The sequence below is a fragment of the Bacillus sp. SRL337 genome, from assembly GCF_984799155.1.
On the sequence record NZ_OZ481793.1, the window covers coordinates 3335305 to 3392975 of the forward strand.

Annotated in this window: 54 protein-coding genes, 1 other RNA gene and 2 other annotated features (2 of these 57 only partly in view); of the genes, 6 read left to right on the forward strand and 49 right to left on the reverse strand. The window is 44.5% G+C overall.

What is annotated here, in order from left to right; all coding sequences use genetic code 11:
- The 10 genes from AC4E8A_RS17010 to AC4E8A_RS17055 form a co-directional block, all read right to left on the reverse strand.
- A protein-coding gene (locus tag AC4E8A_RS17010; protein WP_490194664.1) for an ABC transporter ATP-binding protein crosses the window boundary here: on the reverse strand, positions 1–462 show its start. 465 nt of this gene lie to the left of the window's left edge; the window shows 462 of its 927 coding nt (coding positions 1–462); its start codon is at positions 460–462; its stop codon lies beyond the left edge, outside the window.
- Entirely contained in the window at positions 459–1175 is a 717-nt protein-coding gene (locus AC4E8A_RS17015; RefSeq protein WP_490194666.1) for an ABC transporter ATP-binding protein, read from the reverse strand. Before AC4E8A_RS17015 ends, AC4E8A_RS17010 begins: the two co-directional genes overlap by 4 nt.
- Positions 1172–1552: a GntR family transcriptional regulator gene (locus tag AC4E8A_RS17020; protein ID WP_490194668.1), complete on the reverse strand. Its 381-nt coding sequence runs from the start codon at positions 1550–1552 to the stop codon at positions 1172–1174. Before AC4E8A_RS17020 ends, AC4E8A_RS17015 begins: the two co-directional genes overlap by 4 nt.
- Positions 1553–1554: 2 nt before the next feature.
- Positions 1555–2319 carry a hypothetical protein gene (locus AC4E8A_RS17025; RefSeq protein ID WP_490194670.1) on the reverse strand — a complete coding sequence of 255 codons (765 nt, stop codon included), beginning with the start codon at positions 2317–2319 and terminating at the stop codon, positions 1555–1557.
- An 888-nt stretch (positions 2320–3207) separates the two neighbouring features.
- Entirely contained in the window at positions 3208–3969 is a 762-nt protein-coding gene (locus AC4E8A_RS17030; RefSeq protein WP_490194672.1) for a tRNA threonylcarbamoyladenosine dehydratase, read from the reverse strand.
- A 641-nt stretch (positions 3970–4610) separates the two neighbouring features.
- On the reverse strand, positions 4611–5831 hold the full coding sequence (locus AC4E8A_RS17035) for an ISL3 family transposase (protein WP_490193842.1): 1221 nt from the start codon (positions 5829–5831) through the stop codon (positions 4611–4613).
- A 210-nt stretch (positions 5832–6041) separates the two neighbouring features.
- Positions 6042–6230: non-coding RNA, 6S RNA (gene ssrS, locus AC4E8A_RS17040), on the reverse strand.
- Between the two features lie 65 nt (positions 6231–6295).
- Positions 6296–8062 carry an aspartate--tRNA ligase gene (gene aspS / locus AC4E8A_RS17045; protein WP_490194674.1) on the reverse strand — a complete coding sequence of 589 codons (1767 nt, stop codon included), beginning with the start codon at positions 8060–8062 and terminating at the stop codon, positions 6296–6298.
- A gap of 13 nt (positions 8063–8075) precedes the next feature.
- Positions 8076–9347 carry a histidine--tRNA ligase gene (gene hisS / locus AC4E8A_RS17050; protein WP_490194676.1) on the reverse strand — a complete coding sequence of 424 codons (1272 nt, stop codon included), beginning with the start codon at positions 9345–9347 and terminating at the stop codon, positions 8076–8078.
- A gap of 74 nt (positions 9348–9421) precedes the next feature.
- Positions 9422–9651: a binding site (T-box leader), on the reverse strand.
- 68 nt (positions 9652–9719) lie between these two features.
- Complete coding sequence (locus AC4E8A_RS17055) at positions 9720–9896, reverse strand: RNA polymerase subunit sigma-70 (RefSeq protein ID WP_490194678.1); 177 nt, start codon at positions 9894–9896, stop codon at positions 9720–9722.
- A 144-nt stretch (positions 9897–10040) separates the two neighbouring features.
- Here AC4E8A_RS17055 and AC4E8A_RS17060 point away from each other — a divergent pair, with 144 nt between their 5' ends.
- The gene (locus AC4E8A_RS17060; RefSeq protein ID WP_490194679.1) at positions 10041–11780 is read left to right on the forward strand and encodes an N-acetylmuramoyl-L-alanine amidase family protein; all 1740 of its coding nucleotides are present in this window, start codon (positions 10041–10043) and stop codon (positions 11778–11780) included.
- Between the two features lie 976 nt (positions 11781–12756).
- Here the strand turns inward: AC4E8A_RS17060 and AC4E8A_RS17065 are convergent.
- The 9 genes from AC4E8A_RS17065 to AC4E8A_RS17105 all read right to left on the reverse strand — a co-directional run bounded on the left by AC4E8A_RS17065 (position 12757) and on the right by AC4E8A_RS17105 (position 24416).
- Complete coding sequence (locus AC4E8A_RS17065; RefSeq protein WP_490198921.1) at positions 12757–13092, reverse strand: transposase; 336 nt, start codon at positions 13090–13092, stop codon at positions 12757–12759.
- Between the two features lie 284 nt (positions 13093–13376).
- Complete coding sequence (gene dtd, locus AC4E8A_RS17070; protein ID WP_490194681.1) at positions 13377–13820, reverse strand: D-aminoacyl-tRNA deacylase; 444 nt, start codon at positions 13818–13820, stop codon at positions 13377–13379.
- A 15-nt stretch (positions 13821–13835) separates the two neighbouring features.
- The gene (locus AC4E8A_RS17075; protein ID WP_490194683.1) at positions 13836–16028 is read right to left on the reverse strand and encodes a RelA/SpoT family protein; all 2193 of its coding nucleotides are present in this window, start codon (positions 16026–16028) and stop codon (positions 13836–13838) included.
- Between the two features lie 815 nt (positions 16029–16843).
- On the reverse strand, positions 16844–17356 hold the full coding sequence (locus AC4E8A_RS17080) for an adenine phosphoribosyltransferase (RefSeq protein ID WP_490194685.1): 513 nt from the start codon (positions 17354–17356) through the stop codon (positions 16844–16846).
- A gap of 15 nt (positions 17357–17371) precedes the next feature.
- On the reverse strand, positions 17372–19717 hold the full coding sequence (gene recJ / locus AC4E8A_RS17085; protein WP_490194687.1) for a single-stranded-DNA-specific exonuclease RecJ: 2346 nt from the start codon (positions 19715–19717) through the stop codon (positions 17372–17374).
- A gap of 448 nt (positions 19718–20165) precedes the next feature.
- The gene (locus tag AC4E8A_RS17090) at positions 20166–20510 is read right to left on the reverse strand and encodes a LapA family protein (protein WP_490194689.1); all 345 of its coding nucleotides are present in this window, start codon (positions 20508–20510) and stop codon (positions 20166–20168) included.
- A 13-nt stretch (positions 20511–20523) separates the two neighbouring features.
- A complete protein-coding gene (locus AC4E8A_RS17095) occupies positions 20524–21441 on the reverse strand; it encodes a cation diffusion facilitator family transporter (protein ID WP_490194691.1) in 918 nt (305 codons plus the stop codon).
- Positions 21442–21566: 125 nt separating this feature from the next.
- Entirely contained in the window at positions 21567–23834 is a 2268-nt protein-coding gene (secDF, locus tag AC4E8A_RS17100) for a protein translocase subunit SecDF (protein WP_490194693.1), read from the reverse strand.
- A gap of 327 nt (positions 23835–24161) precedes the next feature.
- Entirely contained in the window at positions 24162–24416 is a 255-nt protein-coding gene (locus tag AC4E8A_RS17105) for a post-transcriptional regulator (RefSeq protein ID WP_490194695.1), read from the reverse strand.
- 179 nt (positions 24417–24595) lie between these two features.
- On the opposite strand from AC4E8A_RS17105, the gene spoVB reads away from it, so the two are divergent.
- The gene (spoVB, locus tag AC4E8A_RS17110; protein WP_490194697.1) at positions 24596–26146 is read left to right on the forward strand and encodes a stage V sporulation protein B; all 1551 of its coding nucleotides are present in this window, start codon (positions 24596–24598) and stop codon (positions 26144–26146) included.
- Between the two features lie 44 nt (positions 26147–26190).
- Here spoVB and AC4E8A_RS17115 read toward each other — a convergent pair whose 3' ends face one another.
- Both AC4E8A_RS17115 and AC4E8A_RS17120 read right to left on the reverse strand, forming a co-directional pair.
- Complete coding sequence (locus AC4E8A_RS17115) at positions 26191–26838, reverse strand: DUF421 domain-containing protein (RefSeq protein ID WP_490194699.1); 648 nt, start codon at positions 26836–26838, stop codon at positions 26191–26193.
- Between the two features lie 497 nt (positions 26839–27335).
- A complete protein-coding gene (locus AC4E8A_RS17120) occupies positions 27336–28631 on the reverse strand; it encodes an ArsB/NhaD family transporter (RefSeq protein WP_490194701.1) in 1296 nt (431 codons plus the stop codon).
- 176 nt (positions 28632–28807) lie between these two features.
- Here AC4E8A_RS17120 and AC4E8A_RS17125 point away from each other — a divergent pair, with 176 nt between their 5' ends.
- The gene (locus AC4E8A_RS17125) at positions 28808–29200 is read left to right on the forward strand and encodes a TIGR04086 family membrane protein (RefSeq protein ID WP_490194703.1); all 393 of its coding nucleotides are present in this window, start codon (positions 28808–28810) and stop codon (positions 29198–29200) included.
- Positions 29201–29326: 126 nt separating this feature from the next.
- On the opposite strand, the gene yajC is transcribed toward AC4E8A_RS17125, so the two are convergent.
- The 10 genes from yajC to safA all read right to left on the reverse strand — a co-directional run bounded on the left by yajC (position 29327) and on the right by safA (position 38082).
- Entirely contained in the window at positions 29327–29587 is a 261-nt protein-coding gene (gene yajC, locus AC4E8A_RS17130) for a preprotein translocase subunit YajC (RefSeq protein ID WP_490194705.1), read from the reverse strand.
- 59 nt (positions 29588–29646) lie between these two features.
- Positions 29647–30786 (reverse strand): tRNA guanosine(34) transglycosylase Tgt, encoded by a 1140-nt coding sequence (tgt, locus tag AC4E8A_RS17135; RefSeq protein ID WP_490194707.1) that lies wholly within the window; start codon positions 30784–30786, stop codon positions 29647–29649.
- A gap of 22 nt (positions 30787–30808) precedes the next feature.
- Positions 30809–31837, reverse strand: a complete 1029-nt coding sequence (gene queA / locus AC4E8A_RS17140) for a tRNA preQ1(34) S-adenosylmethionine ribosyltransferase-isomerase QueA (RefSeq protein ID WP_490194709.1) — start codon at positions 31835–31837, stop codon at positions 30809–30811.
- Between the two features lie 240 nt (positions 31838–32077).
- Positions 32078–32284 (reverse strand): DUF2905 domain-containing protein, encoded by a 207-nt coding sequence (locus tag AC4E8A_RS17145; protein WP_490194711.1) that lies wholly within the window; start codon positions 32282–32284, stop codon positions 32078–32080.
- On the reverse strand, positions 32281–33282 hold the full coding sequence (gene ruvB, locus AC4E8A_RS17150; RefSeq protein WP_490194713.1) for a Holliday junction branch migration DNA helicase RuvB: 1002 nt from the start codon (positions 33280–33282) through the stop codon (positions 32281–32283). Before ruvB ends, AC4E8A_RS17145 begins: the two co-directional genes overlap by 4 nt.
- Before the next feature lie 23 nt (positions 33283–33305).
- A complete protein-coding gene (gene ruvA, locus AC4E8A_RS17155; protein WP_490194714.1) occupies positions 33306–33914 on the reverse strand; it encodes a Holliday junction branch migration protein RuvA in 609 nt (202 codons plus the stop codon).
- Between the two features lie 204 nt (positions 33915–34118).
- Complete coding sequence (locus AC4E8A_RS17160) at positions 34119–34685, reverse strand: BofC C-terminal domain-containing protein (RefSeq protein WP_490194716.1); 567 nt, start codon at positions 34683–34685, stop codon at positions 34119–34121.
- 168 nt (positions 34686–34853) lie between these two features.
- Entirely contained in the window at positions 34854–35576 is a 723-nt protein-coding gene (locus tag AC4E8A_RS17165; protein ID WP_490194718.1) for a YhcN/YlaJ family sporulation lipoprotein, read from the reverse strand.
- A gap of 87 nt (positions 35577–35663) precedes the next feature.
- Positions 35664–36668 (reverse strand): phosphotransferase, encoded by a 1005-nt coding sequence (locus AC4E8A_RS17170; RefSeq protein ID WP_490194720.1) that lies wholly within the window; start codon positions 36666–36668, stop codon positions 35664–35666.
- Positions 36649–38082 (reverse strand): SafA/ExsA family spore coat assembly protein, encoded by a 1434-nt coding sequence (safA, locus tag AC4E8A_RS17175; RefSeq protein WP_490194722.1) that lies wholly within the window; start codon positions 38080–38082, stop codon positions 36649–36651. Before safA ends, AC4E8A_RS17170 begins: the two co-directional genes overlap by 20 nt.
- A gap of 276 nt (positions 38083–38358) precedes the next feature.
- Between safA and AC4E8A_RS17180 the strand changes: the two genes are divergently transcribed.
- On the forward strand, positions 38359–38823 hold the full coding sequence (locus AC4E8A_RS17180) for a tetratricopeptide repeat protein (RefSeq protein WP_490198922.1): 465 nt from the start codon (positions 38359–38361) through the stop codon (positions 38821–38823).
- Between the two features lie 1613 nt (positions 38824–40436).
- On the opposite strand, the gene nadA is transcribed toward AC4E8A_RS17180, so the two are convergent.
- Genes nadA through nadB form a run of 3 tightly spaced genes read right to left on the reverse strand, consistent with a single transcriptional unit; the run spans position 40437 to position 43956 of the window.
- Positions 40437–41543 carry a quinolinate synthase NadA gene (nadA, locus tag AC4E8A_RS17185; RefSeq protein WP_490194724.1) on the reverse strand — a complete coding sequence of 369 codons (1107 nt, stop codon included), beginning with the start codon at positions 41541–41543 and terminating at the stop codon, positions 40437–40439.
- A gap of 15 nt (positions 41544–41558) precedes the next feature.
- On the reverse strand, positions 41559–42407 hold the full coding sequence (gene nadC / locus AC4E8A_RS17190) for a carboxylating nicotinate-nucleotide diphosphorylase (protein WP_490194726.1): 849 nt from the start codon (positions 42405–42407) through the stop codon (positions 41559–41561).
- Positions 42376–43956, reverse strand: coding sequence for an L-aspartate oxidase (nadB, locus tag AC4E8A_RS17195; RefSeq protein WP_490194728.1), 1581 nt, complete (start codon positions 43954–43956; stop codon positions 42376–42378). Before nadB ends, nadC begins: the two co-directional genes overlap by 32 nt.
- Positions 43957–44228: 272 nt before the next feature.
- Here nadB and AC4E8A_RS17200 point away from each other — a divergent pair, with 272 nt between their 5' ends.
- The gene (locus tag AC4E8A_RS17200; RefSeq protein ID WP_490194730.1) at positions 44229–45365 is read left to right on the forward strand and encodes an IscS subfamily cysteine desulfurase; all 1137 of its coding nucleotides are present in this window, start codon (positions 44229–44231) and stop codon (positions 45363–45365) included.
- 29 nt (positions 45366–45394) lie between these two features.
- A complete protein-coding gene (locus tag AC4E8A_RS17205) occupies positions 45395–45940 on the forward strand; it encodes a transcription repressor NadR (protein WP_490194732.1) in 546 nt (181 codons plus the stop codon).
- Here AC4E8A_RS17205 and AC4E8A_RS17210 read toward each other — a convergent pair.
- The 15 genes from AC4E8A_RS17210 to mreC all read right to left on the reverse strand — a co-directional run.
- Complete coding sequence (locus tag AC4E8A_RS17210) at positions 45920–46690, reverse strand: hypothetical protein (RefSeq protein WP_490194734.1); 771 nt, start codon at positions 46688–46690, stop codon at positions 45920–45922. The two genes, AC4E8A_RS17205 and AC4E8A_RS17210, sit on opposite strands and share 21 nt — an antisense overlap.
- Positions 46691–46720: 30 nt before the next feature.
- Positions 46721–46861 (reverse strand): hypothetical protein, encoded by a 141-nt coding sequence (locus AC4E8A_RS17215; RefSeq protein WP_490194736.1) that lies wholly within the window; start codon positions 46859–46861, stop codon positions 46721–46723.
- Between the two features lie 43 nt (positions 46862–46904).
- A complete protein-coding gene (locus AC4E8A_RS17220; RefSeq protein WP_490194738.1) occupies positions 46905–47360 on the reverse strand; it encodes an ACT domain-containing protein in 456 nt (151 codons plus the stop codon).
- Between the two features lie 29 nt (positions 47361–47389).
- Complete coding sequence (obgE, locus tag AC4E8A_RS17225) at positions 47390–48682, reverse strand: GTPase ObgE (protein WP_490194740.1); 1293 nt, start codon at positions 48680–48682, stop codon at positions 47390–47392.
- Between the two features lie 61 nt (positions 48683–48743).
- Complete coding sequence (locus AC4E8A_RS17230) at positions 48744–49268, reverse strand: Spo0B C-terminal domain-containing protein (RefSeq protein WP_490194742.1); 525 nt, start codon at positions 49266–49268, stop codon at positions 48744–48746.
- 372 nt (positions 49269–49640) lie between these two features.
- The gene (rpmA, locus tag AC4E8A_RS17235) at positions 49641–49931 is read right to left on the reverse strand and encodes a 50S ribosomal protein L27 (RefSeq protein WP_490194744.1); all 291 of its coding nucleotides are present in this window, start codon (positions 49929–49931) and stop codon (positions 49641–49643) included.
- Between the two features lie 12 nt (positions 49932–49943).
- Complete coding sequence (locus tag AC4E8A_RS17240) at positions 49944–50279, reverse strand: ribosomal-processing cysteine protease Prp (RefSeq protein ID WP_490194746.1); 336 nt, start codon at positions 50277–50279, stop codon at positions 49944–49946.
- Between the two features lie 12 nt (positions 50280–50291).
- On the reverse strand, positions 50292–50600 hold the full coding sequence (gene rplU, locus AC4E8A_RS17245) for a 50S ribosomal protein L21 (RefSeq protein ID WP_490194748.1): 309 nt from the start codon (positions 50598–50600) through the stop codon (positions 50292–50294).
- A 13-nt stretch (positions 50601–50613) separates the two neighbouring features.
- Positions 50614–50695 (reverse strand) — a sequence feature (ribosomal protein L21 leader region).
- A 150-nt stretch (positions 50696–50845) separates the two neighbouring features.
- Positions 50846–52297 carry an Rne/Rng family ribonuclease gene (locus AC4E8A_RS17250; RefSeq protein ID WP_490194750.1) on the reverse strand — a complete coding sequence of 484 codons (1452 nt, stop codon included), beginning with the start codon at positions 52295–52297 and terminating at the stop codon, positions 50846–50848.
- A 95-nt stretch (positions 52298–52392) separates the two neighbouring features.
- A complete protein-coding gene (locus AC4E8A_RS17255; RefSeq protein WP_490194752.1) occupies positions 52393–53259 on the reverse strand; it encodes a M50 family metallopeptidase in 867 nt (288 codons plus the stop codon).
- Positions 53252–54028 (reverse strand): peptidoglycan DD-metalloendopeptidase family protein, encoded by a 777-nt coding sequence (locus tag AC4E8A_RS17260; protein WP_490194754.1) that lies wholly within the window; start codon positions 54026–54028, stop codon positions 53252–53254. Before AC4E8A_RS17260 ends, AC4E8A_RS17255 begins: the two co-directional genes overlap by 8 nt.
- A 390-nt stretch (positions 54029–54418) precedes the next feature.
- A complete protein-coding gene (gene minD / locus AC4E8A_RS17265; RefSeq protein ID WP_490194756.1) occupies positions 54419–55222 on the reverse strand; it encodes a septum site-determining protein MinD in 804 nt (267 codons plus the stop codon).
- Between the two features lies 1 nt (position 55223).
- A complete protein-coding gene (minC, locus tag AC4E8A_RS17270) occupies positions 55224–55904 on the reverse strand; it encodes a septum site-determining protein MinC (protein ID WP_490194758.1) in 681 nt (226 codons plus the stop codon).
- Between the two features lie 441 nt (positions 55905–56345).
- Positions 56346–56864, reverse strand: a complete 519-nt coding sequence (gene mreD, locus AC4E8A_RS17275; protein ID WP_490194760.1) for a rod shape-determining protein MreD — start codon at positions 56862–56864, stop codon at positions 56346–56348.
- Positions 56861–57671, reverse strand: the 3' portion of a protein-coding gene (mreC, locus tag AC4E8A_RS17280) for a rod shape-determining protein MreC (protein WP_490194762.1). 68 nt of this gene lie beyond the right edge of the window; 811 of the gene's 879 nt are visible here — the last part of the coding sequence; the start codon falls outside the window, past its right edge; it ends in the stop codon at positions 56861–56863. The genes mreD and mreC overlap by 4 nt, the downstream gene beginning before the upstream one ends.

Genomic DNA, 57671 nt, shown 5'->3' on the forward strand with positions numbered 1-57671 from the left:
CAATACTTTTGGATTATGAAGCAGGCACTGGGCAATCCCAAGCCTTTGCCTCATCCCCAATGAATACGTTTTTACTTTATCATTGATCCGGTCTGTCAACCCTACCAATTCCACGACTTCCTTGATTCTTTCCTCTGTGATTCCTTTGTGCATTCTCGCAAAATGCTGAAGGTTCTTGTATCCTGACAGGAACTTATACAGTTCAGGATTTTCGACTATGGCACCTATATCCCTAATCGCACCTTCAAAGTTGCTCTTCACACTGTTTCCATTGACAACAATATCACCTTCGGTAATCCCCATCAGGCCGACGATCATTCTGATAGTCGTCGTTTTCCCCGCTCCATTCGGCCCCAGGAATCCAAAAACTTCTCCCTCTTGCACACCAAAAGAAAGTGAATCGATGATTTTCTTGCCTTTAATTATTTTTGAAACATTCTTCAGTTCCAATACTGTTTTCAAATTTCTTCCCCCTTATCTTTGTTTTTTGTTTTTGCTTTCAGCCAACCTATCAGAGACATACCGCTTTCTTCCCTTAATTCCTCTACAATGCAGTGATCTATCAAGACCCCATCCTGCAATATGTAGGCTTCGTCCAGCAGAGCTTCAATTTCATTGATTTCGTGCGTGGCTATAATGACAGTCTGGGACTCGAAATCAATGAAGGACAGCAGGCTCCTGACAATGGAATCCCTGACCATCGGGTCCAGCCCGGAAAATGGTTCATCCAATAACAGCAGTTCTGTTTGTCTCGAGAGAACCAGGACAAGTTTTAACCTTCCCCGTTTTCCTTTTGAAAGCTGCTTGATTTTCATTCTTGGGTCAAGCTCCATAAATTCCAAAAGTTCCAATGCCTTTTCTAGTTGGAAATCGGAAAATTGGGATTCATAGAAATCAATCATGTTCATTACCGTAAAACTTTCATAGAACATATCCAGCTCAGTAAGATATCCTGCTTTCTTGGCTGCCTTCCTTGTCACGTTCTCCCCGCTTATCCTTACTTCGCCTGAGGTGGGGTTCACAAGGCCGGCAATGAGCTTGAGCGTTGTGGATTTTCCGCTTCCATTCGGGCCCAGGAGTCCGTAGATTTTGCCTTTTTCAAACGACATGCTTACTCCTGTTAACGCGTGGGAGCTTCCATATTTTTTGCTTACCTTTTCGAGAACGGCACTCACGATTCCCCACCTCCTTTCTCTTCTAGATACGAGGTCAGATCAGCGAGTATTTTTTTTCGTGTAATACCCAATTCCTGCATACTGCCAATGAAATTACCCATGATTTCCTGCTGCACCTTCGTCTTCATTTCATCGACCAGCTCTTCTTTTTCTGTCACAAAAGTCCCTTGCCCCCGTTTGGTTTCCACCACTTCCATCCTCTCCAATTCACTGTAGGTTCTTTGAATTGTATTTGGATTCACTCCTGACCTGACTGCCATTTCCCTTACCGAAGGAAGCTTCTCACCAGGTGAAAGCTCTTTCCTGACAATGCTGTGTATGATTTTATCAGCGATTTGTACATAGATCGGCTTTGCTGCCTTATATTCTTCTGTCATAACTAAACCTCTACCTTTCGTTCCAATATCCAACTGGCCGCAATGAAAATCACGAACGCCAATATGGCATATAGAAGGAACGGAATCAGAGGGAGATGAATGAATTTACTTCCTGCCTCGAAGTTTTCAGGACCCACTTCAATAAAGAAATGCCCTCTGACTTTTATGGTCCACAGGTTGATGAACTCCCTGAACCAATCCATTGTCACGAAGAGTGATGCACCGACTTGATATAGTACAAAAATCAATATAAGGATGAACCAGCGAAACTTTTTCAGGACAGGGGATTTTGCTAATCCGTAGTAGACTGTCCAATATAGGAAAACCCAGCATGAGAAATAGACGGCGCTTGATGTTACGGCAACATTAAAGAAAATACTTTCTTTCCAAGGCAAAAATAAGATATCCCCCTCTTGCCAGGATAAGCTGATGACCCCTAAGGCATCGACCATCAAAAGAGATACCAGCGAATAACTGAGGGCCACGATGAATTTGGATAGCAGCAAGATTTTGCCCGATTGAGGGGTATGAAGCCACAATTGCGTCTTCCCTTCGATCATAAGCATGCTCAGCAGAATGAGCGGCATGAAGATGATGTGGATTAATCCTTCCAAGAATACAAGCGCAATCGAAAATTCCGGGAACCCAAAGTATGTAGATAAGCTGATGCCAACTGCGTAAAAGAACAACAGCAGTGCCAGCCAGCCAAGGAACCACAGCTTTGATAGTGAATAATCCTTCCAAAGCAATCCTTTAAATGCTTTCATGTAGACCTCCTGTTATAGTGTTCTAGTTAGATAGTACACCGGTACACTATACGAAGTCAAGGGTGATTTCTCCATTCAGCCGCCTATTTTCTTCGTTCAATAGGGATACGTATAAATCAGCAAATAGTTTCAACTATTTCAACTATTTAGGTAATCAGCAATATCTGGATACCTTCATTCTTTTTTCGCATACTAGGGAGACAGCCCTCGAAGTTGGAGGTGTTTGTAAGACTATGGCTGTTGATAAAAAGATAAAATGGACAGAATGTGAAGAAAAAATATTGTTTGATATAGTGAGTAAGTATTTACAGGAAGGAAAGACCCAGAAAGAGGCATTCAAGGAAGCCGCACATTCTATTGGACGAACAGCAGGCGCGTGCGGTTTCAGATGGAATAATAAATTAAGGCTGTTTTCGCATATATTGTTGCTTTCGGAAAAATCCCAAGTGCCGGATTTTCCCCCTGTATTCATAGGGTTTTACTCTCGAAAAAGAACGGGCAGCTCTTTTCTTTCCTGCTCACCGGGGTTTTAACGACGATTTACCAGGATATTAGTTGAAATTTATATTGAATAGCAACAAAGTTTACGAAAAGAGCCTAAATTAAAGAAATAGAATACAGTCACAGAGGACATTAAAGAATCGTCCCCTGATACACTGGAAGCCTCCATTTCATTTTTACAATCATTAAGCCCGGAGAGTGCTATCAGTGAAAATGAACAATTGAAGAAAAAAAAGAAGGAATTGAAGATGGCATTACACGCTGCGGAAAGTACTTACAATCATGTGAAAGCAAATTATAAAAAACTTTTGGAACAATTAGATCCCGGTGAATTGAAGCAGGGCTACAGGGTAACCACTTAAAAAAGCTGCCAGCAGGCAGCTTTTTTCAATCTTTTACTCGTTTGATTTCAATGGATGAAAGGAGTTCATTAATAGCGTAACTTGCCGCAATCAATCCGGCTACTGAAGGAACGAATGCATTCGAGGAAGGCGGAATTTTAGCTTTTCTGATTTTGGCATCATCTTTTCCGACTTCCTGCCTGATTTCTTCCCTGATAACGATTGGGCTCTCATCAGAAAAAATCACCTTGATCCCTTTATGTATTCCTTCTTTTCTCAAACGAGTACGGATCATCTTTGCAATTGGATCAGTATGGGTTTTGGAAATATCCTCAATCATGAACCGGGTCGGGTCTGTCTTATTGGCAGCACCCATAGAAGAAATCAGTCTTATATCCCTTTGAAGGCATTCTTTCATCAAATGGATTTTATAAGATATCGTATCTGAAGCATCTACGACGAAATCCAAACCATAGCTGAAAAATTCTTCATATGTTTCTTCTGTATAGAACATCTTCAATGCGATGACTTCACAATCAGGATTAATATCCTTGATTCTTTCCTTCATAAGGTCCGCCTTAGGTTTTCCGACTGTAGAGAGCAAGGCATGGATCTGTCGGTTGATATTGGTGATATCAACATCGTCTTTATCTACCAGCACAAGTCTTCCGACTCCGGAACGTGCAAGAGCTTCAGCAGCAAACGAGCCTACTCCGCCGACACCCAAAACAGCTACTGTGCTGTTTTCCAGTATATCAAGACCTTCTGTTCCGATTGCCAATTCATTACGCGAAAACTGGTGTAACAATTCAATCATCTCCGTTATAGTGAGTTTCAATGTATGAGTACTGATTAAGAATAAACGATGGTTTGCTTTAACGCAACCTGTCCTATAGGAATAATGCTTTATAAAAGTTTGCTTCTTGATTTCTGCTCCAGAATGCACGAAAGCGGGGCAGGCGGTGAACTAATAAGCGGAAGCGGCCGTTCAGTGACGTACGGGTTGGAAGGCTCTCGCATGAGATAAAGGAAACACAACGAACGAGTGAGTTGATGATGACTTATCACTAAAAAGCGCAAAGGCCAGCCAGCTGCGTATGGACTGGACAGACTCCGCATGAGATAAAGGAAACACGGCAAGCGTAGCGGCCGATGTTAACTTATCGCAAGGAGGAGTCGGAAAGTACGCTAACAGCTGGGCATTGAAGCTGGATTCGCAAGTAAGGAGCCTGAAATCCGCTAGTCGTTGGTCACTTGAGACAAAGGAGTCCCGCTAATCCCGCAGGAGCTCGCCCATCCTTTCGCTCCAATCATACTCATTTGTCTGCTAGCAATAGAGTTAAAACAATATTTTGTTTAAACAAACTTCATTTAAACTCCGATAATATTGTTTCCATACTTAGTATTTTTAGGTTCTACGTCAAATGTTGGGGTAGGAGCACTCGCTCCTTATCCCACATTAATTCCTTTTGATTTAAATTGGTGATGCAATAGTACTCTAAGTCTAAAACGGTCGTATCGTCTAAACCCAAAGGCATTTCTTTTAATGACCTTCGTTTGATTGTTTAATCCCTCGACGAAACCGTTATTATAGTTGAAGGCAAAGCTATTTAATACTTCAGTCTGCCAGTTCTTTAAGGTCTGAATAGCCTGGTGAAACTCCTTTAAGCTTGAATTTTCAACCTGTCGGTAAAAGTTGTACAATCCCTCTTTAACCTTATTGGGAGCTGACGTACCAATTTCCTTCGCCTCTTCAAACCATAACCTGTAGGCTTCTTTTAACGCAAAAGCTGTGCGCAGCTCTTCAGACAAACCAAGATACCTTTCTAAATACCAGTGTTGCCGATCATTTAATTGGCTATATGGCTTATGAAAAATGTGCTTCATTCTTTTACATTTCTTGCGGTCATATGGATGAAAATCTTTTTGGACACGCCTTCTCACGCGTTCTAAAGCCCAATGGATATAGCGGGAAAAGTGAAATCTGTCCGCCACAATAATAGGCGAACCCAATGCTTTTTGAACCGCAGATTTAAAGGCATGGCTCATATCCATCACGACCAATTGAACTTCTGAACCCTTTTCCCGAAGGTATTTCTTAATGGTGCTTACTGAGCGGTTTGGAAGTATATCCAATGGCTCTCTAGTCTCCCCGTTAGCTATAATTAACTGGTACTTTCCTGCATTGGTATCTCCTTTGTACTCATCGATCGCAATCACAGGTGGGAGCTTTTCAACCTCTTTTAACTGAGAGGCAGAAATATGATCAAAACGCCTGATTACTGTGGCCTGAGATGTGCGGAACTGGCAGGCTGTATCTTTGAAGTTCTTCCCTTGAATCACCCGGAGGCCTAAGGCTTGGTTCCATTCAATGGTATGTCGTTGATACCGTTGGACAAAACGATTATCTTCGGCAAAGCGTTTGCCGCAGTGGCAGCTGTACCTCCGTCTTCGATAGAACAAGTAAGTAGTCCTTTCGAAGAGCTTAAGGTGTTGAATCTTTTGAAGACGATAATCATGTACCTTGGTCGTTTGATCACCACAAGCAGGACACATATGTTTCCTTTTGGGCAATTCAATATGCAGGTGGTATGCCTCCCCTATTTCCTCAGCTTTCAAAATCCTAACCTCTTCTAATCCAGGTAAAACCATGTTAAAATGCATGTACACGCAACTCCTATCTTTGTCTTGTTTCTAGTCAACTCAAGTGTAAAAGATTAAGGAGCTTGCGTGTATTTTTTTGCCTTAAAACCTACCCCAACAAATATAATAGAGCCTATTTTTAACGTTAACCTTGTTCTATCTACATTTTACCCTGCCGATACATAAAAAAACCCCTTGCCGAAGCAAGAGGGATTAATTCAATATAGTTGTTTTAAACAAAGTCCCGATCGTGCCGTTGCTGAGATTCCATCGTTTTGAACCCGCACTAAGCAGGTGGGTGTCTTGTTTCAAGTTTAATTAGTCCTCTTAGCCAGAGGCATTAACGCTGCTCAAAAACGCCAGACTCCCGAGATAGAAATGTTCGGTCAAAACTAATAGGTAAAACAACGAACACATCAGGACTTTGTTTTAAGTTGTTGTTTAGATAATATCACAATAATCAGTCAATATCAATTCAAACCCACTAGGTATTATTCACCAGTTTTTAAACGAAGGCTCAGTTCATCCAACTGGGCATCCGCCACTTCACTAGGCGCCTCTGTCAATAGGTCGCTTGCGCTTGCTGTCTTAGGGAAAGCAATCGTGTCCCTTAGATTGGTGCGCCCTGCCAGTAACATCACCAGACGGTCAAGGCCAAGGGCTATTCCGCCATGAGGAGGAGTTCCGTATTCGAATGCTTCCAGCAGGAACCCGAATTGCTCTTGTGCTTCTTCTTTAGAGAAGCCAAGCACTTGGAACATTTTCTCCTGTACATCACGCTCATAGATACGCAGGGATCCACCGCCGAGTTCATAGCCATTTAAAACAAGGTCATAAGCCTGCGCACGTACTTTTTCAGGTTCTGTATCCAGCATCTCGACCTCGCTTCTTACCGGCATCGTGAACGGGTGGTGGGCAGCATAGTAGCGTCCTTCTTCCTCGTCGTATTCAAACAACGGCCAATCTGTCACCCACAGGAAGTTGAACTTGCTTTCATCGATCAGGCCAAGTTCTTTTCCGAGCTTCAATCTCAAAGCTCCCAAGGCGTCAGCTACCACTGATTTTTTATCTGCTACAAATAGCAGAAGGTCCCCGGGCTGTGCTGAAGCATATTCCTTCATTACAGATTGTTCTTCTTCAGAGAAGAATTTTGAAATGGGGCCTTTCAATCCAGCCTCTTCCACTTTCATCCATGCAAGACCTTTTGCCCCGTAAACGCTTGTGAACTCAGTCAAGCCGTCAATGTCCTTGCGTGAATATTTCTCTGCGCCGCCTTTAACATTGATCAGCTTTACTTCACCGCCATTTGCCACTGTACTTGCAAATACTTTGAACCCTGAATCCTTCACAGCTTCCGAAACATCCGTAAGTTCCATTTCAAAGCGGGTATCAGGTTTGTCAGAACCATATCGGCTCATGGCTTCCTGATAAGTCATACGAGGGAAAGCTTCAGTAATCTCAATGGCTTTCACCTCTTTCATCAGACGCTGCATCATTTGTTCAACTAGGCCGATGATTTCTTCTTGATCCATGAAGCTCATTTCGATATCGACCTGGGTGAATTCAGGCTGGCGGTCAGCACGCAAATCTTCATCACGGAAACAGCGGGCAATTTGATAATAGCGGTCAAACCCGGATACCATCAGCATCTGCTTGAAAAGCTGCGGTGACTGAGGAAGAGCATAAAATTCACCTGGATGAACCCTGCTCGGCACCAAATAGTCACGTGCACCTTCAGGAGTGCTTTTCGTCAGAATCGGTGTTTCAACATCAAGGAAATCATGCTCTGTCAAAAAGTCACGGAACGACTTGGTCACATCACTTCTTAACTTGAATGTGTCCAGCATGACTTTTCTGCGCAAATCCAGATAACGGTACTTTAAACGAAGCTCTTCTGAAACTTCTTTTCCTTCCCCGATAACGAATGGAGGTGTTTTCGCTTCATTGATGATGTCCACTTCTTCAGCATGAATTTCAATTTTGCCGGTTTTTAAATTTTCGTTTACTGTCCCTTCTTCCCTTGCCGAAACGACTCCGGTTACAGAAAGAACAAACTCATTCCTTATTTTTTCAGCAATTGCCAGTGCGTCGGCAGATGTCTCAGGATTAAAGACAATCTGCACAATTCCTTTCCTGTCCCGAAGATCGATGAAAATCAAGCCGCCAAGATCTCTCCGTTTTTGCACCCATCCTTTGAGTGTCACTTTTTCACCGATATATTTCTCGGTAACTTCTCCGCAATATATAGTCCTTCTCATACGTAACTCCTCCTTAGGCGCGATACTTTTTAACTTCTTCAACAAACACATCAAGATCGACTTGCTGCTGTTCTCCGGTACTCATATCTTTTAAGTTGATTTTGTTTTCCTTCAACTCATCTTCTCCCAGTACTGCTACAAGCTTGGCATTCATTCTATCCGCCGCTTTGAATTGAGTCTTTATCTTGCGGTCAAGATAATCCTTCTCTGCTGACAAGCCTGCCTGGCGAAGCTTGTGAAGAAGTTTCACTGAGTAGTCCTTGGCTTCTTCTCCCATTGTAACGATATAGCAGTCCAGTTCCGATTGCACAGGCAGTTCCACACCTTCTGCTTCAAGGGCTGCCAAAAGGCGTTCAATGCTGAAAGCAAACCCGATTCCAGGTGTCGCCGGCCCCCCGATCATTTCAACCAGGCCATTATAACGTCCGCCGCCGCATAAAGTGGTTATGGCGCCAAACCCTTCGGCGTTGCTCATGATTTCAAAGGCTGTGTGATTGTAATAATCCAGCCCTCTCACCAATGTCGGATCGACTTCGAATGAAATCTCCATTTCGCTTAGATACTTTTGAACCTTTTCAAAATACGTTCTGGATTCTTCATTCAGAAAATCTAAAATCGAAGGGGCTGTCTTCATCAATTCATGCTCTCTATCTTTTTTACAATCCAGGATCCTCAAAGGATTTTTCTCCAGACGATTTTGACAGTCGCCGCAGAATTCCCCGATTCTCGGCTCAAAGTGAGCGATCAAGGCTTCACGGTGAGCTTTACGGCTCTCATTGTCTCCTAAAGTATTGATGACGAGCTTTAATTCCTTTAACCCCAGCTTCTTATAGATTTCCATTGCAATCGATATGACTTCAGCATCGATCGAAGGATCTTCACTTCCGAGAGCTTCAATGCCAAACTGGACAAACTGGCGGTAGCGTCCCGCCTGCGGTCTTTCATAACGGAACATTGGACCTGTATAGTACAGCTTGGCCGGCTGGTTGGCGGCACCGAACATCTTATTTTCGACAAACGAGCGGACTACCGAAGCAGTTCCTTCAGGTCTCAATGCAAGGCTTCTTCCGCCATGGTCTTCAAATACATACATTTCTTTCTGAACGATATCCGTGGTATCCCCTACTCCACGTAAAAATAATTCACTTGATTCGAAAATGGGTGTCCGAATTTCTTCGTATTGATAGTTTCGGCAGATATCGGCTGCTGTTCTCTCAATGTACTGCCATTTGACTGAATCTGCCGGCAGTATATCCTGCGTACCGCGAGGAATTTTAATAGACATAATAAATCCCCTTCCCTGAAAATCAATAAAATTAAAAAATTCAACAAAAAAAGCTCCCGATCCCTTGTATTAAAACAAGGGACGAGAGCTTTGGATTCCCGTGGTGCCACCCTAATTGAAGCATAATCTGCTTCCACTTAGCCAGTTAACGCCTGGTACGTCCCTGCCTTGGAATTACTTCGTTCAGCAGGAAACCTCCGGAGTGTTCATTCACTGATCCAGTATGTAGAAATGCTTACAGCCGCGGCATTTCCTCTCTTCACACCTGTTATTTTCAGCTACTATGCTCCATCAATGGTCATTCATAATAGTTATTTTATTTCTATAATAATACGGATGGCCACCTAAGATGTCAAGGGAATTAGGGAAAATTTACGATCGTTCCATTTTCTTTTTTAATTGGCGGACCCCTGCCAAGGTCAATCCAAACTCTGAAGCCAGTTCAAAGCTGTCAGTATTCTTTTCTCTTTCCATAAAATTATGAAAGTTGACGCCGAACAGCTGATTACCGCCATCTGAACTCATCCTGCTCTTTTCACTCGCTCTCATGGTATTCACCCTTCCTTTTCTATGTTGTTACATATCCTTTCCATTCTGTAGAAAATTCTTTCATCTAAAAGGATTTTTCTTATTTACGGAGAATAATTGAATAGTCTATACTGGATAAATATTCCCCAAAATAAGGTGGTGCATATGATTAAAAAGATTCTATATTCAGTCTTCTGTCTTCTATTATTATTAGGCTCTTCGCCGATATGGAAGCACGATAGCGCATCAGCAGAACAAACGACCGTCATGATCAATACGGATATTTTGAATGTCCGGAAAGGTCCCGGCCTGAGTTTCCCCATATCCAAGCAGGTACATAAAGGGGATGAGTTCAAAGTTGTTTCTAAAGAGAACGACTGGTATGAAGTTCAGTTAAGTTCTACTGAAACAGGATGGGTGGCTGACTGGCTGGTAAAGGACGAAGCGGGCACGAATCCCCTGAATGGAATGGTCACGGACAATGGTCTCAGGATGAGGGATGGTGCCGGGACAAGTTATTCGGTGATTGATACGTTATCCAAAGGGCAGGAAGTAAAAATAATTGATACCAGCGGGAGTTGGGTGAAAGTTTCCTCTGGCAGCCAATCCGGATGGGTGCATAAAGATTATATAGCATCCGGGAACGCCCAAAGCACGAATACTGAAACGCTTCAAGTCAATGCCGAAGAATGGACTGGAGTCTCCACTGTCGATTCGTTGAATGTGCGCAGCTCTGCCGGCTTAAATGCAAGCATTCTCGGCAACTTGGCGAAAGGAAGCAACGTTTCGATTACTGGAAGCCTTACCGGATGGTACCGCATTGATTTTGGCGGCAGCACGGGCTGGGTAAGCAGCCAGTACATCGAGAAATCTGCTTCTGCTCCCTCACCCTCAAGCAGCCAATCCGTTTATGGAAGAGCAACGATTTATTCTTTGAATGTCCGGGACAAGGCCAGCTTGAACGGCAAGGTTGTCGGTTCAGTCAAGCAAGGAGAAGCATATAAAATCCTTGAGGAAAAGGATAATTGGTACAAGCTGTCTTTAAATGGCGGAAAAACCGGATGGGCTGCAGGATGGTACATCGAGAAAACGTCTGGTCAGCAGCCGGAACGTCCTGCGGGAAATGAAAAGTCAGGATATGTACAAATCCTTTATAACGGCACGAACCTTAGAAGTGATGCCTCTACCGGGGCATCCATTGTTGCCAGGGCCTCTTCTGGTGAATCCTTTGCCATACAAGAGAAGCAAGGGGAATGGTATAAAGTTTCGTTAAAGGACGGCGAACCTGCTTATGTAGCCGGCTGGATCGTCTCAGCATCTGATACCCGCGGAAATCCTGAGCCGGTAACCAAACCAAAAACCGGCGGACTCAAAGGCAAGACCATTGTCATTGATCCCGGCCATGGAGGCCATGACAGCGGGACCATCGGCTATAGAGGCACTCTTGAGAAAGAGTTGACCTTATCCACCTCTCAGCTATTATCCGACCTTTTGAGGAATGCAGGTGCAAACGTCAAGATGACACGTAATGATGATACATATTACTCTTTGAATACAAGGGTTGCACTTGCCCATTACCACGACAGTGATGCCTTTATCAGTATTCATTATGACAGCATTAATGATTCATCAATCAAGGGGTATACATCTTATTACTATCATCAATATCAGAAGGATTTATCCCAAATGATCCTTGACAGTCTTGCCGAACAGCTTTCTTCCAAAAATAGAGGAGTCAAGAAAGGCGACTATTATGTCATCCGGGAAAATAAACAGCCTGCGGTCCTTCTTGAACTTGGCTATTTGAGCAATCCTTCCGAAGAAGCTTCGGTTACTACCCACAGGTTTCAGGATATGGCAGCCAGAAGCATTTATAACGGGCTGACAAATTATTTTGCGAACTAAAGAAAGGGATGAAGATCTCATGATCTTCATCCCTTTCAGACCGCAGACAAACCCCGCTCCAACCAAAAGGTTAACCCGTTCAGTACAGAGGGAGAAACCAATAAATTGAAAGGTAATTTCCGGTACAATTTGCATAGCATTTTGTATCGGCATACCAATGGTTTTGAAGTTTTTTCGCTTATTGCTGCATACTGATCTGCAGGCCAATTTGCACTACCGCATAAATTTATGTGGCGTTGCAAACTGGTCTGCATTTTATGTTACAAATTTGTCCGCGAATTCGTTATTGCCAGATACAATAGATGGGAAGAGAAAGGGGGAGTAACGAGTGATAGAAAAATAAGGGGAGATTTTACCGTTAGATGTAGAGTAGACGTGGTTTTTGCGGAAAATAAGGGGAGTTTTTCCCTTTATACAAAGCATAGCTGCCTATTTTCACGTTTTTTGAGTCAAATAAGAGGAATTTCTCCCTCTATTTAAGCTGTTTTCAATACTATTTGCTAATTAAGGGGAATTTTTCCCTCTATAAGCCTCAATTAGCAAAGAACCTGGTTTCATTGCTGAAGAATGCAAAGTTTAACGGGAAACCCGCTGTTCAACCGATCTGGGGCTTAATTAACTAACGCATAATAGAAGTGAGGAGCTGCAAGGTCGTTGGCAGCTCCTCTTTTTTGTGCAATTTTTCATACATATTATACTTCAAAACAGCCTGCAAAAGTCTTTTGTATTTTAACCCGCAAAACCACCAGCAAATATGCATTCTCTCCCTCTCGACCGAACGAATTAACCAAAAGGTTGGAGTGGGGTTTGCTAATTTTTTACCTCTTCTAATCCAGGTAAAACCATGTAAAAATGCATGTACACGCAACTCCTATCTTTGTCTTGTTTCTAGTCAACTCAAGTGTAAATGAGTAAGGAGCTTGCGTGTATTTTTTTGCCTTAAAACCTACCCAACAAATATAATAGAGCCTGATAATTAGACTGGACAAGGCCCTCGCCATGTCCAGCTTGCTAACGTTTTAAGGTTCATGGCAGCAAACGTAAGCATCGCCTGCAGTGAAACTTTTTTTAGACCTCTCAAGGTCGTCCAACGGCATGCCCTGCTTCTCTTTCGCATCAGCAAGAACTCTTTCGATTGTTTCTTTTCCTGCGCGTAAAGTGTTTTATTCAAATCAGTGTTCCTCAGATGTTCAACCTCATCCAGGTAATCCTGCCAAAGATGTTGATGAATCATTTTGGTGTGGTTACAACTTTCGGTGCACTTTTGTAATAACGGGCAGTCTTTACACTTTAAAGGATTAGAAGAACAGATTTTTAGAGTTTAATTGTTGGAAGCAGCATAGTTTACAAAGGGTTGATTGGAGCGGAAGGCGTACGATTTCCTGCGGGATTAGCGGGACAGGTGAGACCCCGCAAGCACAGCGAGGAGGCTCACCGCCCGCCCCCGCGGAGTCGTGCGCCTGTAGCGGAAATCAACTTTTCGCTTCCAATCACCCAAATTTGAAAGTATTTAAAGGCTTGTAGACATGGTCCACAAATTGGACTTTTCTACAAGCTGAAAGGGATGAAGATCTCATGATCTTCATCCCTTTTGATTTATTTTTTACTTTCAACGATGAGGGTGACAGGACCGTCGTTGGTCAGCTTTACATCCATCATACTGCCAAAGACACCTGTCTCAACATGTATCCCTTTTTTCCTTAACTCATCATTGAAATAATCATAAATTTTTTCCGCATGAGAAGGTTTGGCCGCATCCATGAAGTTCGGGCGCCTCCCTTTCCTGCAGTCACCATACAAGGTGAATTGAGATACCGAAAGGATTTCCTTGCCTTCATCCAGTAACGAACGATTCATTTTTCCTTCTTCATCCTCGAATACCCGAAGATTGGCGATTTTATCTGCCATCCAGTCGGCATCCTTCTCAGTATCTTCATGTGTAATACCGACCAGCAACACGAATCCGGATGCGATTTCACCACTGAGTTCGCCGTTTGCTGTCACAGAGGCATTACGGCTTCGCTGCAATACTACTTTCATCGTATTATAAACTCCTTAATTCATGATCCTTCTGACAGCGTAGATATCCGAAATCTGCTTGATTCTTTCTACTACCCTGTGTAAATGAGAGATATTCTGTATGGAAATCGACATATTGATCGTGGCCATTTTATTTCGATCGGATTTTCCGCTTACGGCCGAGATATTTGTTTTTGTTTCATTGACCGCCTGAAGGACTTCATTGAGCAAGCCTCTGCGGTCAAACCCTGAAATTTCAATGTCGACATTATATTCTTTGCGGTTGGTAAAATCACTTTCCCATTCGACAGGGATCAGCCTTTGTTCTGCATTCTCTGCAGAGACATTGGTGCAGTCTGAGCGATGGACGGAAACTCCGCGCCCTTTTGTGATAAAACCGATGATTTCATCTCCAGGGACCGGGTTGCAGCATCTGGAAAGCCTGATCAGCAGATTGTCGATTCCCTTTACCTGCACACCGGCATCCCTTTTCCTTTTCACCGGCTGGCTGGCTTTCAGTTCGGTGATGGTTTCCTGAAGGGATTCTTCCTGGTCGCGCTTCTTTCTGAGCTTTTCGGTCAACCTGTTGGCGAGCTGAGCTGCGGTGATGCCGCTGTACCCAACTGCGGCATACATGTCTTCTTCATTTGCGAAATTGAACTTTTCTGCTACACGCGAAACATTTTCAGGAGTAAGGACTTCTTTAAGCTCGAATTCAAGGTTTTTGATTTCTTTCTCAACAAGTTCCCGCCCTTTTTCAATGTTTTCTTCACGCTGCTGCTTTTTGAAGAACGTTTTGATTTTGTTTTTAGCCTGTGAGGTTTGGGCCAATTTCAGCCAATCCTTGCTTGGGCCATAAGAGTGTTTGGATGTGAGTATCTCGATGATATCCCCGGTATGCAGTTGATAATCGAGAGTGACCATCTTCCCATTCACTTTGGCCCCGATTGTCTTGTTTCCAATTTCAGAGTGAATACGATAAGCAAAATCAATTGGAACAGACCCCGCCGGCAGTTCGATGACATCGCCTTTTGGCGTGAAAATAAACACCATATCAGAGAACAAGTCTATTTTTAAAGACTCCATGAATTCCTCAGCATTAGCTGATTCATTTTGAAATTCAAGAATCTCCCTGAACCATGTCAGTTTCTTTTCAAATGTTGATTTCTCATCAACATTCTGTCCTTCTTTATATGCCCAGTGGGCGGCAACCCCGTATTCAGCTATTTGGTGCATCTCGGTTGTCCTGATCTGCACTTCAAGCGGATCCCCTTTGGGACCGATAACCGTTGTATGAAGGGATTGATACATGTTCGGCTTAGGCATGGCAATATAATCCTTGAAACGTCCAGGCATCGGCTTCCAGCATGTATGGATGATTCCAAGTACTGCATAACAATCCTTGATGCTGTCCACTACGATCCGGACTGCAAGCAGATCATAAATCTCATTGAACTGCTTATTCTGCAGCGCCATTTTCCTATAGATACTATAGATATGTTTCGGGCGGCCAGAAATATCGGCTTCGATTTTCACTTCACCGAGGCTTTCCTTTACTTCATCAATAACCTCATCAAGGTATTGCTCCCGCTCAGCTCTTTTCTTTTTCATCAAGTTGACGATCCGATAGTACTGTTGAGGATTCAAATAGCGAAGAGCTGTATCTTCCAATTCCCACTTGATTTTTGAGATACCGAGTCTATGGGCCAAGGGAGCGAATATTTCCAAGGTCTCATTGGAAATCCTGCGCTGTTTCTCACTTGGAAGATGTTTGAGGGTCCTCATATTATGAAGGCGGTCCGCAAGTTTGATAAGGATTACACGGATATCCTGGGCCATGGCAACAAACATTTTCCTGTGGTTTTCAGCTTGCTGTTCTTCCTGGGATTTATACTTGATTTTACCCAGCTTGGTGACACCATCCACCAGCATCGCAACTTCTTTCCCGAAGTTTTCTTCAATTTCTTCCAGGGTGATGCTCGTATCTTCCACTACATCATGCAGAAATCCACCAGCGACTGTAGACGGATCCATTTCCAGATCGGCAAGGATTCCAGCTACTTGAACGGGGTGTATGATGTATGGCTCCCCAGATTTACGAAATTGTTCTTTGTGCGCTTCCTTGGCAAACTCATATGCCTTTTGCACCAGGGTGACATCTTCTTCGGGTAAGTATTCACTTGTTTTTTTTACGACCTCTTCGGGGGTCAGTACCTGATCTTTTGCCATCAGCAAAATCACCTTTACAATATAGTAAACTCATCCATCCATATTGAAATCACAGTAATTCAAATGACTCTATATGATGATGAATCCTTGTTCAGAATAAAAAAGCGTATTGTATACTATTATCAAAAAAAATAGAAGATATGTAAAGCCTTCAACGTTAAAAAAGGCCTTTTTTGTCGAAAAATATTTACCATTTCATCATAAGAACGCTTACATATAAGAAAAAAGTGGTTTATCCAGGCTCGGGAAGCCAGACTCCAAGGGGAACGTTGAACCGAAAAGCGGAAGCGGCTGTCCAGTAAATCGAGGACTTTCGCCATGAGTAAAGGAAATACAAAGAACCACAGTGATCTTAAGATGACTCATCCCAAAAAACGAGATGCCTTTTCAGCTGTGTTTGGTCTCGACTGCCTATACATGAAAGAAAATATATGATAGAGAAAGAAGTCTGCCAGTATTTGTTTTTGGTATAAACAAATCGTTTTTTTTTTTTGAGAAATGACTTCATTCTTAAAAAAGAGCAGGTTATCCGATCTAACTATCGAGGATTTTCACGATCCTCTCCCGTGGTGTTGGGAGTGAAAGGTGAAACTCGGGCAGGAGCAGCAGGACAACCGGGACCAAGATTACGAACCAATGGAACAAAAGTCCCCGAAGCGCATCCAAAGAGGTCTGATGCCCGTCACAAGCAGGTCAAACAACTGAACGGAAACCAACACACTCTTCAAAAAGCATTGTTTTACTCAATCGAAAAAAAGACTGAGTATAAGGTGTATGCCTTCTCAGTCTTTTAAGAAATTTATTCGATTGAAGAATTAGAATTGCATTAATGTCATGATATCGAAACCGTCCAGCTTTTCACGGCCGTCCAGGTAAGTCAATTCTATCAGGAACGCAGTCCCGGCAACAATTCCGCCCAATTCTTCTACGAGTTTGATTGTTGCTTCAATTGTCCCGCCTGTTGCCAATAAGTCATCCGTTATCAGGACACGCTGGCCGGGTTTGATGGCATCTTTATGGATCGTCAGTGCATCCTTTCCGTACTCAAGACCGTAATCTACACTGATTGTTTCACGAGGCAATTTGCCTGGTTTACGGACAGGTGCAAAACCTACTCCAAGGGCATAAGCGACAGGGCAGCCGATGATGAAACCTCTTGCTTCAGGTCCAACAACCAAATCGATTTCTTTTTCTTTTGCATATTCAACAATTTGATCGGTAGCATATCTATACGCATCGCCGTTATCCATCAAAGTCGTGATATCTTTAAATCTGATTCCTTCTTTAGGCCAGTCTTCGACGATTGTAACGTATTGTTTTAAGTCCATGCTTAAAAATCCTCCTCATATGTTGCAGACCATACCAGTCTTCTTATCAAACCAGTTCTTCAGTTCCTGATAAGATGAATACAACAATTCATTCTCTAGAATATATTGTTCCTGTTTTTGGCGATAAGTAACCGATTCTTCCAAATCTCTCTTAACCTTTACAGGATTTACGGAAATTAATCCATTGTTTATTGTAACAAAATCCAGTTCAAAAAACACCTTTGACATGAATTCAATTGTTTCCTTTGACCAGCCTTTATGCTGGGCAAGCTGGCCACCATGTTTTTTAAGATCAAAAGATTCCCTTTTTAACAGGAAGCCATAATACCATTTGAAATGATCACGGTTTGGAACCGTACTGAAAAAGTGATCTTCCTGATGATCAAAATGTGCATATATGCGTTCCGGCTCCGTGGCTTTCACCACTGTTTCCAGCCATTCGCCTTGAGGTGGCAGATCCAGGAGGACAACATTGGCTGTTCGTTCTAACAGCCCTTCCGCTTCTTCATTCGATGAAATCAACAGTATATCCTCGTGGTAGGCATCGATCGGCAGGCGGTCAATGGTCGACTGATTGAATGCAACAATTTTTCTATTGTCGGAAGGCACCTTATCAAACCATCTGTTAACAGGCTTGATCCCCCTCATATCGAATAACTGCCAATGGTCAACTGTAAGGTCCTTAAGAAACAGCTGCGGCTTCCTGATGTTATTCCATTCATTGACGGATAGCTCACCAATAACAGAAAGCTCGGCGATCGGAGAAATCTGATCAGCGAACTCCCCCATACCAAATCCGACGCTGTCCAATGAATATACATCTTTTTGTAATGAGAGCTTCAAGTGATCCTGGTTCCCTCCGATTTTTCTCATACCGGAAATAGAAACTCCTTCAATTAACAGTTTAGGCTTGGGATTCCCCATACCAAAAGGCGCCAGCATCTGCAAGGACTCAATCGTATCAAGGTCGACTTCAGCCAACTCGATGGAAGCATCCAGTTCTGTCAATGGGATGAAATCCTCTTCGGTGAGCTGTTCTGCTGCATAGTCATTCAAGCGCTTCCTTAATTCTGGAACATCCTCTAACTCCAGTGTCATTCCTGCCGCCATTGGGTGTCCCCCGAAATGCGGAAGAAGCTCCCGGCATTGAGAGAGATTCTTGAAAAGATCAAACCCGGCAATACTGCGGGCAGATCCTTTGGCAGTGCCTTTTTCACTGTCAAAGCTCAAGACAATGACCGGCCTGTAAAACTTTTCAACCAGCCGGGAAGCGACAATTCCGACAACCCCTGGATTCCAGCCTTCTTTTCCAATAACTAAAACGGAATTACGATTAAGAGGAAAGTCATTGGTCACCATTTCTATGGCTTCCTTCGTCATGTCATTGACAATGGCTTGCCTTTCTTTGTTAATGCCATCAATTTCCTGGGCAATCGCGGCAGACTCTTCCTTATCACTCGATAACATCAAATCGACAGCGGGGGCCGCATCCCCCAATCTTCCAATTGCATTAATTCTCGGTGCAATCGCAAATCCTACTGTCTCTTCCGTGATTTCATTCATTTGAGCATTAGCGGCTCTGCAAAGGGCTATTAAGCCTGGGCGGCTGCTGGTCCGCATTTTTGCCAGCCCTTTCTTGGCAATCGCCCTGTTTTCGCCTTTGAGAGGAACAAGGTCAGCTATTGTGCCGATTGCGGCCAGATCCATCAGGTGTTCAGGGAAAGTCCCGTATAACGCATGGGCAAACTTGAATGCCACACCTACCCCGGCAAGGTCGGTAAAAGGATATGTACTGCCTTCCCTTTTTGGATGGAGGATCGCTAAAGCGTCAGGAAGTTCCGGTCCAGGTTCATGGTGGTCCGTGATGATCAAGTCCACTCCCAATTCTTTAGCCAACTGAGCTTCCTTCAACGCAGCAATTCCGGTATCGACCGTGATGATTAATGAAAAGCCTTCCTCCGCAGCCCAGCGGAAAGCATTCTCGTTTGGCCCGTATCCCTCTGTGAATCGGTTCGGTATATAAAAGTGTACCTCGGCACCCAAGTCAAGCAGGGTCTGCATCATGGTCGAAGTCGAGCTGACACCATCTGCATCATAATCCCCGAAGATCAAAATGGCTTCACCGTACTCAATGGCTTTCTTTACCCTTTCAACCGCTCTATCCATGTCCAACATCAAATAAGGGTCATGAAACGGCTGTTCCTCACCATATAAAAAAGCCTTAGCTGCATCTATATCATGGATTCCCCGGTTTGCCAGCAGTTTGCTGACAATCGCAGGTATGTTCAATTCCTCTTGTAACTTATTACTATTCGCTTCACTATGGTCTTTCACCAACCAGCGTGATTTTGATTTTAACATACGTTCACCCCTCAGCCTTTCCTATTATACAAAACGGGGGCTGGCCTTTCAATCAGAGAAACATGGAAACCCTTATGGTTAGATCGTGGATTGAGAGGTGAATGCTGCTCATTTCTTTGCTTATCCTGCCTTTTGAGGTATTACTATTGAATTTCAGTCGCAAAGAGAACAATGTTTACGAAAGGAGCCTTATTGAAAGAACTTTTGAGGTTCATTAAGTACTTTTTGTCACCTTTTGGGAAAATGGGGGCCTTTATTGAGTCTCAAAAGGACGATCTTTTATCTGTTGAGTTTGATGCCCATTAATGACTTTTATTTTCCCATATTGATGTAAAGGCCTATAAATCATCTCTCCGTTTATATTGCAACTCCGATATAACATCCTTTTCTTCGTTCCATTACTCTCCAAAACAGAACAAAAGCGCCCCTAGTAAAGAGCGCCCTTGACTTAAATTCCTGTATGTTTTTCCTCATCTGTTACTTCACTGGCCGGAAATTCATTATTTTCAGCGCCGGTTGGAATAGGTTCTCTTTCGCCGGACTCTTTTCTCAACTGGTCATTTTCTTTCTGTAATGCTTTTACCTTTCTCTGTACCACGAACAGTCGGAATAAACCGACTGAGCCGACGATCAGGCCTCCCATCAGGACAGAGCCGATAATGACCAGGATCAATGGCCATTCAGCTTCTCCAAAAAGATAATTAACTCTTACCGGATCGACATTTATCACGGCAAAGATAGCAACGACTAAAGCAAAAATAAGTCCCAAAATCAAATTCCATTGAAATTTCACTGCCTTCCCTCCCTTACGTTAAGTCTACTCTGTCACCATCATCTTCATTATAAGGATTGATGTGAATGAAAACATCTTGCACGTCAGGATTCTCAAGCAATCGTTTCTTTACCTTTTTCCCTACCTTATGGCCTTCTTCCACAGTGATATGGGGATCGACACTGATTTTCAAATCGACAATAAGATAATGCCCATGTTCTCTTGCATGAAGTTCATTGATGGCCAAGACACCTTCCACTTCACTGACGGCTGTTTTCAGTTCTTGCGTATCCTCGTCATGAAGTACATGATCAAGGGTATTATGAATCGATTCTGATCCGAGCTTCCAAGCCATGCGCAAAACAAGCAAAGAAACAAATACCCCGGCAACAGGATCACCATATTCAAGCCAGTCAATCCCCAGTTTTCCACCAAGCATCGCAGCGCCGATTCCGATCAAGGCTGCGATGGAGGAATAGACGTCCGACCGATGTTCGTAGGCATTTACAATGAGCGCATCGCTTTTTAACTTTTTACCCAATCTGTACTTATACTGAAACATCGCCTCTTTCACTACGATGCCGAAGATTACAGCATAGATCGCAATGGCCGTTGGAGGACTGATGGGATGAAAAAATGATTCAATAGAAGATTTCCCGATTTCTATCCCCACCAAAAACAAAAGAACCGCCACAATGATGGCTGCAATTGATTCGGCTTTTCCATGTCCATATGGATGGTCTTCATCAGGTGGCTGCTTCGCCGCACGAAGACCTATGTATACAGCTAAAGAACCGGCGACATCAGATGCTGAATGTACTGCGTCGGCAATAAGAGCTTTACTATTCCCGGCCACGCCAGCCCACCATTTGACGCCTGCCAGCACAACATTCCCGACAACCCCGACCATAGCTGCGAACTCTGCTTTTTTAAAACGATCATCCGTGCTCATTCCTGTCCCCCCTTATTCCAGTATATTGTAACCCATTCCCCTCTCCTCTATCTCCCAAAACACTTAAAAGGACGAGTTTGCAGGCTTTTCCAGCCTGCAAATTCGTCCTTCTCTAGGAAATGCTTCTATACTTGTGGTTCGTCGGAAAATTTCTTTTTCTCTTTATAGGTGATGATTGTCCCTTTTTTCTTCAACTCTCTCTTCTTGAAGACAATCCATAGCTGTGAAGCGATGAATACGGAAGAGTACGTACCAGATATCAGGCCGACCAGCAGGGCAATCGAGAAGTTCGTGATCGTTTCACTTCCGAAAATCATCAATGCTACAACTGTAAATACGACAGTGATAACTGTGCTGACAGACCGTGTAAGAGTTTGGCGCAAACTTTTGTTCACGACTTCTTCAATATCTTCAACCGTTTTCAAACGGCGCTTCTTCTGAAGATTTTCACGAAGCCTGTCAAATGTCACGATGGTATCGTTAATTGAATAACCGACAATCGTCAGAACTGCCGCAATGAAGGTCAAGTCTACTTCAAGGCGAGTCAGGCTGAAGAACGCAATGATAAAGAAGGCATCATGCATAAGGGCTACGATGGCCCCGATTGCCATGTAAACTTCAAAGCGAAGGGTAACATAGATAATGATGCCAATCGATGCAATGGCAACCGCAATCATTGCATTCTTTGCAAGCTCCTTACCAATGACAGGTGACACTGTACTGATATTCGGCTCTGCATCGTAAGCTTCGCTGAAGTGGTCTTTTAATTCGGCAATTTCATCCTGATTGAGGACCTCTGTATACCGGACGACGCCTATTTCATTATTATCCCCAGAAAGGACAATTTCATCTGAAGGATATCCGGCTTCGTCAAGTTCCTCGGACACACTCTCGGCAGTCAAGCCATCGCTGGACAAAATCTCCATCCGTGTACCCTGAGCAAAATCAATACCAAGGTTCAGCCTGAAAATCACCAGAATGATAAGACCCGCTGCGATCAATATCCCCGAAAGGGCAAAGAATTTATTACGCTGTTTTGCAAAATCGAATTTATCGAATTTTGTCGGCAAATTAAGAGTATCATAATTATCCGCAATATCCTTCACGTCCTTAGGATTCACCCCAAGCCATGAAGGCTTTTTGTTAAATGCCCGGCTGTTCACCCATAAGCCTAACAGCAATCTGGATCCCCAAACAGCTGTCAGGAAGCTAGCCAGGATGCTGACAATCAACATTGTAGCAAACCCTTTGACCGAGCTATTCCCGAAGTAGAACAAGACTGCGCCGGCAAGAATGGTTGTGACGTTGGCATCCAGAATCGTCATAAAGGACGATTTGTTACCAGCCTGGAATGCGGCACGCACACTTTTCCCTACCTTCAATTCTTCCTTGATCCGTTCATAGGTGATGATATTCGCATCGACAGCCATACCGACACCGAGGATCAGCGCGGCAATACCCGGAAGTGTAAGCACACCATTCATCATATCGAATATCCATAAGATCAAGAAAATATAGACAGACAATGTGATCATGGCAATGAATCCCGGGAAACGATAGAAGAGCAGCATGAACAAGAATACGATTGCTATACCGATGATTCCGGCAGTAACCGTCTTATCCATCGCTTGTTCACCGAATTTCGCACCCACCGATGTTGAATAAACTTCAGTGAGTTTTACAGGCAGAGCGCCGGCATCCAGGAGGGCTGCCAGATTTTGGGCTTCTTCAACCGTAAAGCTTCCAGTAATTTGAACTTCGTCAGAATTTATTGGTTCTGATACCTGAGGATCTGATAAGAACTTCGGCTCCTCTTTCCCCAATTCTTTTTCATAGGAATCTTTACCTTCTTCAAAATCCAGCCAGATAACAAGTCTATTGTCAGGTGATGGCTTTTGAGAAAGTTCTTTTGTTAAATCATAGAATTTTTCGTGGTCTTTCAGGGTCAGCGATACAATCGGGTTATTATTCTTGTCGAATGTCTGCTGTGCTCCGCCTGATACCAGGTCAGAACCGTCCAACCTTACTTCATCATTGACATCCCTGAAGGACAGGTTAGCCTGAGTGGATAAAATTTCCCTGGCTTGGTTCTGGTCTTCAACCCCGGCCAGCTGGACACGGATACGGTCACCGTCTTCAATCTGGATATTCGGTTCGCTGACACCAAGTACATTGATCCTTCTATCCAGGGCATCAGCTGTGTTGGCCACCGTTTCACTGGTGATTTTATCCCCATCTTTTAAAGGTTCCACTTGGTAGAGAACTTCAAAGCCCCCCTGCAAGTCTAAACCAAGCTTGATGTCTTTTAAAATATTGCTTGTTGTGCCTCCGATTAATCCTCCTAATAATAGAACGATCAGGAAGAAGGCAACAATCCGACTGCGTTTTACCATTATGTATGAATCCTCCTTGCAAATCCCAGGGCAGTGCCCTCTTTTATTTAGGCTCTTTTCGTAACCTTTGTTGCTATTGATAATAATTCCGAAAGATAGTGGAGTAATGAACCGGAAAAACCCCTGTTTAGCAAGAGAGAAAAGAGCTTCTCCCTTTGTTCAGAGCGAAAACCTAGGGGAAAAATCTGGACTTTGGGATTTTTCCGGAAGCAACAATATATGCGAAAACAGCCTTTATTTAATTTAGGCCGAACTGCACCTGAATTGTACCAATATTCCTATTATGAATTAGAAGTAATTGACTGTCAATTCAATATATTTCCAGAATTATGTCGGTTTTTTGCCAGGTTTCAACAGCTCTTTCAGCTCATCTTCATTTAAATCCGAAAACCAATTCGGAGACCGGTATGCCTCTACTGTTTCAAAACTCATATATTCTCCCGGCTTCACGCTTAAAATATCACTTACCAATTCAAACACCCGAATGTCATCTTTAGGTTTCTTCCATTTCTTCTTTAACAGGTATGTCCATAAGCTTTCAACAGTTGCTTCCCCATAGCCAAGCACTGCAAATTCTTCCACTTTGCTGACCAGCGCAGGCTCGACACCATCAAAAAAAAATACTGTACGGATGTTTTAAAACGTTCATCTTGGTCCCCATCTCCATTTCAAATTCCCAACAACTTGTCATGCTTTGTCCATCCTGGTGCATATAGTTAATTGTATACGATATTACGATTTTTGAGAAGGCAGGGAATACAATGTCTAAATTCTTGAAAGGCACGATGATCTTAATGGGAGCTGCCTTGATTACCAGAATACTTGGATTCATAAACAGGATCGTCGTGGCAAGGTTCATCGGTGAAGAAGGTGTGGGCCTTTTCATGATGGCATTCCCAACGTTGATCCTCGTTATAACCATTACACAGATGGGCCTCCCAGTGGCGATTTCCAAGAGTGTTGCTGAGGCGGAAGTACAGGGAGACATTAAAAAGGTCAAGAAAATCCTGGTAGTATCACTTGCGATCACTGTCTCACTTTCCTTGATTTTCACACCTGCATTGATACTGCTTGCTCCGTATTTATCTGAAACTCTGTTTACCGATTCCCGTACCTACTATCCGTTGGTTGCCATCGCGCCTATCATTCCGATCGTGGCGATATCTTCCGTCATCAGAGGCTACTTCCAAGGAAGGCAGAACATGAAGCCTGCAGCCATCTCACAGGTCATCGAGCAGGTAGTCCGTATATCATTGATCGCTGTCATGACCAAAACCTTCCTTCCTTATGGAATTGAATATGCAGCAGCAGCAGCGATGGCAGCTTCCGTTTTGGGAGAGCTGGCTTCCCTCCTTTACATGTTCACAGCATTCAAACTCAAGAAAAAATTCAAAGTGAGAAGAAACTTCTTTACGGCAATCAAATCAGGCCGTTCTACTGTAGATGAACTGTTGAGAGTAGCATTGCCGACGACAGGAAGCAGGATGATCGGTTCGATTTCCTGGTTTTTCGAACCGATTGTAGTGGCACACAGCCTGGCACTTGCCGGGGTAGCAACTTCTCTTGCCACCAAACAGTATGGATCACTTACAGGCTTTGCACTTCCGTTATTATTCCTGCCGTCTTTCATCACTGTCTCCCTTTCCACTTCCCTGGTGCCTGCGGTAAGTGAAGCAAATAAACAAAAGAACTTTCAGTTGATTGAACACCGGCTGACCCAGGCTTTGAGGTTCTGCCTCATTACCGGGGGGATTGCCGTTGTTCTATTGTTCATCTTTGCTGAACCATTGATGACGGTCATGTATGGCAGCAGCAGCGGGGCAGGGTTTGTAATGATTATGGCTCCCTTTTTCCTTTTCTATTATTACCAGGGACCGCTCCAGGCCGTGCTGCAGGCTCTGGACTTGGCCAGGGCAGCCATGATCAACAGTTTAATCGGAGCTGTTGTGAAAACGGCCATCATCTTCATTTTAGCTTCACAGCCAGCATTTGGAATCAATGGTGCAGCTCTTGGAATTGTTACAGGCATGATGCTTGTGACGATGCTCCACTTTGCTACCATCCTGAAGACAGTCCCAATGACGATTTACGTCAAAGATTATTTGAAGTTTATTGTGGTCATGGCCATTACTGGCATAAGCGGCCATTACCTCTATACAAGTGTCTTTCATCAAATGCCGCTGGGTCTTCGTCTCTTAGCTGGAATAAGTGTAACAACCATCCTGTATGTAATTCTTTCCATTCTCATAAAATTAATCCGGAGAGACGACCTGAAGAGGATTCCATTCATAAAGAAACTGGTGATCAGCTAGAAAAAGCCATTCCTGCTTAGACGCAGGAGATGGCTTTTTCGGGCTTACTGATCACGCACATCAATATAAAATTGGCCGTCCTGGAAACTGCAAAATGAAATGTTTTCAAGGTTATGATAGTTTTTCTCCCTGAGCCTCTTCCTCAGCCAGAATTCATTCTTCCCGATCATGTCCAGGTGGTTTTGCTGGATGATACCATCCAAAATCAAAGGCAGAGTCAACGATCCCCCCTTTTTTTTGTCCTCTTTTTTGATAACAGACAATTTGCCTGATGGTTCAAGAATCGCAAACTCTACATCAGCAAGATTGCTGACATCCTGCTCCCGGAGCTGCAGCAGCATGTCATCAAAGTTATACCTTTGGCGGCTCATTGCCTTTTCATCGATTTTGCCATGGCTGATCAGGACGGTCGGTTTCCCATCAACAACCTCCCTGAATTTTTTGCTTTTTAAAGATAAAAAAGCGGTCCCTATCTGAATAAGGAAGAGAACACCCATCGGCAGCAGGGTGTTCACCAATTCACTGTCCGGCTCTTCTATTGCCAGTACAGCCATTTCCGCAATCATGATAAAAACAACCAGGTCCAAAAGGCTCAGTTCGCCGATTTCCCTTTTGCCCATGATCCTGAAGATAAACAATATGACAGCATATAAAAAAATAGTCCGAAGGGCAATCAACAAATATTCATTCACGTCCCTCTCCTCCTTCAGGTACGTTTGCACCATTTATTATGCTCTTGGTAAAAGGAAAGATAAGAGGTAAGTTTTTACTATACTTTCTATATGTTGAACAAGAATTTGCAGATGATTTTCACTCCATGTGCATGACTCCCGCGGGAATGGCTGCTGAAGCTGGATGGAATTAGAGAGCGGAAGCGGCCGTTCATTGCCGTACGGAATGGAGGGCTCTTGCATGTGATAAAGGAATCATGAAGAACTTTAGCGATTCATGATGACTTATCAAAATGACTGAAGTGTGAGAACCTCTTGGGTCTTAAAAGTGAATTCTCGAGGGAGATCCGTTCAACCGGGACGGACCCTTGGCGGCAGGAGCTTAAACGAGCCTGCCCGGGTTCAACTGCAGAGCAGATCCCAAAGGAGGACGCCTTTTATGCAGGTCATAAAAAAACTAAAAGCACCACATACCTTGTTTTTCCAACATTGCTCCTTTTAGTGCTTCCAAGCTTCCCTTAGCTTCCCAAGAACGGCAGAATAAATTTAAAGTAGACATATACGGTTGACACTGCCAGTGATATCAGTGTAATCGGAATGCCGATTAAGAGGTATTGATAAAACTTGATATGAACGTTTTCTTTGGAAGCAAGTCCGACTATCACAAGGTTGGACGATGAACCAAGCAGGGTCCCGTTGCCGCCGAGGCAGGCACCCAGTGCAAGCGACCACCATAAAGGATCCATGTTGACCATCCCAAATTCCTGGAACTCGTGAATGACAGGTATCATCGCTGCTACGAAAGGGATATTGTCGACAACTGCAGAAAGCAGCCCTGTTCCCCAGAGGATGGCAAAAGCGGTGGTCTTCATATCCCCTTCAGTCAGCTTTATGATCTCCCTTGCCGCTTCATCAATGAAGCCCGCCTCTTCAATCCCGCCTACAAGCAAAAATAGACCTATGAAAAAAAATAACGTCCCCCATTCCACTTCCTTTAACACTTCTTCAGGGTCATATACCTTTTCCAGCAGCAGCATGATCAAGACCGCCCCTGCCAATGCTACCGACGTCACATCAAGATGGAGGACGGGATGTAAAGAAAATCCAAGGAGGACCAAGCATAGGACGCTGATGGAAGCCATTAGGCCTTTATTCTTCTTCAGATACCTCTTTGCATCGATTCCTCTTAATAATAATTTTTTATCTTCTTTTACAATCAAAATGTCTTTATAAATCAAGCTTATGATGATTATCGTAATAAGCAGGATCATAGCCGAAACAGGGAGAAGGTTTTGCAGGAAAGCATTGAAGGTAAAATGGTCAACCGCCTGTCCAATCATCATATTGGGCGGATCTCCAATTAAAGTAGCAGTTCCCCCGATATTGCAAGCCAGAATCATCATGACCAAAAATGGAAGCGGCGGCAAATCAAGAACCTTTGTAAGGGTAAACAGTATCGGGACAAGAAGCATGGCGATGGTTACGTTGGCTAAAAAGGCTGATCCCACTCCAGAGAGAAGTGAAAACAAGACCAGCAGCGCCAATCCGTTTCCATTGACTGCCTGTGCAAGCCTGATTGCGAGAAACTCAAAGAAACCTGTTTTGCTTGTCACTGTAACAATCAGCATCATTGAAAACAACAAAGTTATGGTTTTCCAGTCTATATAAGTGAACAACGCTTTTTCGATTGAAAATGCTCCAATCAAAAGCATCGCCACTCCACCGCACATGCTGGCCAAAATCCTGTTCCATTTCTCAGTAATCAATAAAATATAGACGGCAATGAATACGGTCAATATGATAAAGGGTGACATTCATCCCTCTCCTTTAAGATCCTATGTTTAATCCAGGGAATCAAAGCTCTTCAGCTTGTCTGCTTTTACCATTGTATGATGCTTGGCCGGCAAAAATTATAGTCTATTTTTTTCTTTCAGGAATATGCTTGTACTAGGAGAAACTTGCAATTTTACTGTTTTTGAACAGAGGGGAGATGGAGACGATAGAAGCCAAGAAAATGGGAAGCGCGATTTTGTATGGTACAGGGACCATTCTGGTCATTGCCATTGCAGCAAGTTTAATATTTGCTCTTTTGCTTCGTTTCACGAGTCTTGAAGAAAATTCAATCAGTCTGGCGGTAACGATCATTTCATTCCTGGGGTTGTTCATCGGCGGATTCATGTCGGGAGGAAAAGGGAAGGAAAAAGGATTGGTCCTTGGAGGGCTTACCGGATTTATCTTTTCCATGGGGGTCTTTTTATTTCAGTATTTAGGCTTTGATTCACTGTTTTCCATGAAACAGGTCATCTATCATGGCTGCTTTATCATCACCTGTATGATGGGCGGAATCCTTGGCGTCAATATTAGTGGTGGAAAAGTTTCCTAACATAATAAGAACGCAAGTACCTTGTCGGTGCCTGACGGTGAATATCCAGGCAGAAAGACAGTGTAAGGATGAAAATATTCAGTTCCTTAACAGACAAAAGCCCCGCATGAATGCGGGGCTTTTCCATTAGGCTTTGATTACTTCTCGGACAGCGTTCCTGTCGTATGTAAGACGGCTTCCATCTCCGCATTTTACAACGATTGTACCTTCTTCAATTGCATCGATAAAACCATGCAATCCACCGATTGTAACGATTTTGTCACCTTTTTGCAGATCATTCTGCATATGCTGAACGGCTTTCTGGCGTTTTTGCTGAGGGCGAATCAGCAAGAAATAGAAAAGTACGAACATCAGCAATAAAGGTATTAAAGTAGCAAAAGTATCCATTCCATGACCTCCTTTCCGGTTTAGGATGTGTATTCTTATAAAAGAAGAACATCCCTAAATCAGAAGTTTTTGGCATCCGGACGATTATATCCGTATGCTTCAAAAAATTCTTCTCTAAAGTCCCCCAGACGATCTTCTCGAATCGCTTGTCTGACTTGCTCCATTAATTTTAACAGAAAATGAAGATTATGATAAGTCGTAAGCCTAATCCCAAAGGATTCGTCACATTTAATTAAATGACGGATATAAGCTCTCGAATAATTACGGCATGTGTAGCAATCGCAATTTTCATCGATCGGCCTGAAATCCCTTGCAAATTTGGCATTTTTCACGACCAAACGCCCTTCGCTCGTCATCAAGGTCCCGTTTCTCGCAATACGGGTAGGCAATACACAGTCGAACATGTCAATCCCTCTGATGGCCCCGTCAATCAAAGCATCAGGAGAACCTACACCCATCAGGTACCTTGGCTTGTTGTCCGGCAGCAATGGTGTGGTAAATTCCAGTACCTTGTTCATGACATCCTTTGGTTCTCCAACAGAGAGCCCGCCGACAGCATAGCCAGGGAAATCAAGAGAAACCAGATCCTTCGCACTTTGGCGGCGCAGGTCTTCATATTCTCCCCCTTGGACAATCCCGAACAATCCTTGGTCCTGAGGACGCTGATGCGCTTCAAGGCAGCGTTCTGCCCATCTTGACGTTCTTTCCACAGAGCGTTTCATATAATCATGCTCAGCAGGATACGGAGGACATTCATCAAACGCCATCATAATGTCGGAACCAAGGGCATTTTGGATTTCCATCGCCTTTTCGGGGCTCAGGAACAATTTATCCCCATTGAGATGGTTTCGGAAATGGACCCCTTCTTCTTCAATCTTCCGGAATTCACTAAGACTGAACACTTGGAATCCACCTGAATCAGTCAGAATGGCACGGTCCCAGTTCATGAATTTATGCAGGCCGCCTGCTTCCCTGATAATCTCATGTCCCGGACGGAGCCAAAGATGATAGGTATTGCTGAGGATGATCCCTGCTTCCATTGATTTCAGATCTTCCGGTGACATGGTCTTTACTGTAGCCAATGTCCCTACAGGCATGAAGACCGGGGTGTCAAAAGAGCCGTGAGGGGTATGCACCCTGCCTAAACGAGCTCCCGTTTGTTTACAAGTTTTGATATGTTCATAACGAATTGCAGTCAAATCGTCTAACTCCTTCCAATGTTTACAGGATCAGCATGCTGTCGCCAAAGCTGAAAAACCTGTACTTTTCCTCTACAGCTGTATTGTATGCATGAAGAATGATCTCCCTGCTTGTAAAAGCACTGACCAGCATGATCAATGTCGACTTCGGCAAATGGAAATTGGTCACAAGCCCATCAATCGCCTTGAACTCATAGCCTGGATAGATAAAGATATCCGTCCAGCCATTCTCCTCAGCGAACCTGCCGCCATGCCTGGAAGCAATTGTTTCAAGAGTCCTTGTTGAAGTGGTGCCGACCGTGATGATGCGGCCCCCGCTTTCTTTGACTTCATTAAGCAGGCGTGCTGTGCCTTCGGTAATTTGATAAAATTCCGAATGCATATCATGCTCTTCAATGCTATCGACCGATACTGGACGAAATGTCCCCAGTCCCACATGCAAAGTAATGAAGGCGACATGGACGCCCATTGCCCTGATTTCATCCAACAGTTCTTCTGTAAAATGAAGTCCAGCTGTCGGAGCAGCAGCAGATCCCCTTTCACGCGCAAATACCGTCTGGTACCTGTCCTGGTCTTCCAGCTTTTCACTGATATACGGAGGAAGGGGCATTTCACCGAGTTCATCCAGAACTTCATAGAAAATACCTTCATAATGAAATTCCAAGACCCTGCCGCCCTGTTCCTTCTCCTGAGTACAAACCGCCGTCAATTTCCCTTCCCCGAACGAGATCTTGGTCCCAATCTTTACCCTTTTGGCAGGTTTGATCAGAGTCTCCCATTTATCTCCCTCTTCTTGTTTGAGGAGCAAAACCTCAATTTTGGCACCTGTATCCTCTTTAATTCCGAATAAACGGGCTGGAAGGACACGGGTGTCGTTCAATACCAGGCAGTCTCCTTCTTTCAGGAAGCCGGTAATGTCCTTGAATTTCTTATGCTCTAGAGTTCCCGTCTTCCGGTCGATTGCCATCAGTCTGCTTTCTGAACGTTTTTCCAGAGGTGTCTGTGCAATCAATTCCTCCGGTAAATGGAAATCAAAATCTTCAACCTTCAAAGTTCTCACCTTACTTTTTTATTTTTATGCATATCCTTTTTTTGCGAATCTAATTGCTGTTCAAGAAATAATAGGTCTCCATCCCTAGTGTGCAGCAACGCTGGACGGACGTTAAACCAAAAGGCGCAAGCAGCTGTCCAACGCCCTACGCAGCGGAGGGGGGCGAGATAAAGAGAACCGGCGAAGTGATGCAGGCCGATATTATTTTATCGCCCTAACGCAGCAATCCCAAAAAAGATCTTACTTGAATCTGCCGATAATGTAAAAAATCAATGATAACACAACACTGGCAATGATGGAGGTCATCACCGGGAAATAGAATGTGGAATTCTCTTTTTTGATGATGATATCCCCAGGCAGTCTTCCCAGCTTGGTAAAGGCCATCAGAAAACCTAGAATCAAGAGAATCGCACCTGCAACCATCATAATCTTTGGCAGCCCGGTCATGGGTTGGGAATCTCCAAACCAAAATGTTCGTATACAGAAGAGGTCACGACTCTCCCTCTTGGAGTCCGCTGTAAGAAACCGATTTGCAGCAGGTAGGGCTCATAAACATCTTCAATCGTATGGGATTCCTCACCGATGCTTGCAGCAATCGTATCAAGTCCGACCGGTCCGCCTCTGAACCTTTCAATGATACCCATGAGTAATTTATGGTCTATATGATCCAGCCCAAGCTTATCAACCTGAAGCAATTCCAAGGCATGGCTGGCAAGGTCGGTTGTGATTTCCCCATTGCCTCTTACCTGTGCAAAGTCCCTCACCCTTCTTAACAAGCGATTCGCAATCCTCGGTGTCCCCCTGGATCTCCTTGCTAGCTCCACTGATGCCAGTCCGTCAATGACAGTACCCAATATATCTGACGTCCGGATCACGATTTCCCGAAGCTGCTCTTCATTATAATACTCAAGGCGGCATAAAACCCCAAAACGATCTCGAAGCGGTGCAGACAGCGCACCTGCCCTTGTAGTGGCGCCCACCAATGTGAATGGAGGCAGGTCAAGGCGGACTGATCTGGCACTCGGGCCATTGCCGATGACAATGTCAAGACAAAAATCCTCCATCGCAGGATAAAGCACTTCTTCAATGGAACGGGGAAGCCGGTGTATTTCATCAATAAACAGGACATCTCCTGGTTCCAGAGAGGTCAAAATAGCCGCAAGGTCTCCTGGCCTCTCAATTGCCGGCCCGGATGTGGTCCTTAAATTCACGCCCATCTCGTTGGCTATGACTGCGGCCAGCGTTGTTTTTCCCAGACCCGGAGGACCGTAAAGGAGGACATGATCCAACGTTTCCTGCCTCATCTTCGCTGCCTCGATGAAAATACTTAAATTATTTTTTACTTTATCTTGTCCTATATATTGACTTATCGTCTGGGGTCTCAAAGAAAGTTCAAAGGAATGGTCACTGGTTTCTGCTTCTGAAGACACAACTCTTTCTTCCATCTGCTCCTCCTCCTCTCTCAAGATTATTTCAACAACAATTTCAAGGCTTCTTTTATCAGTTCATCAGTCGATTTGCCTTCTGAGGCCAACTTCGGCGTCACTTTCTTGATTTCCCTCTCGGAATAGCCAAGCGCCTTCAAAGCAAGAGCTGCTTCCTCGATCAATTCATCGCTGCCGGAAACAGGCTGGTGCTTCCCTTCTTGAAACAGGTTAGGAAAGTAGTCAGGGACAACATCCTGTAATTTCCCTTTCAAATCAAGGATCATCTGTCTTGCCGTTTTCTTCCCGACTCCCGGAAACTTAGTCAAAAACCGTTCATCTTCGCCTTCGATAGCGGAAATAACCTGTTCAGGAGCACCGGATGCAAGAATGGCTAGAGCACCCTTGGGACCGATGCCCGATACATTCAATAACTTAATGAACAACAGTTTTTCTTCCATACTCAAAAATCCATACAAAGCCAGGATATCTTCTCTCACATGCTGATATGTATAGATTGTGGTACTTTGATTTTCAAATTTAGAAAACAGAAACGGGTTGCTGGTGAAAATCTGATACCCGATCCCTCCGTTTTCAAGAACCACATATTCCGGCCCCACTCTTTTCACCGTTCCATTTATATATTCATACATGTCTTATCTTCTCTCCCTTAATCACTACATTGTACCATAAGAATATGTTAATCGGGCGTTCTGATCACGTCAGAAACACTGGCCAAAACATCTGTTCTTATTTTAACAAAAAAACGGGAGAAAGAAACAACTTGTCAACATTTAGCATCGGTTTTTGAGCGGGACTGCCTATAAAAAAATAACCGGCCATATATTACAGCCGGTTTACTCAAAAGAAGCTTCATCATTCAGGGAATATGGCTGAAAGCTTTGGATGACCTGCTCGTAGCTCTGTTTTGATTTGACAGGTATCCCTTTAACAAGTTCATCATGTTGTTTGCTTTCAAGTCTTTTAATATCTATTTGAAAAAAAGATTGAATGATTTCAGACTGGCCAGGTTTCCCGTTAAAGATGGAAAGCACCCCGTCATCCGAAATCCCGAAATATCCGTTCGTTTTCATCAATGGAGAAATATCATCAATAGACTGTCTGAATACCACCTGATCTTCAGACATGTCCACAAGTTCCCATGCAGCATACCCTGCCCAGAAATCTTCCATTGACCAAATAGTTTCCGATTTGATTTCCTCGCTTACCTCACCATCCAAATAAACCCGTTCCAAAATGACATCCACTGTATGGACCGCAGGATCATGAGCAGCATCTGCTTGTTCTGCCGCTGGATTATCTGCTGCTTCTTTATCCATTTTTCCATCATCATGAAAGAATGTGAAATAAAATGCACCAATCAGAAGCAACACCATAAACACGACTCGAATTTTAACCGTCATCGTGATCACCTCATACTAAAATATTTAAATTCTTTTCCCCTGCCGGTATACGGATACATTTCTAACATTACTGGTAATAGTCTGACCATTTTTTAACAATGCTATCCCTTACAGGAATAATTTTCTCCTTGACTACATAAAAAAAAGCGAGGAATCAGCTTCCCCGCTTTATCCTTCGCCTCTTATGGTCCTAATAATGTCGTGGATATCCATTTGGATCGCTTCCCGCGGTCCGCCGTCACGTAAATCGTTGTCAATGTTTCTCAGACGGCTGAAAGTTCCTTCATCAGCAGCTACTGTGACGGTCCGTCCATTTAGGTACGGTTCGACAGCTCTCTCGATTTTTCTCTTGGTTTCTTCAAATCGGCTGTGGTCGTCCAAGTCCACTGCAATCAGCACATCCGTCCCATACGTAACAGACCTTACATCGTTCACGTTTTCAACCGATGCCGTTACGTCACCGATCTTTTCAGCAAGGTCTCCCTCATAAGCAGTGTAATAAGATTGTTTTGCTTTTCGTGTATTGTCGTCAAGGTGACCATGATAATTAGCATCACTGTGACTTGCCCTTTCATCCTTCAGGAAAAAGTTCTGATCATTTCCCGCTAAAGGTTTGGAAGGGTTTTGCGGATTCCCATCCTCATCTTTCACTTGAAGGTATTGTCTCTTGCCTTCTCTGATGGCTTGTCCTTCCTGGCCGAGTGAATGATCATACCACTCTGTCAGAGGGCCATCTCTATCTTCATTCCGGTCATTCCCATGTCCTTGATTTGAGTAGAAACCCATGGGTTCGTATACATTTTCGTTTTGCCCCTCAGCAGCATTTTCTGCACCATTACAGGCACCAAGGAACATGGCAGATATAGGAATAAGCAAAAGCTTCTTGTGCAATGAAGTCACCTTCTTCCGCAAACTTTGAGCATGGTTGCTCTTGGTTAGCTTGCGGAAATAGGTGCAGGATGATTCCGTCATCCATACTTAAAAAGCTGGGCGCCTCTCCTGTTTTTGGATTTGGTCTTGGATGTCCCGGCAGTACACCATTCTAGGATGAAACTGTTTAACCGTCATTTCCATCAGATATTGCCAGACGTTGTTCTGATAAACCGGCCCCTCCCTGAAAAAGCGGTTCCACTCCCTGAAAACATCCGATGGAAAAAGGATGCCATATAAAAAGGGCTGGTTCTCTTTAAAAGCTGATAAAGGCTCGTGTTCCCAAAGCTTAGCGAGTGACCAGTTGAAAAAGGGGAGAATCCTGTTTGCAAATTGGATATAATCAATTTCGCTAGGTCCTTTCGCAATCAAATCCAAGTCTATAATATGCAGTTCATTGTGAACATCACGAAGGAAGTTGTGATGGGCCAAATCTCCATGGAGAAGACAACGTTCTTCAGAAAAACCATATAACACGACACCCTGAAGGGATTTTTGGCCGATTCGTATATAAGTATCAATCATGGCAGGCGGTATATAAATACTTAACTTCCCCTTATTACGAATGAATTCTTCCAGCCTCAGGGTCCATTTTTCCACCAGCTTCTGTTCAGGCAGAGACAGAATAATTTCTCTTTCCATTAAGATTTTTTGAGAGGAATGATGAAATTCTCCCAAGATTGAAAGCGCGCTTTGTCTTTCACTGAATGAATGATAAGTAAACATTTCGTCTGTATCGATCCACTCAGTCAAACCGGCAACTTTCCCTTCGATTTCCATGTCTTCGCTGTTTTCATGAATTGGATGATACCCAGGAATGTTTAATAAGCCTTCCTGCCGAAGAGTTTCTGTCACCCTTTTCTGTACCCGGAACTTTTGGCTGGTTGGATAAAGCTTAAGAAACCACTTTTCTTTCCCGGTCTGCACGGCCCATTTGCCCTCTTTTATTTTTTTCAGCCGAATATATTTATCTCCAAGTGCCTCTTCTAATAGGAAAAGGAGACGATTCTGAAAACCGTCTCCACCTTTATCTTTAGTCTTCAAAATCATCATCAAAGCGCGGCATGCCGAACGGACCCGGTCCGTACATTCCCGGATACCCTGCTCCAGGCTGCATCATTCCCTGTCCGTATGGAGACATCATTCCTTGGCCCTGAGGCATCCCTTGCATTCCAGCAGGTCCCGGTCCATACTGACCAATCGGCGAAGGACCTCCACAACCGCATCCTCCTTGCTGCATTGGTGCACCGCCATACATACCTGGCGACTCTTCCATCATGGCTCCTTGGACCTGAGGCATCTGCCCATAAGGATTACCATAACCTGGTCCTGGATTTCCATATCCGGCCGGTGACATCATACCTGGATTTCCAAACCCTGTTCCCGGCATTACCGGTGATACTGGATAACACCCAGCAGGTCCCATCATTCCTGGATTTGGACCCATTTGCGGCTGCATGCCTCCCATCGGCATTTGAGCTGCAGGATAACCATCATCTTGTACCCCGGCTACAGCTGAAGGTGAACCCATTGGTCCCATCATTTGATTCCCCATCGGAGCTCCCATTTGCTGTTGCGGCATATAAGGCATGAACGAAGAGGATTCTTCATCGTACCCCATCGGCATTTGCTGCATACCAGGCATTCCCTGAGGCATCATGGAAGCCCCTTGAACCTGACCCATTGGTTCCATAGGATAACCGCCCTGCATCGGGTATCCTCCTTGCATTGGATATCCTCCCTGCATTGGGTATCCCCCTTGCATTGGGTATCCTCCTTGCATCGGACCCAGACCGGTTCCCGGCAGTACAGGTGAAACAGGGTAGCAATACTCCTGCATTGGCTGTTGTGGATAAGGCATTTGCATTTGTGGTCCCCCCGGACTTTGTTCATCCTGGACACCTGCAACAGTGTCCGGCATGTCTTGTAGTTTTGGCAGCGTAGGCGCTTTTGGAATGTTCGGCATCTTTTGTGGAGCCTTTTCTGATTCGCCCATCACTGGAGCTTTTGGTACTTTCGGTGCTTTCGGCATCACTGGTGCCTTTGGTGCTTTCGGTGCTTGCGGCTGTGTCTGCATTTGCATATTCGCCATATTCATCATGTAGTAATTATTAATATCGATCTCCGGGATAACTGGCTGAGGCATTTTCGGTGTATATGGCTTTTTCGGCATTTCCTTAACAGGCATTTCTTTCTTTGGCTTAACGGCTTCTTTAGGTGTTTGCACCGGCATGGCAACCGGCTTTTGCTGAGCAAAAGGATGCTCTGCTTTCGGCATTTCTTTTTTCACTGCCATTTCCTTTTTTACCATCCCGCCTGATGTCGGAACTTTTATTTTCATACCAGGCATAATCATATCAGGATTGGACAGCTGGGCATTCATTTTCTTTAGCTCTTCGAAATTCACTCCATACTTTTTACTGATATTCCAAAGAGTATCTCCTTTTTGTACGATATGGATTTTCACTATTTATTCCCCTCCTCAGGCATAAGTCTATATATCCTATGTCAATAAATAGGCAAAGTGCTAACAATCTACACAAATACTTATGAATGATAAAAATTAAATATACCTTTGGAGGGAGTCCAGCACTGGGTATTTCAATAATTCCCCAATTTGTTTCAAGACTCTGGCTGGCGTCCATAAAAGTCAGTTTTCACTATGTTGCTTTCAGTTTATTCTTGAGGATGGTACGATCCTGATAAACCACATATCTTAAGAGGTTTCCCTACGTTGGAAAAAGTGAAAGTAAAAATTAGGAATAAAGAATACGAAGAAGCGATAGTAATGCTTGAGAAACTTGTAACTGAATCTCCCGACGACCCGGAAATAAACTTTCAATGCGTAGCAGTCAATGATGCATTGGGGGCTGAGGCCATTGCCATTCCCTATTACCGCCGTGCTTTGGAAAACGGCGTTGAAGGGGAAGTGCGTGAGGCGGCATTCATCCAACTCGGCAGCAGTTATCGCTGCATTGGAGAATATCGGTTTGCCCGTGATGTTTTGGAAAAGGGGCTTACCGAGTTTCCTGAGAATTCGGCTTTAAAGGTCTTTTACGCCATGATTCTTTATAACATGGGAGACCATAAAGAATCCCTCACCCTGATGCTGACCACTGTTCTTTCTAGTTCTTCTGATCAGTGGATCCAGAAGTATGAGAAAGCCTTGAGGTTTTATAGTCAGGATATTGATGGAGTTTGGCGATAGGGGCTTAGAAGAGATTCCAAAATGTAATGACTGTTTAATGAGGGGTTGAGATGAATTGCTTGTTGATTCCATATGAAGTCAACGGTTCTTAGGTATTGCTAGGGAATACCAGCCTTGATTCCATCAGGATATATCAATTTTTTGGATTTAGTGATGGAATATCGGACTGAAATTTTCTCTTGATTTGGATTTCTGTCCCGATTCCAGGCTATTCGCGACTAAAATCTCCTCTTGATCTGGATTTCTGTCCCGATTCCAGGCTAATCTCGACTAAAAGCTACTTCTGCTCTGGATTTCTGTCCCGATTTTAGCCTAATCGCGACTAAAATCATCTCTTGCCCTGGAATTCTGTCTCGATTCCTGCCTAATCGCGACTAAAATCATCTCTTGCTTTGGATTTCTGTCCCGATTCCAGGCTATTCGCGACTAAAATCCCCTCTTGCTCTGGATTTCTGTCCCGATTCCAGGCTATTCGCGACTAAAATCACCTCTTGATTTGGATTTCTGTCCCGATTCCTTGCTATTCGCGACTAAAATCTCCTCCTGCTCTGGATTTCTGTCTCGATTCCTGCCTATTCGCGACTAAAACCCCCTCCTGCTCTGGATTTCTGTCCCGATTCCTGGCTATTCGCGACTAAAATCACCTCTTGATTTGGATTTCTGTCCCGATTCCTGGCTATTCGCGACTAAAACCCCCTCCCGCTCCGGATTTCTGTCCCGATTCCTGGCTATTCGCGACTAAAACCCCCTCTTGCTTTGGATTTCTGTCCCGATTCCAGGCTATTCGCGACTAAAATCCCCTCTTGCTCCGGATTTCTGTCCCGTTTCCAGGCTATTCGCGACTAAAAACTACTCCTGCTCTGGATACCTGTCCCGATTTTAGCCTATTCGCGACTAAAACCCCCTCCTGCTCTGGATTTCTGTCCCGATTCCTGGCTAGTCGCGACTAAAAGCTACTTCTGCTCTGGATTTCTGTCCCGATTCCTGGCTAGTCGCGACTAAAAGCTACTTCTGCTCTGGATTTCTGTCCCGATTTTAGCCTAATCGCGACTAAAATCATCTCTTTCCCTGGAATTCTGTCTCGATTCCTGCCTAATCGCGACTAAAACCTATTGCTGCTCTGGATTTCTGTCCCGATTCCTGCCTATTCGCGACTAAAATCTCCTCCTGCTCTGGATTTCTGTCCCGATTCCAGCCTATTCGCGACTAAAACCCCCTCCCGCTCCGGATTTCTGTCCCGATTCCATGCTATTCGCGACTAAAACCCCCTCTTGATTTGGATTTCTGTCCCGATTCCAGGCTATTCGCGACTAAAATCCCCTCTTGCTCTGGATTTCTGTCCCGATTCCATGCTAATCGCGACTAAAATCCCCCCTTGCTCTGGATTTCTGTCCCGATTCCAGGCTATTCGCGACTACCCCCCCCTCCTGCTCTGGATTTCTGTCCCAATTCCAGGCTATTCGCGACTACAACCCCCTCTTGCCCAGTGATCAAGTGCCGATCCCCATCCATTCGCTGGAGCATGCTCCAAAAACACAGTCCCGCTTTCCTGAAAAAGTGCCCATAAAAACAAAAACAGGTCAGCCCCGCTACCGGGCTGACCCTCTAACTTCCTATGCTCTTGCCAGCATGCGGTCAAGTGCCAGGATTGCATTATGTGCTGCTTCGTCATCGACTTTAATGATGTTTTCCGGGTTGTTATCCACGATGTTTTCCAAAGACCACAGCAGGTGTGGAAGATCAATCCTGTTCATTGTTAGGCAGGGGCACATATTGGGATTCAGGGAAATGATATTTTTATCTTTATGCTCATTCATCAGTCTTTTAACGAGATTCATTTCCGTTCCAATTGCCCAAGAGGTTCCCGGTGCCGCAGCTTTGATCGTTTCAATAATATACTTTGTTGAGCCGTTATCATCCGATGCTTCGACGACTTCCCTGCGGCATTCTGGATGAACGATGATTTTCATTTCAGGATACCGTTCGCGGACGTCCGCTATATTTTTCAAGGTGAAGTTTTCGTGGACTGAACAGTGGCCTTTCCAAAGGATGACTTTCATCCGGTCTGCGTCCCCTTTATAAATCAATTCATTTTTTATCGGATCCCAGACAGCCATATCTTCTAAAGCGATGCCAAGATCGGCAGCTGTGTTTCTGCCGAGATGCTGGTCAGGGAGAAACAGGATCCTTTCCTTTTGCTGCAGGGCCCATTCCACCATTTTATGTGCATTCGACGACGTCACCGTTGCCCCCCCATTTTTACCGACGAACGATTTGATGGCTGCAGTGGAATTTACATAGGTCAGCGGCAGGATTGTATCACCGAATTGGTTCTGAAGGGTGTCCCACGCCCGTTCCGTTTGGTGGATATCCGCCATATCGGCCATCGAACAGCCCGCTCTCATATCCGGCAGAATGACTTTTTGAGTTTCATTGGTCAGGATATCAGCGGTTTCTGCCATGAAGTGTACACCGCAGAACACGATATATTCAGCCTCACTGTTCGCAGCGGAAACCTGTGCCAATTGAAGGGAATCGCCCGTCGTATCGGCAAACTGGATTACTTCGTCTTTTTGATAATGATGGCCGGGAATGAACAGCTTCTTTCCTAGCTGTGCTTTGATTTCCCTGACTCTTTCTTCCATCTCCGCAACGGACATGTTTTTATATTTTTCAGGCAGTTGGTATGTGTTTTTCATTAATGTCTGCAATAAGCTCACACTCATTTACCCCTTTCATTTCCACGATGGTTGATCCAACACTTTTGCGCTGATATCCAGTCCTTTGACGCTGTGTGTCAGGAAACCCAGCGAGATATAGTCGACACCGGTTGCCGCGTAGGCAGCTATATTTTCCATTTGAATCCCACCGGATGCCTCCGTGATGATATGAGGCGGAACATCCTGCAGCCACTTGGCAATTTCGTCAGGTGTCCGGTTATCAAACATAATGATATCCGCACCCGATTCAATCGCTTCGCGAAGTCCTTCGCGGGTTTCAATTTCCACTTCCACCTTTACTGTGTGGCCCAGCTTTTTCTTGACTTCTTTTACAGCCGCGGCAATGGATCCTTTAAAGGAAATATGATTATCCTTCAGCATGACAGCATCATATAATCCACTTCGGTGATTGAAGCCCCCGCCGCACCTGACTGCGTATTTTTCCAACATCCGCAGGCCCGGTGTCGTCTTACGTGTATCACAAATGCGGCCTGGATAATCGCCTGCCAAATCAACGGCCAGCCTGGTCTGTGTCGCAATCCCGCTCATTCTTTGCACCAGATTCAATATCACCCGTTCAGCCTGAAGAAGATCGGCTGACACCCCCGCTGCTTCCGCAATCACCATCCCCTTTTCAATCTTTTCTCCATCAACAGCAAAGACGTTGACATCGATACCCGGATCCATGATTTGGAATCCAATCCTGATGACTTCACTTCCGCAGAAAACGCCGTCTTCCTTGGCTATAAAATGAAATGTACTATGATCATCCTCGGAGAACAATGCCTGTGAGCTTAGGTCTCCCTCGCCAATGTCTTCCAGAAAAAATTGCTCAAGCATAGATTTTAGTTTTAACTTGTTCATCCAACCACGTCCTCATCTCTCCATCTTCTAATACATGAATGATCCGTCTCTTCATCCATACCGGATCTTCTTCCTTCCAGTCACTCCTGATGTGCCCCCCGCGGCTCTCCGTCCTGAGAAGAGCTGCCCTGGTTATTATCAAGCCGTTCAACCACATGAAGTATTTTTGAATATCATGCGGATGAAGCTTTCCGATATCTTGATCCAACCGAAAGCCTATGGATTGAAGCCACTCAAGGTGCTCCTGCAGTTTGGCAGCTTCTCTGATGATTCCTGCTGAATCCATCATCCTCGCCTGAAATTCTGTCACTTCAAACGTTTTCTTTTCATAGATGCGCCTTTCATTTTCTTTTTCTTCTAAAATATGGTGCAAGGACTGTTTCCCTTGGCCGTTGATCCAGTCTGCGAGTCTCCTGCCATAGACAAGCCCTTCCAGCAGCGAATTGCTCGCCAGCCTGTTTGCTCCATGAACACCGCTGCATGCAGCCTCTCCGACAGTATAGAGTCCCTTGACATTCGTCTTGCCGGCCGAATCGATTAAAACCCCGCCCATCATGAAATGGCATCCCGGGGAAACCGGAATTTTTCCAAGGGACAAATCAATGCCGTTTTTTCTGCACATAGCCGTAATGGATGGAAATTTTGTTTTAAAGTTTTTTATGGAATCAATAGATAAATAGACATCTCTGCCCATTTGTCTTTGGTTGAAAATTTGCTGTGCAACAATATGCCTCGGGGCCAGCTCCCTTAACGGATGCATGCCCTCCATGATATGCTGTCCTGCATCGTTGACTAACACGGCGCCTTCTCCCCTGACAGCTTCCGAGACCAGCCCTCTCGTCTTACCGTCCACAAACAGAAGGGTCGGATGAAATTGAATGAACTCTGCATCCGCTACATATGCACCTGCCCGTAACGCTAAAGCCAACGCGTCCCCCGTTACAGTGGGGTGATTGGAAGTGGAGGAGTATAAACCTCCACTTCCTCCTGCCGCTAAAACAATATATGGTGCCAGATATGAGTCTACTGTTCCTGATTGATCAAGGGTCTTAACTCCGATACATTTGCCGTTACTGTCCAGTATCAGGTCAAAAACCATATGCCCCTCGACCCAGTTGATAGTATCCGGAAGGGTTTTCAATAAATAATCAATTAACAATCTGCCTGTCTCATCTCCGCCGCAGTGAAGAATCCGGTATTCACTATGTGCTCCTTCCATCCCCAGACACAAGGAACCGTCCTTATGCCGGTCAAATGGTGCACCCTCTGCCATAAGCTCTAAGACGATGTCACGCCCTTCACTCACCAGCGCCATCACTTCTTCCTCCTGGTGATGCTCTCTGCCTGCTTCCAATGTATCTTGAAAATGCTTGGATACTGTATCATCTTTGGCTACAGCAGCAGCAATCCCTCCTTGTGCCATATAGGAGTTGCTGCTTCTCCGGCTCCTTTTTGTGATAATCATCACATTCAAATCCGTATTTAATTTCCGTGCGGTCTGCAAGGCTGCGAGGCCGCTTCCGATAATAATAACGTCAGCTTTTTTCACATCTGACCCCTCCACTTTATTTACAGGTGTCTTGACACATATATTTACACATATTTAAACTAATGACAAGAGTTTTTTCTTATTTAAATTTTGGATTTTGGAAAATATCGGGATGATTCATCAGAAATATCTCGAGAAGCAAAAAAGAAAAGAGCTATTCTTCCATTCACATAAAGAAAGTCCTTGTACCAAGTGGAAGAATCCGGACCATGGGAATTTTTCAAAAGCCGCATTCATATCGAAAAAGTCATTTACAAAAAGGAGTACACCCTATGAAATACTTTGATTATGCCGCTACTACGCCAATTAATCCGGAAGCGCTTCAAGTTTACATGGAAGCCGCTAGTAACTTTTATGGAAATACCGCAAGCCTTCATGATATCGGGGCGAAAGCAGATTATCTGCTTCAAGAATGCAGGAAGAGCCTCGGTGATATTCTTGGAATTCCGGCAGAAGGCATTTATTTCACCTCAGGGGGGACGGAAGCCAATCATCTCGGTATCCTTTCACTTGCGCTTGAAAACAAACAGAGGGGGAAGCATATCATTACAGGAGCTGCTGAGCATTCATCCATCCATTCAGCCATGGGATACCTGGAAGGCCAGGGATTTGAAATCACGAAACTGCCTTTTAACAAAGATGGAATCCTTCCCCTGGATTTCTTAGAGAAAACCATTAGAAAGGATACGATACTTATTTCTATTGCCCAAGCAAATGGAGAAATCGGCTCGATGCAAGATATTGAGCGTATTGCTGAGTTTAGCAAAGGCAGAGGGGTCCTTTTTCATACGGATATGGTTCAGTCTTTTGGTAAAATGGATGTGAGAGCAGCTGCCGGGATGGTGGACAGCTTATCGATTTCTTCACATAAGATTTACGGGCCAAAAGGAGTGGGAGCTGTCTATATCCATCCGAGGCACGCGCCAAGATCGATATTCCCCAACCAGTCCCATGAAAGCGGTCTGAGGGGCGGCACCATAAACACACCGGGAATCGCAGCCTTTATCACTGCTGCTAAGATTGCCTGTCATGATTTTCAGCGTGAGAAGTATGTAGAGATGAGGGAATTGTTTATCAGCCTCCTAAAAACGGAGTTGGGAGATTCAGTGACGATACTGGAGGCACCTGGAGAGTCACAAATGCCGCATGTCATCGGTTTATGCATAAAAGGCCTGCAGGGCCAGTGGGTCATGTTAGAATGTAATAGGAAAGGGTTTGGCATTTCTACAGGAAGTGCCTGCCAGACCGGACAGCATGTTATGTCCAAAACAGTAAAGGCCCTTGGTCTTTCCGAAGAGGAAGGAAAAGAGTTTATCAGGGTATCATTTGGAAAAGATACAACAATAGAAGATGTTACAGAGCTTGTAGAGGCTCTTGCCAATACTGCAAAAACTCATTATGAACTATAGCTTCTGTTTTAATGGAGAGGGGAAATTCTATGTCAAAAGGCAAGAAAATACTTGGAGAAGAAAGAAGAAACCTGATACTTTCAAAACTTCGGGATGGAGGAGTCCCGATCACTGGCGGAGACCTGGCCAAATTCACAAATGTCAGCCGCCAGGTCATCGTCAGCGACATCACCCTGTTGAAAGCCAGGGAAGAACCAATCATCGCGACAAGCCAGGGCTACCTGTACCTGCAGCCGAAACAGCCCGAGGGAACGGTAGAAAGAACCATCGCCTGCAAACATACTCCTGACAGAACCGAGGAAGAATTGAACCTGCTGGTCGACCACGGCATTTTGGTAAAAGATGTCCGGATCGAGCACAAAGTCTACGGAGACCTCACAGCTTCCATCATGGTGTCCAACCGCAGGGAAGTGAAGCAATTCTTAAATAAAATCAATGATACCAACGCTTCTTACCTTTCCGAACTGACTGATGGCATCCACCTTCATACCATCTCGGCACCCAACGAGAAGGCCATGGCCGATGCAGAGAAGGCTTTGAATGATGCAGGATTTTTAATTGAATCTTTGTCTTAGGCAGCCATGAAGGATGCCCCTCTGGGGGTGTCCTTTTTTGTTTTGGTTATGTGTATCGACTGGCCACGGCGGTCTATCAGCGAATTTTGGTGGTCTATCGGCGAGTTTGCTTGGCCTATCGACGACTTTTGTCGTTCTATCAAAGAGTTTTGCCGGTCTATCGACGACTTTTGTCATTCTATCAACGACTTTTGCCGCTCTATCGACGACTTTGCTTGGCCTATCGTCGACTTTACCGATCCTATCGACGAGTTGCTGTAATCTATCAACGACTTTTGTCAGTCTATCGACGATATTGCTTGGTCTATCGGCGACTTTGCCGATCCTATCGACGACTTTTGTCATTCTATCAACGAGTCCATACTTTTCCCCACTCTTATGCACTGGACGGCGGAGTGGTTCTTTTTTGATCCTATCGACGAGTTGCTGTAATCTATCAACGACTTTTGCCAGTCTATCGACGATATTGCTTGGTCTATCGACGACTTTGCCGATCCTATCAACGACTTTTGTCATTCTATCAACGAGTTTTGCCGGTCTATCGACGACTTTGCTTGGCCTATCGGCGACTTTGCCGATCCTATCGACGACTTTTGTCATTCTATCAACGAGTCCATACTTTTCCCCACTCTTATGCACTGGACGGCGGAGTGGTTCTTTTTTGATCCTATCGACGAGTTGCTGCGGTCTATCGGCGACTTTGCTTGGCCTATCGTCGACTTTGCCGATCCTATCGACGACTTTTGTCATTCTATCAACGAGTCCATATTTTCACCACTCTTATGCACTGGACGGCGGAGTGGTTCTTTTTTTGATCCTATCGACGAGTTGCTGTGGTCTATCAACGACTTTTGCCGGTCTATCGACGATATTGCTTGCTCTATCGACGAGTTTGCCGGTCCTATCAACGACTTTTGTCATTCTATCGACGAGTCACTATTTCTCTTCGCACGATAAAAAAATGCTAGGCTCCAGAGCCCAGCATTTCTACTTTTTCCACAAATTCCAATTTTCGCAAACTGTTCAACATTTCTTCAATATCAACCTTAATATCTGCTACATTAAGGGAAAGTGTGACATTCGCCCTTCCCTGCAGCGGGATTGTCTGGTGGATCGTGAGAATGTTGCAGCCGTTTCTGGCTACTTCTCCAAGCAGGAAGGAGAGCGTCCCGGAGCGGTCTTCCAGATGAAAGAACAAAGTGATGATCCGTTCCTTGACAATGGTATGAAACGGGAAGACAGTATCCCGGTATTTATAATAAGCACTCCGGCTCAAGTCAATACTGCGGACCGCTTCCCAGACGGAATCGGCTTTCCCTCTCTCGATGAGCTCTTTGGCCTGCAAGGTCTTTTTCATGGCATCAGGAAGGACATCCTCCCTGACCAAATAAAACTTTTCGTCCTGTGGTTTTTTTCGCAAAACCGGTTCCCCCAATAAAAATGCTTACATCAATCCACGAAATCAAATTCGAATTCAAGCAATCTGACTGTGTCGCCGTCTTTGGCTCCTCTTTCCCTGAGTGCTTCGTCGACTCCCATGGTGCGCAATTGACGCGCGAACCTCTTTTGGGATTCTTCCCGACTGAAGTCGGTCATCTTGAAAAGTCTTTCTATTTTTGCACCGCTGACAACAAAAGTGCCATCCGGTTCTCTTGTGATAATGAATTCCTGTTCTGCTTTTTCATGTTTATAAAGGACGCGCTGTTCCGTTGTTTCCTCTTCTTCCTCTTCAAACATGGCAAACTCAGGCGTTTCTTCGAGTTTATCAGCAATGGCGAACAGAAGGTCACGAAGTCCCTGGCGCGTAACGGCAGAAATTCCGAACACTGGATAGTCCTCTTCCATTCGCTCCTTGAAATTCTTGAGGTTCTCTTCCGAGTCAGGCATGTCCATCTTATTCGCGACAATGATTTGCGGGCGCTCCGTCAAACGCAGGTTATAAGCTTTCAACTCTGCATTGATTGTCAGAAAGTCCTCATATGGATCGCGTCCCTCAAGGCCGCTCATATCAATGACATGGACAATGACACGGGTACGCTCGATGTGACGAAGGAATTGATGGCCCAGTCCGACACCTTCGTGAGCCCCTTCAATCAATCCTGGCAAGTCAGCCATGACGAAGCTGCGGCCGTCTTCCGTTTCAACCATTCCGAGATTTGGCGCAATCGTTGTAAAATGATAATCACCGATTTTCGGTTTAGCTGCAGACACAATGGAGAGCAGGGTTGATTTACCTACACTCGGGAACCCTACAAGGCCGACATCAGCCAGCAGTTTCAACTCGAGCACGACATAGCGTTCCTGTCCAGGCTCTCCCTTTTCAGACAGCTCCGGAGCCGGGTTCGCAGGAGTGGCAAAGCGGGTGTTTCCCCTTCCTCCGCGTCCGGCTTTTGCAATGACAGCCCTTTGGCCATGTTCTGTCAAATCTGCAATCAATTCCCCAGTGTCGTCATCTTTGACAATCGTGCCCGGAGGAACTTTAACAATCATGTTCTCTGCATTTCGACCGTGCATATTCTTGCTCATTCCATGCTCTCCGCGTGGAGCCTTGAAGTGGCGCTGATAACGGAAATCCATTAGCGTGCGCAGCCCTTCATCCACTTCAAATACGACATCTGCCCCGTTTCCTCCGTCACCGCCTGCGGGACCTCCGTTCGGAACATACTTTTCACGGCGGTAGGCAACCATTCCATTGCCACCATCTCCGCCTTTTGTATAAATCTTGACCTGATCGACAAACATTTATTTTCACTCCTTAAAAAAAGGCATGGGAATCTTCTTTTTCCTTTTCTGCCTCTTTGGATTATGTATTTAAACGCAGGGACATTAAAAACCCTTCTCTTTCCAGTGTATGCACGTTTACAACTTCACTTTGATGAGCCATCCAATTCTGCAGCTTGCCCTTATCTTCTATTATCCCATTAAAATCCAATTCAAACCGTGCATCATTCTGGGAAATCTTGATGATGATGACTAAATTGTTTTCTGCATAGGCCATGACCGATTTTTCCAAAACAGAGAAAAATTCGATAAACCATTTAGATAAGCGTCCATCGTCCAACCCATGCTTTTCTGCTTGAAGCACTTCAAACTCCACCTTGATTAAATGGGTCTCCCAATTATACGTCAGCATCAGCTCCGCAAAGTTCGGCAGCTTTAAATTAGAGAGTTTTGATTCATTCTGAGCTTCTCCAACGATTTCCTCAATGATCTGCCTGGCCCTGTCGATTCTCCCCAGATCCATATTTCCTTTGATCAGTTGCAGTCTATTCATCCAGTCATGGCGGGCATGCCTTAGTGCCTCTACCAGGTTCCATTCATTCTTCATCAAAAAACTCCCTACAAAATTCGGACTTTTCATACTTGTAGTATATCAGAAAAGATTGGGAGAACGAAAAAAAATTCCTGTAAAAAGGACGTAAATCGACATTGTTGGCGATCGGCCGCCTTTATAAAATAGGCTGGTTTCACACATTATTGCTTTGGAAAAATCCCAAGAGCCGGATTTTCCCCCTGAATTCCAGGATTTTTCTCTCGAAAAAGGGAGAGTAGCTCTTTCTTTCTGTTTTCCAGGTTTTATCCGTTGAATTACCAGGATATCATTTGAAATTGATATACGATAGCAACAAAGGCTGCGAAAAGAGCCATAAAACAAGAAAACTCTAACCGAATACACGGTTAGAGTTTTCTTTAAAAAGCATTAAGCTTCTTTAACTGCTGGGTATACGCTGACTTTTTTCTTGTCACGGCCCATACGCTCGAAACGTACGATTCCGTCAACTTTAGCGAATAAAGTATCGTCACCGCCGCGTCCAACGTTAACTCCCGGGTAAATTTTAGTACCGCGTTGACGGTATAAAATAGATCCGCCAGTAACCATTTGACCATCAGCACGTTTAGCACCAAGACGTTTAGAGATTGAGTCACGACCGTTTTTAGTCGAACCTACCCCTTTCTTAGATGCGAAAAATTGAAGATCTAATCTTAACATGTGTTCCACCTCCTACGCTTTGAAGGTTATTTTTATAAACTTGCTATATTCACGTTCTATCGTCTGTAAAGAGACAATCATCCCCTGTAAGAGAAGCTGTACCTTTTCATCTGTTTCTTCGGGCAGATCTGCCGGGAATTCACAGTGAAGGTAACCGCCGTCCGGCGACTGGTCAATCACGGGTTCGACCCCGGTCAGCGACATGATCGCATTAACGGTACCAAAAGAGACAGCCGATGCTCCGGCACAAACGATATCTTGACCATTCTGCGCAAAATTTGCATGTCCATCCATGGAAAAAGAGGAAACTCTTCCACCAGGATCTTTGGTGATGTAAACGTTAATCATCCATCAAACGCCTTACGCGTTGATTTTGTCAATCGTCACTTTAGTGTACGGTTGACGATGACCTTGCTTACGACGATAGTTTTTCTTCGGCTTGTATTTGAAAACGACTAATTTCTTAGCGCGGCCTTGTTTTTCGACTTTAGCTGTAACAGTAGCTCCATCAACCAATGGGCTTCCTACTTTTGCATTGTCGCCACCTACGAAAAGTACTTTGTCAAAAGTAACTGTTTCGCCTTCGTTTCCTGCAAGCTTTTCAATGTAGATGGATTGTCCTTCTTCTACTTTGATTTGCTTTCCGCCAGTTTCGATAATTGCGTACATGAATGGCACCTCCTTATAAACTCAGACTCGCCAAGTACAGGCGTTTTGTTATTCAACAAAAGCTTATGGCCTGATTTGAGCGGTTGTAGCACGGGTGCTACAAAAACTATAACATAAGAATACTATCATAAATCGAAGAATGGTGTCAATAGCTTATCGGAATTAGAATGGATTAAAACATTCCTTTACACTTAGTAAAAGTTTTTTGGCCGTGTTACAGGGTACCCGGTTAAACACTGCCACTTCTATCTACTTTCCAATCTTTTGATTTTATAATATGGATGGCTGTCTTTGGCTGTCTGGAATTCGATTTTTTTATTGATGGCTTTTTCCATCTCTTTTAGGGAATGTGAGCTTTCTCCCTTGAAGGCCATCTGGACGTCTTCTGTTGCTTCTATGATGACTTTCTCTTCGTCGGAAAGTTCGTAAAGGTCTCTTTCAAGCTTGTAGGCCATGGATTCGGCGCTTTGGACCATGCCGTAGCCGCTGCAGGCACGGCAGCTGCTGCTTATGTATTCCAGCAGCGGCGGCTTTGTTTTTTTTCTGGTGAGCTGAAGGATTCCCAATTCTGTGAAACCAACGATGGTTGTCCGTTTTCCATCTTCCTTCAGTCCCTCCTTTAAGACATTGATGATGTCGGCTTGGTGCTGTCCGTTTTTCATTTCAATAAAATCAATCAGGATGATACCGGAGAGGTTCCGGATTTTTAGCTGGCGCGCAATTTCCTTGGCCGCCAGTTCATTCGTTTTCAACACTGTTTGTGTCAGGTCGCTTTTTCCCGTGAATTTCCCTGTGTTTACATCGATCACTGTCAAAGCTTCGGTTGGTTCAATGACAATCGTCGCTCCATTTTCAAGCCAGACCACTTTTTTCAATGCCTTCTCAATCTGTGCTTCCACACGATATCGGCTGAAAATATTATCATGGCCCTGGTAGTGAGTGATCTCCCCCGGCAGGGCTGCTTCATTCTTTTCGAGATATGCCCTAAACTCATCTTTCCATGAGAAATCATCCACGATCAGCTCTGCCTGTTTCACCTTTTTCATTTCCTCAAGAATATCTTCTTTCATAATATCCCGGCGATGGAGTAAGGCAGGGGCTTTTTTAGTAAGAGATGCGTTATATAAGTCATGGTATTCTTTTCTCAGTTCAAGAAATTCATTTTTAATCCTGGTTTCAGTTTCCTGAAGTGCAGCTGTCCTGAAGAGGATGCCTTCCTGGTCCTCTTTCATCCTTGAACCAAAACGCCTCCACTTCCTCTTCTGGTCCTCGCTGGAGGCTTTTTTTGAAACCGCGATGTACCGCCCTTCGGGAAGATAGACAATGGTTTTTCCTTTTAACTCAACAATCGCAGTGAGCCTGGGGCCTTTGGTTCCGGCTGGATCCTTTTTCACCTGAACAAAAAGTTTCTGACCTTGATGAAGAAGCCTGCTTATATCGGCAGACTTTCTTTTAGTGTCATCCAGCGCCAGGAATCCCGGCAGATCATCTATATGCAAAAAGCCATTCTTTCCTTCTCCAATATTGATAAAAGCAGCATTGAGTCCTTTTTCAACCTTGTCGACCCTGCCTAGATAGATGTTTCCGGCAATCGATTCTTTTTCAGGCTGATACACATGAAAACCCTCCATTATTCCATCACGCAGACGGGCCCATCTTTTTTCCCTGCCCAATGCATTTACAATAATCCTGTCCATCAAACCGCCTCTTTCTGCCTTGCAAATAGAATAAGGCTAACCATCTTCGTTAGCCTTTTCATCATAATACGCAGCAGCTGCATTACGCAAACGATTCAATATAGGTATAGCAGGTCCTGTGATTTGGCCGTTGTCATCTTTTCGGTAAAATATGCATGCAGGACCTCATTTTCATCCAGCTTCCCTGCTTCTTTCCCATCAACATACACGATGACCGGATGCTTAAACCCTCTATGAAATCGTTCAAGGATCGAATAAATCATCTCATCCCCGTTAATCTCCAGCGGCTTTAAATCCCGGACATTGCCTCCTTTTCCGTAATACCGTTCCAATAAAAATCTCATGAAGGTAAATTTCCTTTGCTTCCATTCTGTCCATAGTGAAAAGTAAAGAAAAGACAGGATGATCCAGAGGTTAAGGTGGAAAGGAACCGTAAGAAGAACGACGGCATGGAACAAGAGCAGGGCAGCAAGGGAAACAATCAATGTCCATTGATAGGCGGCGATGAACCTGAGCCTGTAGCCAAGGAGGATCGATAGCAGTTTCCCCCCGTCCAATGGCCAAATGGGAAGAAGGTTGAATAACAGAACCATCAAATTCAATTGAATGAATAGCTCGAAATGGTGAGAGGAGAATAAACCGGCATCATGGATGAGTTTCGCCCCTCCCATAAGCCAGAGATGCTGCATGGGCCCTCCAGCCACTACAAAGAGTTCTTCTTTCAGCGACCTGTTTCCGTGTTCATCCATTTCCGCTACCCCTCCAAAAGGCAGCAGTGAAATCCGCTTAATTCTCCAAGAAAAAACATGGGCCGTGACCCCATGTCCCAACTCGTGTATAAAAATAATGACAAACAGCATGATCAACTCAGTAAAATGGGCGGTCAGGATCGCGAGCCCTGCCGCCGCCCACAGCAGCGGATGAATGTGTATCTTTTTCAACAGCTTACTAAATTCACTCAAATGATATCACCTGGATCGGATCGATAAAGGCATCCTCTTTTTTGATAGCAAAATAAAATTCCCCGGTTGCTGCGTCTTCTTCATCAGTCACCGTCCCTACTGGTTTACCTTTGTCAACCTTTTCATATTGAGTAACCTCGATGGTGTTCAGGCTGCCATACCAGGACTCTGACTTATCGGCATGTTGAATAATCACTGTCTGTCCAAGCCCGTCTTTTTTTCCTGCAAAGATGACCCGTCCGCCTTTCATTGCCTCGACCTTTGCTCCCTTCCCTGTTTCGACCATGATTCCCTGCCCGTTGCTTTTGAAATTTTCCACTACCTTTCCGGAAGCAGGCAATGCATACTCGGCGGTTTCGGTGGTTTCCGGCTGGCTGGTTTCTTTTCCACTCGGCAGTAAAGCAAGCGGTTTTCCAAATTGATCTTCATACCAGGCAGATACTGCAGCAAACTGGAACTCGCTCGTCATCGTCTTTTGTACATACGAACGCGCCTTGTCAAACCCTGGGACCTGGTTCTGAAATAAGATAGCCGTGCAAAGAATAAGAACGCTGGTTCCAAGGATTTTCAGGATAAAAAGCTCCTTGCTGAACAATGGATGGCCGCCTTCAGAAGGCCCCCCCTCATAAGAAGAGAAACGCTCGCCACCGTATCTTTCTTCATCAGCAGGCAGCAGCATGTTCCGCGACAGCGAAGATGAAGAGGCAGTATTGCTCATTCGTTTTCTTTTAGCTATCCGCTTTCTGATTTCATCCGCTCGATTCCCCATAATACCATTCCCCTTTTTGTATGCCGGAACGCGTACACACAGGAGTCTGTGACGATCGGTTGTGAATGCAGACCCATCTCCATGTCATTGTACAAGTCCCTTTTGGAATCAATGTATGACTTGTCCTTTGAAAATATGTCTCTGTATCTTGCTGCTGATTTCCGCTCCAGGTGCTTTGCTCTATCATTGTCTAAATTCCTTTTCGGAGCTTCCCGTCAAAAACACCGACTGCACCATGCCGGACATTTTGATGATATTCGCTTTCATACGATCTACCTCCTATCCCTCATGTCACTCTTACATGGTCACCCTCATTTTGACGGCGCTTGCTTAAAAAGGCACCTAAAGGAAAAACCGGACTGCAAAGGCAGTCCGGCCGGTAAACAGCTATTAAGCTTTAACGCCAAAAAATTTCTTTAATTTCGTGAAGACACCGTGCTTGTCCTCTTCCAGTGATTGAAGCGGAACGGATTCCCCAAGAATACGGCGGGCGATATTGCGGTATGCGATGGACGCTTTGCTGCTTGGGTCCATGGCAATCGGCTCCCCTTTATTGGATGACTTGATGACATTGTCATCATCTGCCACGATTCCAATCAAGTCGATGGAGAGATGAGTTGTGATTTCATCGACATCAAGCATCTCCCCGCTTTTCATCATATGTGTCCTAATACGGTTGATGATCAGTTTAGGCGGTTCAATGTCTTCTTTTTCAAGCAGTCCGATGATACGGTCTGCATCCCTGACAGCCGAGATTTCAGGGGTTGTCACAACGATTGCCCTGTCTGCACCGGCAACCGCATTTTTATACCCCTGTTCAATGCCCGCAGGACAGTCGATGATGATATAATCATAGTCCTGCTTCAATGTTCCGATCAATTTCTTCATCTGTTCGGGAGTAACTGCTGTTTTGTCGCTTGTCTGTGCTGCAGGGAGCAGGAATAATTTATCATCAAAACGTTTATCTTTCACAAGCGCTTGATGGATTTTGCAGCGCTCTTCCACCACATCCACCAGGTCATAAATGATGCGGTTTTCCAGTCCCATTACGACATCCAGGTTCCGAAGGCCGATATCGGTATCCACTAAACAGACTTTTTTGCCTTGCAGAGCTAATGCCGTACCAACATTTGCAGATGTAGTCGTTTTTCCTACACCGCCTTTACCTGAAGTAATTACTATCGCTTCACCCACATTAGCGTCCCCCTTTAAAACTAGTAATATTTGGTCTAAGATGCTTCAAGACTTGTAATCTGTCAATTACGATTTGATTTGATTCATCTATGTAAGCGCACTCCATTTCGTGTCCCTCTTCTTTATCAAAATGATCGGGAGCCCTGTTCAGGCAGTCTGCAATCCGGAGCTGGGAAGGTGTCATTTGTGAAGCCACAATCACGGCTTCCTGGCTGCCTGTGTATCCGGCATGTGCGATTCCTTTTAAGGCTCCAAGTATATAGAGGTTGCCGGCTGCCTTAACTGTGCCTCCTGGATTTACGTCTCCAATGATCAGCAAATCTCCCGGAACTTCAACCACCTGTCCCGATCGTATAACACCGGCGATGGTATGGATTTCGCTTTCTTCTTTCATTTTTAGCGCTTCTTCACTTGTTACAACACTGCTCGAAATCTCGTTAACGGACAAATTTCGTTTTTCACTGACAATTTGTTCAAGCTCCTCTTTCTGCCGTGAAGTCAAATATCTATTTCCAGCTTGAATTTTAACGGTAATGAGAGGAGTACCTTCAGTTTGACGATATTGGGCCGACAGCTTATCCTTCAATTCCTTTTTCAGTTCTTCGTAAGAGCATTGATCATTCAGGTGAAGGGTAAGACCATCCTTTGTGCCTTTTATCATTACGTTTTGCCTATTTTTCATGTCGGAATTATTCACCTCAGTCGTCATTAAATTCGACAAATGCATGCCTGTTTCCTTTTTTGAAACTGCTATTTCATAAATATTCTTTTTGAAGGAGTTAGTTGATTTCCGCTTCAGATGTGTGACTCTGCGCGGCGGAGGTGAGCCTCACCTTCCAAGAACAGAAGCTGACGTTCAGCACCGTACGGATGGGAGGGCTCCAGTAAGAGATAAGGAATCACAACGAACATGATGACTCATCGCAAGGCGGAAGACGGAAATCTGTCAGGTGCTGGCCGCTGCAGCTGGACGGTCCCGCTAATCCCGCAGGAATTCACACACCTTCCGCTCCAATCAACCCTTCAGGTTTAAATAAAAAAACCATGATATTTAAGAAAACAGTCCTAAAAATTCTTTTTTAGAGGATAGGATGGAGGTGAAATCAATACCTTAAAGCCGGTCTCAGTCTTCCAGTCTTTCTTTTTGAAGCTGCAAGAGCAGCGCTTTCAAAGGATACGACACGATGATCAAAAAGGCTGCATTCAGAACAAGTGTCGGCCATAGACGCAGGTCGGCAAACGTGGCAATGGCCCAGTCGGTCTTGCCGATCAGCAAGTTGATTTGATAGACGAGAAACTCCAAAATCGACAAATTCACGAGAATGACCATACCCGTGACAACCAGGTTGCTGTGCAGCACTTTCATTATCCGCGATGTCAAAAATGTGACGAAAGGGAAAAGGAACAGGTACACCCCAAGAACTTCTGTAAAAAAGGAATCATAAAGAAAACCGAAGATAAAACCATAAAGGACTGCCGTCTTGTTATGATAATAAACACTCATCAGCAAAATGAACACAATCAAGAAATGGGGAACAAGCACTCTGTCACTATTAAAAACCCCCATGGGAAGGTATGTGACAAACACGCTTGATCCGTAAAAAAAGGCTAAAGCAATCAACGGAAGGAGAATTTTTTTCATTCCTCACCCTCCGCTTCTGCCGATTCCTCCAGATCGATGCTCACCTTGCTTCTGTCTACCACGATGACATGTTCGAGGTGATACAGATCAGCCGTTGGTTCTACATATGCAGTTTGAGTCAAACCATATTGGTCTGGAACAATTTTCTTCACTTCCCCGATCGGCAATCCTTTCGGAAATACTCCGCCAAGGCCGGAAGTGATCACCTTAGATCCTTTTTGCACTTTCATATCATTAGGAATCCGCTTAACCAGCAGCTGGTCCCTCTCCATGTCATAACCTTCAATGGACCCAATGACATTTTCTTCGCCTTGTATCATGGCTGAAATCCGATTGTTTGGATTTTTATTACTGAGCAGTTCAATGGTCGAGGAGAACTGTTTAACGCTCTTCACCTTTCCGATCAAACCTTGTGAGGTAATGACAGCCATATTGGCCTGCACTCCTTGCACCTTTCCTTTATCAATGATGAGCAGATCATCCCATTGACTTGGGTTCCTTGCTATGACGGTCGCCTGGATGGGGTCAAAGTCTCGCAGGTTTTCCTGTTTATCAAGGATCTTCCGCAGCTCATCATTATCCTTTTCCAGATCTTTCACCATTGTTTCCAACTTCACAAGCTCTTCCAAGCGGGATTTCAGTTTCTTGTTTTCTGTATAGGTATTTTGCAGATCTTTAACATTTTCAACGAATCCGGCGACAGCACCAACCGGTTTGGATACAAGGGATTGCCCAAATCCGACAATATCTCCAACAAACTGCTCAGGCCAGGATATATTCTCCCTCTCGCGAACAGAATATCCTATC

Coding starts and splice junctions, on each gene's coding strand:
- AC4E8A_RS17020 (WP_490194668.1), bottom strand. CDS start 1,552: ATGACAGAAGAATATAAGGCAGCAAAGCCGATCTATGTACAAATCGCT.
- AC4E8A_RS17025 (WP_490194670.1), bottom strand. CDS start 2,319: ATGAAAGCATTTAAAGGATTGCTTTGGAAGGATTATTCACTATCAAAG.
- aspS (WP_490194674.1), bottom strand. CDS start 8,062: ATGAGAAGGACTATATATTGCGGAGAAGTTACCGAGAAATATATCGGT.
- hisS (WP_490194676.1), bottom strand. CDS start 9,347: ATGTCTATTAAAATTCCTCGCGGTACGCAGGATATACTGCCGGCAGAT.
- AC4E8A_RS17055 (WP_490194678.1), bottom strand. CDS start 9,896: ATGAGAGCGAGTGAAAAGAGCAGGATGAGTTCAGATGGCGGTAATCAG.
- AC4E8A_RS17060 (WP_490194679.1), top strand. CDS start 10,041: ATGATTAAAAAGATTCTATATTCAGTCTTCTGTCTTCTATTATTATTA.
- dtd (WP_490194681.1), bottom strand. CDS start 13,820: ATGAAAGTAGTATTGCAGCGAAGCCGTAATGCCTCTGTGACAGCAAAC.
- AC4E8A_RS17075 (WP_490194683.1), bottom strand. CDS start 16,028: ATGGCAAAAGATCAGGTACTGACCCCCGAAGAGGTCGTAAAAAAAACA.
- AC4E8A_RS17080 (WP_490194685.1), bottom strand. CDS start 17,356: ATGGACTTAAAACAATACGTTACAATCGTCGAAGACTGGCCTAAAGAA.
- recJ (WP_490194687.1), bottom strand. CDS start 19,717: ATGTTAAAATCAAAATCACGCTGGTTGGTGAAAGACCATAGTGAAGCG.
- AC4E8A_RS17095 (WP_490194691.1), bottom strand. CDS start 21,441: ATGAGCACGGATGATCGTTTTAAAAAAGCAGAGTTCGCAGCTATGGTC.
- secDF (WP_490194693.1), bottom strand. CDS start 23,834: ATGGTAAAACGCAGTCGGATTGTTGCCTTCTTCCTGATCGTTCTATTA.
- spoVB (WP_490194697.1), top strand. CDS start 24,596: ATGTCTAAATTCTTGAAAGGCACGATGATCTTAATGGGAGCTGCCTTG.
- AC4E8A_RS17120 (WP_490194701.1), bottom strand. CDS start 28,631: ATGTCACCCTTTATCATATTGACCGTATTCATTGCCGTCTATATTTTA.
- AC4E8A_RS17125 (WP_490194703.1), top strand. CDS start 28,808: ATGGAGACGATAGAAGCCAAGAAAATGGGAAGCGCGATTTTGTATGGT.
- yajC (WP_490194705.1), bottom strand. CDS start 29,587: ATGGATACTTTTGCTACTTTAATACCTTTATTGCTGATGTTCGTACTT.
- AC4E8A_RS17145 (WP_490194711.1), bottom strand. CDS start 32,284: ATGACCGGGCTGCCAAAGATTATGATGGTTGCAGGTGCGATTCTCTTG.
- ruvB (WP_490194713.1), bottom strand. CDS start 33,282: ATGGAAGAAAGAGTTGTGTCTTCAGAAGCAGAAACCAGTGACCATTCC.
- ruvA (WP_490194714.1), bottom strand. CDS start 33,914: ATGTATGAATATATAAATGGAACGGTGAAAAGAGTGGGGCCGGAATAT.
- AC4E8A_RS17160 (WP_490194716.1), bottom strand. CDS start 34,685: ATGACGGTTAAAATTCGAGTCGTGTTTATGGTGTTGCTTCTGATTGGT.
- AC4E8A_RS17170 (WP_490194720.1), bottom strand. CDS start 36,668: ATGATGATTTTGAAGACTAAAGATAAAGGTGGAGACGGTTTTCAGAAT.
- nadC (WP_490194726.1), bottom strand. CDS start 42,407: ATGAACAAGTTAAAACTAAAATCTATGCTTGAGCAATTTTTTCTGGAA.
- AC4E8A_RS17200 (WP_490194730.1), top strand. CDS start 44,229: ATGAAATACTTTGATTATGCCGCTACTACGCCAATTAATCCGGAAGCG.
- AC4E8A_RS17205 (WP_490194732.1), top strand. CDS start 45,395: ATGTCAAAAGGCAAGAAAATACTTGGAGAAGAAAGAAGAAACCTGATA.
- AC4E8A_RS17210 (WP_490194734.1), bottom strand. CDS start 46,690: ATGACAAAAGTCGTCGATAGGATCGGCAAAGTCGACGATAGGCCAAGC.
- AC4E8A_RS17215 (WP_490194736.1), bottom strand. CDS start 46,861: ATGACAAAAGTCGTTGATAGGACCGGCAAACTCGTCGATAGAGCAAGC.
- obgE (WP_490194740.1), bottom strand. CDS start 48,682: ATGTTTGTCGATCAGGTCAAGATTTATACAAAAGGCGGAGATGGTGGC.
- AC4E8A_RS17230 (WP_490194742.1), bottom strand. CDS start 49,268: ATGAAGAATGAATGGAACCTGGTAGAGGCACTAAGGCATGCCCGCCAT.
- rpmA (WP_490194744.1), bottom strand. CDS start 49,931: ATGTTAAGATTAGATCTTCAATTTTTCGCATCTAAGAAAGGGGTAGGT.
- AC4E8A_RS17240 (WP_490194746.1), bottom strand. CDS start 50,279: ATGATTAACGTTTACATCACCAAAGATCCTGGTGGAAGAGTTTCCTCT.
- rplU (WP_490194748.1), bottom strand. CDS start 50,600: ATGTACGCAATTATCGAAACTGGCGGAAAGCAAATCAAAGTAGAAGAA.
- AC4E8A_RS17250 (WP_490194750.1), bottom strand. CDS start 52,297: ATGGACAGGATTATTGTAAATGCATTGGGCAGGGAAAAAAGATGGGCC.
- AC4E8A_RS17260 (WP_490194754.1), bottom strand. CDS start 54,028: ATGGGGAATCGAGCGGATGAAATCAGAAAGCGGATAGCTAAAAGAAAA.
- minC (WP_490194758.1), bottom strand. CDS start 55,904: ATGAAAAATAGGCAAAACGTAATGATAAAAGGCACAAAGGATGGTCTT.
- mreD (WP_490194760.1), bottom strand. CDS start 56,864: ATGAAAAAAATTCTCCTTCCGTTGATTGCTTTAGCCTTTTTTTACGGA.